The sequence below is a fragment of the Stenotrophomonas sp. 78350_Sma genome (assembly GCF_056482105.1).
Map to the genome: position 1 here is coordinate 284,013 of NZ_CM151182.1, position 55,958 is coordinate 339,970.

Consider the following 55,958-nt stretch of genomic DNA (forward strand, 5'->3'; position numbering starts at 1 on the left):
CCGAAGTGGACGCGGTGCTGGCGGCCCTGGCGGTGCTGCGCGCCGAATGACGGGTAGTGCCGGCCGCTGGCCGGCAAGGGCACGGGACATGCCGGCCAGCGGCCGGCACTACCAGGGCATTGCGCCCATGGCATGATGCCCACGCGCCTCAGGCGCGATGACATGGAGTCTGCGATGGCCTGGTTGTCGCTGCTGCTGTTCCTGCCTTGGTTCCTGCTGCTGGGCAGCCTGTACTGGCTGTTCCCGCGCCAGCCGCGCACCGCGCGGCGGCGCCTGTTCGATACCACCACCTTGGTGCTGGCCTTCGCCCTGAGCATCGTGTCGATGCTGTGGGGCTTCCGCATCGGCGTGGTGCAGCCCGGCGCCGGCCCGATCTGGCCACAGGTGCTGGCGGTGCTGTACGCCTACGGCGCGTTCCTGGCGGTGCTGGTGCTGGCGTTGCTGCTGCGGCCGCGCTGGTTGGACCGGTAGCGCCGGCCGCTGGCCGGCAACCTCGGGGTAGCCAGTTGAATGCAGTTGCCGGCCAGCGGCCGGCACTACCCGACCAAAGCCGCATCGAACCCGGGCCGCCCGCGCGCCTACCATGGAGGTCTGTTCCCGATCCTGCCAGGTGCGTGCCGATGACCGCCGACCCCAGCATCCACACCATCGATACCGGCTTCCAGCGTCCTGATTTCGACGCGGCCTACCTGATCGTTGAAAACGGTCGCGCGGCCTTCGTCGACTGCGGCACCGGGCTGTCAGTGCCGGCCATGCTGCAGGCGCTGGCGGACGCCGGCCTGGGTGTGGACGCGGTCGACTGGCTGCTGCTGACCCACGTGCACCTGGACCACGCCGGCGGCGCTGGCCTGCTGATGCAGCAGCTGCCGAACGCAAAGGCGGTGCTGCACCCGCGCGGTGCGCCGCACATGATCGACCCGGCCCGGCTGATTGCCGGTGCGACCGCCGTTTATGGTGCCGAGGAAATCGCCCGCAGCTATGGTCGCATCGAGGCGATTCCGGAGCAGCGCGTGGTGGTGGCTGAAGACGGCCACCGCATCGACCTGGCCGGCCGCGAGCTGTTGCTGCTGCACACACCGGGTCACGCGCTGCACCACTACTGCGTGTGGGATGCGCGCAGCCGCAGCTGGTTCACTGGCGATACGTTTGGCATCTCCTACCGCGAGCTGGACAGTGCGCAGGGCGCTTTCATCTTCCCGACCTCGTCGCCGGTGCAGTTCGATCCGGAGGCGATGAAGGTCTCGATCCGGCGCATGCTCGATTACACGCCGCAGGCGATGTACCTGACCCACTACGGACGTGTGGAGCAAGTGGAGAAACTGGCCAACGACCTGTTCGAACAGATCGATGCGATGGCGACCATCGGCCGCCAGTGCGATGGTCGGCCGGACCGCCACCGCTGCTTGCTGGCCGCGTTGCAGGCGCTGTACCTGGAGCGTGCGCAACAGCATGGCTGTGCGCTGGACCAGGCGGCGGTGACCGCCGTGCTGTCGATGGACATCGAGCTGAACGCACAGGGCCTGGCCTGCTGGCTGGACCGCATCCGTCGGTAGATCCACGCCATGCGTGGATGACGCAAGTCCACGCTGCACCGCGATGTCACGACCACGTTACACTCTGGTGACTTCCAAGCCTGCCGTGGTACTGCCGTGAATCCGATGCGCGTGTTGCTGCTGTCGTCCTGCCTGTTCGTCGGTGGCCTGGCCCATGCGGCCAACGACCTGCCGGGTGGCGGCATCGATCCGCAGGCACTGTCGCGGCACGTGCGTGTACTGGCGTCGGATGAATTCGAGGGCCGCGCGCCGGCCACCGAGGGCGAAGAGCGCACGGTGCAGTACCTGATCGAGCAGTTCCGCAGCTATGGCCTGCAGCCGGGCGGCGTGGACGGCAGCTGGGTGCAGCCGGTGCCGCTGGTGCGCGCCCAGCTGGATGGTGCGGCCAAGGCCAGCCTGTCGCTGAAGCAGGGCAAGCGCGCGCTGGCCAACGGTGTGGACGTGACCCTGCAGAGCCTGCAGCCGCGCAAGCGCGTGCAGATCAAGGATGCGCCGCTGGTGTTCGTCGGCTATGGCATCGACGCCCCGGAACGCCACTGGAACGACTACAAGGACGTGGACCTGCACGGCAAGATCGCCGTCGTGCTGATCAATGACGCCGATTTCGAGGCCGATACACCGGGCGCGTTCGATGGCAAGGCGGTGACCTACTACGGCCGCTGGACCTACAAATTCGAGGAAGCCGCACGCCGTGGTGCCGAAGGCGTGCTGATCGTGCACGAGACCGCGCCGGCTGCGTATGGCTGGGCCACGGTGAAGAGCTCGGGCACCTCGCCGCTGTTCGACATCGAGCGCGGCCAGGCCGAAGCAATGGCCCAGCACACGCCGCTGCGCGGCTGGATGCAGCGCGAGCTGGCCGAGGCGATCTTCGCCGACGCTGGCCTCGACTTCGATGCCGAGAAGCGCAAGGCGATGCGTGCCGACTTCCGCCCGGTGGCACTGGACAACGCGAAGCTGAGCGTGGATCTGGCGCTCAAGCGCGAGCAGGTGGTGACCCGCAACGTGGTGGCCAAGCTGCCCGGTGGAGAACATGCTGACGAGGCCGTGATCTTCTCCGCGCACTGGGATGCGTTCGGTATCGGCCAGGCCGATGCCAAGGGCGACCGCATCCGACGTGGTGCGATCGACAACGCCACCGGCGTGGCCACGGTGCTGGAACTGGGCCGCGTATTCGCCGCCGGCCCGCAGCCGCAGCGCACGCTGTACTTCGTGGCCCTCACCGCCGAAGAGAAGGGCCTGCTGGGCGCCAGCTACTACGCCGCGCACCCGCTGGCGCCGTTGGACAAGACCGCTGCGGTGCTGAACATCGAGATGTTCAGCCCGGATGGCGCGACCCGTGACATCGCCTCGTGGGGCAAGGGCCGGGTCTCGCTGGAAGGCGATCTGGAACGCGTGGCCAAGGCCCGCGGCCGCAGCTACAGCCCGGACCCGAACCTGGAGGCCGGCTTCTTCTACCGTGCCGACCACTTCGCCTTCGCCCGTCTGGGCGTGCCGGCGATCACCATCGGCCCGGGCCTGGACAAGCTGGACGGCGGTGTTGAAGCCGGCCGCGCGCTGCGCGAGAAGTACTTCGCCGACTGCTACCACCAGGCCTGCGATGCCTGGACCCCGAGCTGGGACCCGAGCGGCCACGCCGCTGACACCCTGCTGGTCTACGATCTGGGTGCCGAGCTGGCCAACAGCCGCCGCTGGCCGACGTGGGAAAAGGAATCGGAGTTCCGCAGCACGCGGGACAAGAGCGAATCCGCCCGCCGCTGACGGGGTAGTGCCGGCCGCTGGCCGGCAACCTCATGAACCTTCCGAAAGAATGTGGCGTTGCCGGCCAGCGGCCGGCACTACCGCTCGGCTGCGGCCAGCGTTGCCGCGATCCACATCCGTGGGATGGCGGGAAACGCAGCGGCCACCGGCATTGCACCGGTGGCCGCGATCACTGCAGCGCCCTTACTTGCGGGTGCCGTCGAGCCAGTTCGGGCCCTTGTTGGTCAGGAAGAAGATGTAGACCACCAGCGAGACCGCGATCGTTGCGGTGACGTAGATGGCGAACCAGTCGACATGGCCGGTCTTCAGTGCGCCCTGGTACAGCAGCGGGGCGGTGCCACCGAACAGCGAGTTGGCCAGTGCGTAACCCAGGCCCACGCCCAGTGCACGCACGTGGGTGGGGAACAGTTCGGCCTTCACCACCGCGTTGATCGAGGTGTAGCCGGTGAGGATGACGAAGGCCAGTGCCAGGGTCAGGAACGCCAGGGTGGCGTCATGCTGGTGCGGCAGCTGGGTGATCAGGTACCAGCTGTACAGCACGCCGCCGACGCCGAAGAACACCAGCAGAGTCTTGCGGCCGATGATGTCCGACAGCCAGCCACCCACCGGTTGCAGCACCATCAGGAACGCCAGCACGCCCAGGTTGATCAGGGTGCCGGTCATCGGGTCGTTGCCGGCGAAGGCGCTCTGGATCATCTTCGGGCCGTTCACCGAATAGGTGTAGAAGGCCACGGTGCCACCGGCGGTGATCAGGAAGCACAGCAGCAGCGGACGCCACTGGTGCACGAACAGTTCGTACATCGAACCGGACTTCTTTGCCTTGCCCTCGCGTGCGGCCTCGATCGACGATTCTTCCATCGTTTCGTCCATGCCCCGGCGCAGCCAGAACACCACCACCGCGGCGATGCCACCGATACCGAAGGCGATGCGCCAGCCCCACTCGGAGATCTCCGGCTTGCCCCAGAAGGTCAGCATCAGCAGCAGGGTCAGCTGGGCCAGCACATGGCCGCCGACCAGGGTGACGTAGTGGAAGGAAGACAGGAAGCCGCGACGGCCGGGAATGGCGGCCTCGGACATGTAGGTGGCGCTGGCACCGTACTCGCCGCCCGTGGCGAAGCCCTGCAGCAGGCGTGCGAACAGCAGGATCACGGCGGCCCAGATGCCGATGCTGGCGGCGGTAGGGGTGATGGCGATCAGGAACGAGCACAGCGCCATCAGCGTGACCGAGACTGTCAGTGCCAGGCGGCGGCCGTGGCGGTCGGCGAAGCGGCCGAAGAACCAGGCACCGATCGGGCGCATCAGGAAGGTCGCGGCGAAGATCGCCCACACGTACATGGTGGAGTTCTTGTCGTCCGGCGAGAAGAACTGCGATTCGAAGTACACGGCGAACACCGAGTACACGTAGACGTCATACCACTCCACCAGGTTGCCGGCGGAGCCTTTGAGGGTGTTGGAGATCGACCGCCGCAGGGCGGCGCGGTCGTTTGCGGGTACGGCAGGTTGGGACGTGGTGCTCATCTGGGTGGGAATCCTCGATGCGGCGCGTCCGTGCGCAGGGAAAACGGCGCCCGGCCTTGGGGCGGCGCGGCCGGGCAGCCCTCTTGGTACTGCATCGGCCGTCAACACGGGGTAGCAGACCAGAGCAGGGTGCATGGATGGATGACAGCGTGCCACCGTCCGGGGTCCCGGACCATACTCAAAACGTCCTAGAATCCGCCTTCCCCCGGCTCCCTGGTGTGTCATGTCGGCTCCCCCTTCTTCGTCTGCGGCTGCCCCCCGGGGTGGCCTTGTCGCGCTGGCATTGCTGCTGGTCTATGTGGTCTGGGGCTCGACCTACCTGGGCATCGCCAAGGCCCTGCACGGCGGCGCGCTGCCGCTGACGATGGTTTCCGGCAGCCGGTTCATCATTGCCGGTGGCCTGATGTTCCTGGCCTTGCGCCTGTTCTGGAAGATGCCGAACCCGACCCTGCGGCAGTGGCGCAACCTGGTGGTGATGGGCGTGACCATGCTGGTGCTGGGCAACGGCATGGTAGTGCTGGCCGAGCGTGAGGTGTCCTCGGGCCTGGCGGCCACCGCGGTGGCCTCGGTGCCGCTGTGGATGGCGCTGTTCTCGGCGCTGCGCGGCCAGCACGCCAGCAAGGGTGAATGGCTGGGCATCGCGGTCGGCTTTGCCGGCGTGGTCTGGCTCAATGCCGGCAGCAGCCTGACCGCCTCGCCGACCGGGCTGGTGCTGCTGCTGATCGCGCCGATCGGCTGGGCCTTCGGTTCGGTGTGGTCACGTGGCCTGGACCTGCCGGGCCCGTTCATGACCGCCGCTGGGCAGATGATCTGCGGTGGCGTGCTGCTGGTGCTGATCGGCCTGGCGGTTGGCGAGCGCCCGACCACGCTGCCCGATGCCGGCGGCCTGCTGGCGATGGCCTACCTGTGCGTGTTCGGTTCCATCGTCGCGTTCACCGCCTATGTGTGGCTGTTGCAGAACGTGCGCCCGGCGCTGGCCGGCAGCTATGCGTACGTCAATCCGGTGATTGCCGTGCTGCTGGGTGCTGCATTGAATGGTGAACGCTTTGGATGGCGGGACTTCCTCGCCATGGCGGTGATTCTTCTGGGTGTGGTGGTACTGACAATGGCAAGGACACGAAAGAAATGAGCATGGACGAGAAAGAACAACGCCGGGGCCTGCTGGTCACTGCCTCCACCTTCGTGATCTGGGGGTTGGTGCCGGTGTACTGGCACCTGCTCAACGAGGTGCCCTCGTTCCAGATCATCGCCCACCGCATCATCTGGAGCACCGTGATGGTGCTGGGCTGGCTGCTGATCAGCTCGCGCCTGGGCTGGTGGCAGAAGATCGCCGCGCAGCCGCGCGCGTTGCCGATCCTGCTGGTGTCGAGCCTGACCATCGCCTTCAACTGGGGCCTGTACATCTGGGCGGTCAATGCAGGCCACGTCATCGAAACCAGCCTGGGCTACTTCATCAACCCGCTGGTGAACGTGCTGCTGGGCGTGTTGGTACTGAAGGAGCGCCTGCGCCGCCTGCAGTGGGTGGCGGTGGCGATGGCAGCGGTGGGCGTGGCCTGGCTGACCATCGACGCGGGTACGCCACCGTGGATCGCGCTGGGCCTGGCCTGTTCGTTCGGCCTGTATGGCCTGCTGCGCAAGCTGGTCTCGGTCGACCCGGTGGCCGGCCTGGGCGTGGAGAGCCTGTACCTGTTCCTGCCGGCGCTGGCGTTTGCGATCTGGGCCGAGAATGGCCATGGCGGCGCGTTCTTCCACGGCTGGGGCTGGCGCAATGACCTGCTGCTGATCTTCGGTGGCGCAGTGACCGCAGTGCCGCTGATCGGCTTCGCGTACGGCGTGAAGCGCATTCCGCTGTCGCTGGTCGGCATCCTGCAGTACATCGCGCCGAGCCTGCAGCTGCTGCTTGGGGTGTTCTTCTTCCACGAAGCGTTCGATACCGCCAAGGCGATCGGTTTCGCCGCGATCTGGGCCGGCCTGATCCTGTTCGTCGGCGACAACATCCGCACGATGCGCGCCAAGCGCTAGCGCCGGGCCAGTTCGACTGATACGTGTGCAAAAAAAGAGCGGCGCCCCGAGGGGCGCCGCTCTGCTTCCATCCACAGCCAGGAGAGAGTTGGCTGTGGCGGGAACGCGGTTGCAGGCTTAGAAGCGCTGCTGGTACTTCATGTACATGAAACGACCGATGTCGAAGCCACCGTAGTAGGTGAAGCTGCTGTTCGGCTGGCTGTACATGATCGGACCCTGGTGGTCGAAGACGTTGTTCACGCCCAGCGACACGGTGCCGTCCCACGGCAGGCTGTAACGCACCTGCAGGTCGTGGAAGGTGTTGGAGCCCACCTTGCGGCTTGGCTGCGCATCGGTGTACGGCGAGACGAAGCCGGCCACGTTGCAGTCCGGGCCACCGGCCAGGTCATACGAGCAGGCTTCCTTCATGCCCGAGTAGTAGCGGGCGGTCCAGCCGATGCCCAGGTCGCCGTACTGCCAATCCAGGTTGAAGGTCGAACGCACGCGGAAGTTGCCCTGCCAGCCGGTCTTCTGCTCCACCGGCGTGGTGGCGGCGCTGTCGTTGCGCTGCTCCAGGTAGTCGGTGTAGGTGGTGTTCCAGGTGGCGGCAAAGCGGCCGAACGAGGTTTCCGGCAGGCGGTAACGCAGGCTGAAGTCGTAGCCGGCAGTTTCGCGGTAGCCCGCATTGACCAGCGATCGGTCCAGCGACGTCACCTGGCCCAGCGTCTTGGCGCTGGTGGAACGGGTGAAGCGGCCGCAGGCCGAATCCACGCCCTGCACGTAGCACTGGTTGAGGATGTCGGTGGCCGACTCACCCACGATCGCGTTGTCGATGCGGATCTTCCACCAGTCCAGGCTGACGTCCAGGCCCGGCACGAACTCGGGGCTGTACACCAGGCCCACGGTCCAGGTCTTGGCGGTTTCCGGCTTCAGGTTCGCGTTGGAACCGGAGTCGAAATCGGCGATGCCCTGCTGGCCCGGACGGTTGGCGACGTTGCCTTCCGACGCGGTCTGCTGGCGGAAGTTCGCCGGCACCTTCAGCGCCTGGCAGCGTGCGGCCACGGTCGAGCTGCTGGCAGCGATGCCGAACGAGGTATCGCACGGATCGGTGAACGAATCACGGCTCTTCACCGCACCGCCGTACAGGTCGTCCACGGTCGGCGCACGGAAGCCGGTGCCATAGGTCGCACGCACCAGCAGGCTGTCGATCGGCTTCCACTTCAGGCCGAACTTGCTGTTGGTGGTCGAACCGAAGGTGTTGTAGTCGGTGTAGCGGCCGGCCAGGTCCAGCGACAGCTCACGTGCAAACGGCATGTCGGCCAGCAGCGGTACCTGCAGTTCCAGGTAGACCTCGTTGAGCGAGTAGTCGCCACGGGTCGGCTGGCCGGTGGTGCCGGCGATCTGGCCCTTCTGCACCATCAGGTCCGGGGTGTAGCTGGCTTCTTCGCTGCGGTGCTCGAAGCCCATCGCGGCCATCACGTCGCCGGCCGGCAGGGTGAACACCGAACCGGAGATGTTGGCGCTGGCGACCTTGGTGGTGCTCTTCATCTTGTCGACGAAGCGGGTGAACAGGTAGTCCTGCACGTCCTGGTTGCTCAGCGAGCCCGGGCCCGCATAGCCCATCGGCGCGGCCGGGTTCCACGGCACGCAGCCGGCGATCACCGCGCCCGGGGTGCCGCAGCGTGCCACGGTGCCATCCATGAAGGACGGGCCGACCGCCAGGTCGACGTGCGGCTGGTACATGCTGCCGGTACCAATACGCTCGCCTTCATTGCGGTTGTACATGTAGCTGACGTTCCAGTCCCAGTAACGCGAACCGGTTTCGAAGCTGCCTTCCAGGCCGATGCTGGCGCGCTTGGTGTCCAGGTTGTTCTCGGTCGCACGCGGCATTTCTTCGGTGCGGTGGGAGAACAGCACGTCCTCGCCCCAGTGGTTGAACGCGCTGTCCTTGGACAGGGCAGCACGGGAACCGTTGCGGGCCTGCGCGGTGGATACCGAGTAGGGGTAGCCGGCCAGGTGCTTGGTCGACTCGCGCTTGCTGTACAGCGCGTCGGCCACGATGCGCAGGTCATCGGTGATCGAGAAGCCACCGTTGGCGAACACCGAAGTGCGCTCCAGGCCGCTCAGCAGGCTCATGTTGGTCTTGGTGTTGGCACCATCGGCCGGATTGGGCGTGTGGAAGTTGCCCTTCTGGCTCGGGTCGCCGCCCGGGCCCACGGTCAGCGACTTGCCACCGACGGTGACGCTGCCCCACTGCGTGGTCTGGTTCAGTGCCTTGACGTCGTCGGGATGGCGCGGGCCACCCGGGTAACGGCTGAACTCGCGCTCGCTGCCGAGGATCTCGTCTTCCTTGGTGCGCTCGGCGCCGACGCTGAACCAGCCGCGGTCGAACGTCTTGCCGAAGGTGGCGCTGTAGGAGCGCTTCTGGCCGTCGCCTTCACCGTACTGGCCGACGTAGACGCTGGCTTCGCCACCGTCGAAGTTCTTCCGGGTGATGATGTTGACCACACCGGCGATGGCGTCCGAGCCGTACAGCGCGGATGCGCCGTCGGTCAGCACTTCAACGCGCTCGACGATGGCCGAGGGAATCGAAGCCAGGTCGGAGTAGCCACCGGCGCTGACGCCCATGCGGCGGCCGTCGATCAGCACCAGGCTGCGTTCCGGGCCGAGGTTGCGCAGGCTGACGTACGTGCCGCCAAAGTCGCGCGAAGAACTCAGCGACGACGAGCGGCTCAGGCTCGGTGCGCCGGCGGCGGTGACGTCCTGCAGGATGTCGGCGACGTTGATGTAACCCTTCTTCTCGATCTCGGCGCGGCTGAGCGCGACGACCGGCTGTGCGGTCTCGACACTGGCCTGGCGGATGCGGGAGCCGGTGATTTCGATGCGGTCGAGGTTGGTCGGGGTATCGCCGGCGCTCTGTGCGAAGGCGGGGGTGGTGCAGCTGGCGGCCAGCGCGATGACGATCGCGTTGCGCAGCGGATTGGTTTTCAGGGACATCCGTGAAATCTCGTGTTTCAGGAAAAACAAGCGCCCGTTCTATGGACGCGTGGGGTGCTGCAAACCAACGTGGGGGGCGCGATTCTAGAATGTTTCCATTCGTAACTGTTTGCCTCTGCGCCGCGGATGGGCGCGAAAATGAATCGCAACCAACAATCCACAGATGGGATGTGCGCAACGTCACGCGCGTTGCGTCTGCGATGGGCAGAGGCATCGGTAACGGCGGATTTTCGGCAATCTGTAGGCGCGCGTGTGCGCCGGCATCCATCCACGCCATGCGTGGATGACGCGCAAAAGAAAAGGGACGGAGCCTTCGCTCCGTCCCCTGCGCAATGCGCGTTTTATCGCTGCGTGATGCTCAGGTTTCGCGCAGCGCCGTGGTGATCGGCAAACGTGCCGCGCGCAGCGCCGGGAACAGGCCGCCGACCAGGCCGATGCCCAGTGCCCATTTCAGGCCGGTCCACAGCAGTTCCGGCGACACATGGAACTTGAACACCACCGCGCTGAAGTTGCTGCCGATCGTGGACACGCTGTAGCCATTGAACAGCAGCCACGCCACCGCACACCCCAGCAGGCCACCGAGCAGCGCCAGCAGCATCGTCTCCAGCATCACCGCGGTGACCACCGGCAGGCCACGGAAACCGATCGCACGCATGGTGGCGATCTCGCGGGCGCGCGTGGCCACTGCCGCATACATGGTGTTGAGCGCGCCGAACACCGCACCCACCGCCATGATCGTGCCGATCACCTTGCCGAGGATATCGATCAGCTTGGTCAGCCCGCCGCCCTGCTTGCTGTAGTAGACGCGGGTGGTTTCCACGTCCAGTTTCAGGCGCGGGTCGGCGGCGACGGCGGCCTTGAACTGCTCGAAGCCGGCCTTGCCATCAGTGCGCACGCTGATCGACTGCCACGCGCTGCGCTGGTAGGTGGTGGCCAGCGTATCGGCGTCGGTCCACAGTTCCGAATCATGCGCATCGCCGGTAGCGAACACGCCGACCACGGTCCAGGTCTGGTTGCCCAGGGTCAGCGTCTTGCCCACGTCCATGTCGCGGAACTGGCCCTTGGCACCCTGGCCGACCACGATCTCGCGCAGGCCGGTGGCAAACTTGCGGCCTTCGATGATCTTGACCTTGTCATGCACGGCCCACGCCTGTGGGCCGACACCGCGGAACTGTGCGTTGACGTCGGTGCCGTCGGACTTCGATACCAGGTTGACCACCTGAGACAGCTCCGGCGACAGCAGCGGTCGGCCTTCGCCATCGCGGCTGATGCCGGGCAGGGTGGACAGCGTGGGAACCTGTTCGCGGGTGATCACCGAGTTGGTCTCGGCCTGGGAGCCACCGCGCAGCACGATGGCGGTGGTGTCATCGCCGGTATTGTTGAGCGTAGCCTGGAAGCCTTCGCCCATCGCCAGCATCGCCACCAGCACGCCGACCACACCGGCGATGCCGACCACGATCACCGAGGATGCGCCCCAGCGCTGCGGCAGGCTGGCCACGCCGATGCGGGTGGCCGCCAGTGCCAGCCGTCCGCCCCGGGTCAGCAGCAGCCACAGCGCCACCAGCACGGCCACGGCCAGCACGCCAACCCATGGCAGGCTGATCCACAGCACCAGGCCGATCACCAGCAGCAGCACCGTCACGCCGTTGCCCAGCCACTTCTTGAGTTTGCTCTTGAACATGTCGGTGTCCTCCTCAGCGGCCGGCCAGTGCGTCGACGATCTTCAGGCGCTTGGCACGCAGCGCCGGCAGCAGGCCGACGATGATGCCGATCACCACGATCAGGCCCAGCCCCATCAGCCAGGTTGGTGTCGGCACGTGCGGCGGTAGCATGCCCATGCTCTTCGGTCCGATCGCTGGCAGGATCAGCGCGGCCAGGCCCATGCCGATCAGGCCGCCCAGGCCGATCAGCAGCACCGACTCCACCATCACCAGGGTCAGCACGGTGCTGTCCTTGAAGCCCAGCGTCTTCAGCGTGGCCAGCTCCGGCACGCGCTCGCGCACGGCTTGGGCCATGGTGTTGCCGGTCAACAGCAGCAGGGTGAAGAACACCGCACCCATGATTGAAGTGACGATCATGCCGATGTCGGCGAACTGCTTGACGAAGGCCTGCTGGAACGCCGACTCGGTCTGGGTCTTGGTCTCGTGGTCGGAGTTGGCCGAGATGGCATCGATGGCCTGCGCCACCCGCGAGGAATGATCCGGATTGTCCAGCGTCACCGTGTACCAGCTCACCTGGTTCTTGATGTAGTCGTTGGACTCATCGAAGTACTTCCAGTTCATCATCAACTGGCGTTCTTCGTTGGAAGCCTGTGCCGGATCCCTGGAACGATAGATGCCCTTGAGCACCAGTGGCCAGTCGTTGCTGCCGCCGCGCGGGAAAATCGTGGCCTGCAGCGGGATGGTGTCGCCGATCTTCCAGCCGAACTGCTTGGCCAGGGTCTCGCCGACGATGGCGCCGGTGCGGGTCTGCTTCCAGTCTTCCAGCTGCGCCGGATCGATCTGCAGCTCGCGGTAGACATCGAAGTAGTTGGGCGACACCGAGAAGTTCGGGAAGAAGTTCTTCGGGTCCTGGTAGATGCCACCGAACCACATGCCATAGGCCACGTCACGCACGCCGGTCACCTGCCGCACCTGCGCTTCCAGGCGGATCGGCAGGGATTGGGTGATCGACAGCCGCGAAGCGACCACCAGGCGGTTGGCGCCTTCCACGCTGCCACCGGAGGTGAACGCCACACGCACCGAGTCGAGCATGCCGAACAGCAGGAACGCGGCCACCACCGACAGCAGGGTCAGCAGGGTGCGCGTGCGGCTGCGGAACAGCTGCGCCCACACCAATGAGAAGTATTTCATCGCCGTGGCCTCCGTTAGTGGGCCAGCGGCGCGTCGGCCAGCTCGCCCTTGTCCAGGTGCACCGTGTGCGTGGCGTACTCGGCGGCCTTCGGGTCATGGGTGACCATGATGATGGTCTTGCCGTGTTCGCGGTTGAGCTGCTGCAGCAGGCCCAGGATCTCCTCGGCGGACTGGCGGTCGAGGTCGCCGGTGGGTTCGTCGCAGATCAGGAAGGTCGGGTCGGAGACGATCGCGCGGGCGATCGCCACGCGCTGCTGCTGGCCGCCGGACAGTTCATTCGGGCGATGGCTGCGACGGTCGGCCAGGCCGACCAGGGTCAACGCGATTTCCGCATTGCGGCGGCGCTGCGCGGCACTGAGATGGGTCAGCAGCAGCGGCAGCTCGACGTTCTTCTGCGCGGTCAGCATCGGCATCAGGTTGTAGAACTGGAACACGAAGCCGACGTGGTGGCTGCGCCAGGTCGACAGCTGGCCGCCGCTCATCTGGTCGATGCGCTCGCCCTCGATGCTGATCTCGCCGCCGCTGGGGTTGTCCAGGCCGCCGATCAGGTTGAGCAGGGTGGTCTTGCCCGAACCGGACGGACCCATCAGCGCGACGAAGTCGCCGCGCGCGATGTCCAGGTCGATGCCGTGCAGTACCTGCACTTTCTCGGGGCCACGCTGGTAGGTCTTGGTGATGTTGCGCAGTGAAACCAGGGTCGACATGGGTGGTTCTCCACGGAAGGCGGGAAACGGGGAAACGCGCCGGCGGTGGCCGCAGGCGTGCGTCGAGCGGTGCTGCCGGCGGCGCCCGTGGGCGCCAGGCCGTTACTGCGCTTGTTTCTGTTGCACCTTGGCGCCATCGCGCAGGGTGTCCGGCGGGTTCACCACCACCGATTCACCTGCGCTCACGCCCTTGAGGATCTGGCGGTCCTTGCCCATCGCCTGGCCGGCCTCGACCATGCGCTGCTGCACGCGGCTCTCGTCGCCCAGCACGAAGGCCACCGAGGCGCCCTCGCGCTGGACCACGGCCCCCCCTGGCACACGAACGCCCTGCGGCTTGGCGGCGGCCTGCGGCTGGGCCTGTTCCAGGAAGCTGACGCGCACGCCCATCTCCGGCACGATGCGCGGGTCTTTCACCTTCAGCGCCACGCGCACCTTCACCGTGGCCTTGCCGCGGTCGGCGGTGGGGATGATGGCGATCACCTCGCCCGGGATCTTCCACTCCGGGTAGGCATTGAGCGTGGCTTCCACCGGCATCTTCGGCTGCACGCGGCCGATGAAGGCCTCGCCAACCTCGACTTCGATCTCCAGCGAATCCATGTCGACGATGGTGCCGATGCCGGTACGGGTGAAGCCACCACCGGCCGACAGCGGCGAAACGATCTCGCCCGGCTGCGCCGCCTTGGCGGTCACCACGCCGGAGAACGGCGCGCGCACGATGTTGTTGTCCACGCCCAGGTCGGCGATGGCCAGCTGATCGTGGGCCACCTTGACGTTGCGCTGTGCAGTGTCCAGCTGTGCGCGCAGGCTGTCGCGCTGGGCCACGGCCTGGTCGTACTGCGAACGCGACACCAGTTGCTGGCCGACCAGCGCCTGCAGGCGGCTGGCTTCGGCGGCGGCCTGCTTCTGCTGTGCCTCCAGCCCGGCCACCTGGCTGCGTGCGGCCTGCAGCTGCGAGGCATACAGGCTGCGCTGCGCATCGGCATCGATCGGGTCCAGGGTGGCCATCACCTGGCCGGCTTCGACCCGCATGCCCTCCTCGATCATCACCTCGCGCACCTTGCCGGTGATCTTGGCCGACACCGTGGCCATGCGCCGGGCGACCACGTAGCCGCTGGCATCAAGCACCGAACTGCTGGCGCTGCCCTGCTGGATGGCCACCGCGGGTGCGGTTTCCACCTCCACGGCCGGGGTGCGGCCGAACAGCGCGAAGGCGCCGGCGGCCAGCAGCACGGCAATCACGACAATCGTGATCCACAGCCAGCGGCGACCACCGCCATTGCCACCGGAGGCGGGCGGCGGCGACTTGCGGTCGATACGGAGTTCCTTCAACAGCTCGGCAGAAGCGTTCATTCGTTCCATCACAGGCGTTCGGGCGGGTGTGGCCGGAAGAGCGGACGGCGGCGGTTCCGGCGGTGGAGCGTGCGGCACAGCATGAAGGCAGGCACAGCGATGACGGCAGTGACAGCTGTCATCCGATGACACTGACGGCGGCAACTGCGAAATGTGACCACGGCGGCACAGGATGGCAACGTCCCCGCTACCGGTACCGCCCATGGATCCGATCGCCCCGTCGCTGGCCCGCCTGCAGCAGGTGCAGGTGCGCTATCGCGACCATACCGCCCTGCATGGCATCGACCTGCAGGTCCGCGCTGGCCAGGTGCTGGCATTGCTGGGCCGCAACGGTGCCGGCAAGAGTACCGCGATCAGCGTGCTGTTGGGCCTGCGCCGCGCCGACGCCGGCCAGGTCGAGCTGCTCGGTGGCGACCCGCAGCAGCGCGCCAGCCGCCTCGGCCTGGGCGTGATGCTGCAGAGCACCAGCCTGCCACCGATGCTGCAGGTGGACGAACTGGTGGCGCAGGCCAGCGCCTGCTACCCCGACCCGATGCCATTGCAGGAAGTGCTGCAGCGCGCTGGCCTGCAGGCGCTCTCTCGCCGCCGCTACGGCCAGCTGTCCGGTGGCCAGCAGCGCGCCGTGCAGTTCGCCATCGCCCTGTGTGGCCGCCCACGCGTGCTGTTCCTGGACGAGCCCACCACCGGCCTGGACATCCAGGCGCGGCAGACGATGTGGCAGGCGATCCGGCAGCTGGTGGCCGAAGGCTGCGGCGTGCTGCTGACCACTCACTATCTGGAGGAAGCCGAAGCGCTGGCGCAGCAGGTGGTTGTGCTGGAGAAGGGCCGGGTGCTGGCCGATGCACCCTTGAGCGAGCTGCGCCTGGCCGATCGGCCGCGCCGCATCCGCTGCCGCAGCGTGCTGCCTGCCGAAGACGTACAGCAGTGGCCGGGCGTGCAGCAGGCGCAGCGTGACGGCGAGCATCTGCAGCTGCTGGCAAGCCCGGCCGAGCCGGTGGTGGCGCGTCTGCTGGCCGCCGATGCACTGCTGCGTGAGCTGGAAGTACAGGGCGCGGCACTGGCCGACGCCTTCCTTGACCTGACCCAGGAGGCCGCATGAACACCCTGACCCCGACCGCTGTCGCTGCGCGCCCGGTCTCAAGCTGGCGTCGAGCGCTGCGCCCGTACCGAGCCGAACTGCAGGCCGAGCTGCGCCGCGCCTGGCGTACACCCGCCTTCGCGGTGCCTTCGCTGCTGTTCCCGGTGCTGTTCTACCTGTTGTTCGGCGTGCTGTTGGGCCGTGGCCATGCACCGCTGTACCTGCTGGCCACCTACTGCGTGTTCGGTGCGATGGCACCGGCCCTGTTCGGCTTCGGCGTGCAGCTGGCGCTGGACCGTGAAGGCGGGCTGCTTACGCTCAAGCGGGCGCTGCCGATGCCGCCGGCGGCACCGCTGCTGGCACGACTGGCGATGGCGGTGTTGTTCGCGCTGCTGGTGGCCGCTCTGTTGATCGGCGTGGCGCGCGCGCTGGGAGGCGTGCAGCTTCAGGCAGTGCAGATGCTGCAGCTGCTGGCGGTGGCGGGGCTGGCCGCGCTGCCGCTGGGCGCGATCGGCCTGCTGATCGGCAGCCATGTCAGTGCCAGTGCAGCACCGGCGATGGTCAACCTGGTCTACCTGCCGCTGGCGTTGCTGTCGGGTCTGTGGCTGCCGCTGTCGGCGTTGCCCAAGGTGTTTTCGATGATGGCACCGCTGTGGCCGATCTGGCACCTGGCGCAACTGGCGCTGCCGGTGGTCGGGCTGCCGTCGGTGGGCAGTCCTGCCGGTCATCTGCTGGTACTGCTGGCGGTCACCCTCGTGGCGTTGCTGCTGGCCCGCCGCCGCCTGCGCCGGATCGGCTGAACTGGCATGATCGGCAGCGATCGTCCCCGCCTGGATCCTCCCGTGCCGCCGAGCTGGCTTGCCTCCCTGCTGCGCCCTGCACCGGATTCCGCCGTGGCCGACAACCTGCGCCGCGGCAAGCCGGCCTGGGCCGATGCCATCCACCTGCTGTGGACGGTGTGGGTGTTCATGACGCCGCTGTTCGCCGGCGGCTACACGCTGCGCTGGCTGGTGTTCACCCTGGCCAGCTATCCGCTGTTCCTGCTGCTGTACGCGCGCCTGCTGTTGTCACCGCGCCACCATGCGCCACGTTACGCACTGGCGATGACCGCGCTGGCGATCGTGCTGGTGCCCTGGTACCCGTCGGGCATCAGCTACTTCATCTTCGGCTGCGTGATGCTGCGGGTCTGCGGGCGTGGCAGCTGGTGGCGCTACCTGCTGCAGCTGGCCGTGCTCAACGCGGCCTTCTACCTGGTGGCCCATCTGGCGCACTATCCGTGGCAGAGCCTGGTCTGGGTGCCGGCGGTCTCGTTCATCATCGGCATGGTGGTGAACGTGGAGGCCGTGAACAAGGAGAAGGATGCCGCGCTGCAGCTATCGCAGGAGGAGGTGCGGCGGCTGGCGACCACCGCCGAGCGTGAGCGCATCGGCCGCGACCTGCACGACCTGTTGGGCCACACCCTGTCGCTGATCACCTTGAAGCTGGAACTGGCACGCAAGCTGCACGACCGAGGCGATGCCCGTGCGCGGCAGGAGATCGGCGAGGCCGAGGATATCGCCCGCGAAGCGCTGGCCCAGGTGCGCAGCGCGGTCACCGGTATCCGCGCCAGTGACCTGGCCGGTGAACTGGCCTCGGCACGGCTGCTGCTGGAGTGCCAGCAGGTGCACCTGCAGTACGCACCTCCACCGCCGATGCCGGTGGACGTCGAACGCGGCCTGGCGCTGGTGCTGCGCGAAGCGGCCACCAACATCGTGCGCCATGCGCAGGCGACCCAGGCGCAGGTCGAGTTCATGCAGGAAGGACGAATGCTGGCGATGCAGATCCGCGACGATGGTCGTGGCGGCGTAGAGGCCGAGGGCAATGGCCTGTGTGGCATGCGTGAGCGTGTGGCGGCACTGGGTGGGCAGTTGGCGGTGCAATCGGTACGGGGCGACGGCACGGTGCTGACCGTGCGTGTGCCTTTGGCCGCGGCGACCACACCGCTGCCAGCGGCTGCACCGCCGTCGCTGGCGCAGGACGGTGCCGCATGATCCGCATCCTGCTGGCCGAAGACCAGGCGATGGTGCGCGGTGCGCTGTCGGCCTTGCTGGGGCTGGAACCGGATATCGACGTGCTCGGCAGTGCTGCCGACGGCGAGGCTGCCTGGCGCATGCTGCAGCAGCTGCAGCCGGACATCCTGGTGACCGACATCGAGATGCCGGGACTGTCCGGGCTGGAGCTGGCCCAGCGTATTGCCCGCCATGAACTGCCGATCAAGGTGGTGATCGTGACCACCTTCGCCCGCGCCGGTTTCCTGCGCCGTGCGCTGGAAGCGGGCGTGCTGGGCTACCTGTTGAAGGATGCACCGGCGGAGAACCTGGCCGATGCACTACGCAAGGTGAAGCAGGGCATCCGCGCGATCGACCCGCAGCTGGCGCTGGACGCCTGGTCGCAGGCCGATCCATTGACCGATCGCGAACGACGCGTGCTGCGGCTGGCAGGCGAGGGCCGCACCGCCAGCGAGATCGCCGAACAGCTGGGGCTGTCGCACGGCACGGTACGCAACTACCTGTCCGAGTGCATCGGCAAGCTGGGCGTGGCCAACCGGATCGAGGCGTATCGGATGGCGCGGCAGAAGGGGTGGTTGTAGGGGCGTGCGCCGACACACTGGTAGCGCCGGCGATGCCCGGCGGATCGTTTCCGTGCCTGCGGAGAGGTGTCACTTTCTTTGCTCGTGCAAAGAAAGTAACCAAAGAAACACGCCGCCAGAGCGCGAGCCGTCGCTGCGCGCCGGTTCCCTGCGCTTCTCGGTGAATCAGGGGACGGCGCCGAACTCGCTGCGCTCAGACATCGGCGCCTCTGCGCCCCTGATTCCCCTGCGATGCTCGGCTCGCTCAAGGCGGACCCAACGTCAAAGGCAAAAGCTGCACCCAGTAGATCCACGCCACGCGTGGATGCTCTTGTTGTTGATCTTGACCTTCCAGTTCGCCGGGAACGCCCGGCGAACCCGATGATCAATCCTTCCCGCGCGCCATCGCCTGGAACACGCCATCGCGGCGCACCCACAAATGGAACAGCGCCGCACCCACGTGCATCAGCACCGTGGCGAACAGCACATACGCCAGCAGGCTGTGCGCATTGCGCAACGCGGCGTACAGCGCCGGGGTGTGCGGCACGATCGGCGGCAGGTGCAGGCCGCCCCACAGCACGATCGGGTAGCCGCCAGCCGACAGCATCGCCCAGCCGATCAGCGGCATCGCCAGCATCAGCGCATACAGCATCCAGTGCGAGGCCCTGGCCGCCATCGCCTGCCAGACCGGCAGGTCGGCCGGCAACGGTGGAGGGCGGTGCCGCAGGCGGTTGTACAGGCGCAGCAGCACCAGCAGCAGGATCGCGATGCCCAGTGGACGGTGCAGGTCGATCAGCATCGGCCGCAGGTGCAGCGAGGCGACCATGGTCACGCCGATGAACAGCATGGCGATGATCATCAGCGCCATGGACCAGTGCAGCACCCGCGCCAGCAGGTTGAAGTGGCCGTTGCCGGTGCTCATCGCGCGGCCTCCTTCGGTTGCTCGACATTGCCGCTGGCACGCTCGCGCTCGCGGCGGTTGAACGACTGCGAGTACACCGCCGAGCGGGCCGCCAGGATCGGATCGTCACTGCCGCGCACGCCACTGGGCAGGATCAGTGGATCGAAGTTGATCTGGCCGCAGGCACCCTGTTCCTGCGACTGCATGCGGTCCAGGCTGAGTACGCCGGCCACTACCTGGTCACGCGACGCGGGCCACGGTACCGACGGATCATCGATGGCATCGCCGGGCTCGGCGGTGGTCACGATCAGGTTCCAGCGCACCGGGCCGCTGGCCAGGCGCTGCTGCAGTTCCTGGCTGAGGAAATCGACGCTGGCCTTCTTGCGGGTTTCCGCATCCATCTCCACCACTGGCGCCTGTGGCTGCCAGCGCCAACGCACCGCGCGCTTCTGGCCCTGCGCATTGGTGAACCAGAAGCTGTTGACGCTGTTGAAGGTGGTGTCGGCCCAACTGCTGGTCCATGGCGCCGTCTTGGCCCACTGCTGGAACGCCTGCGCACTGGGGTACTTCGCCAGCACTGCCGCCATCTTCTGCGGGTCCGGCTTGCCGGTGGCTGGATCGGGAATGGAGGCGCGCGTCTGCTCGTAGAACGCCTCGGCCGTGGGCACCGCGAAGAACGGGAAGCTGTTCATCGCCATGCGCCATTCCTGGCCATCATCACTGACCATCTGCACCGCGAGGCTGCGGACGCGTGCGGTGTTGTCGGCGCCGTAGGGATCGCCGCCGCCGATCGACAACCGGCCCATTACCGGCACGCGGTGCTGCGAGAACACCCGTGCACTGGACAGGGTGGGGGCCTGCGCACTGGGTTCGAACCAACCGCTTACGCAGATGCCCTTGCTGTGCGCACGGCGGAACCCCGGGTGGGCCGGGCCGGTGGCTTCGATGGTGTCGGTGAAGCGCTGCGCGGTCAGGCGGCCGCCAATCCAGCCCGCCAGCCAGGCGAAGGCCAGCGCGACCGCACCCAGGATAAGTGCGATCAGTGCGATCCAGAGCAGGGGTGAATGCTTGCGTGGTGCGCCCGGCGTCTGGCCGGCGCGGGTGTAGCGGAAGAGCGACATGGTCGGAGTCCTGCCTTCACGGAGCGCGTGGGTGGTCGACCCACACATCCTCGCAGAACCCGGCCGCGGCCGAAATTCAATTTTTCGTCAGATTTTCCGGCCCCATCGGGGCGGGCAGCGCCGGGCAGGGCCCGGCGCCTCCCTCAGGCGTAACGCGCCTTCAGCATCGCCCATGCCGAGCGCAGCGCCAGCGCTTCGCCACCGGCCGGACGGCCCGGGCGTTCACCGTCGTTCCAGGCATACACGTCCAGGTGCGCCCAGCGCTGGCCGTCTTCCAGGAAGCGCTCCAGGTACAGCGCGGCGGTGACCGAGCCGGCCATGCGCGAACCGGCGTTGGCCAGGTCGGCGATGCCGCTGCTCAGGTAGCGCAGGTAGGGGCGCCACAGCGGCATGCGCCAGACCGGGTCGCGGGTTGCATCACCGGCCTGCAGCCACTGCTGGGCGACCGTGTCGTCGTTGCTGAAGAGTGCCGGCAGGTCCGGGCCCAGTGCGATGCGCGCGGCACCGGTGAGGGTGGCGAAGTCCAGCACCAGGTCTGGCTTCTGCTCGCCGGCGAAGGTGAGCGCGTCGCACAGGATCACGCGACCCTCGGCGTCGGTGTTGTCGATCTCCACGCTCAGGCCCTTGCGGGTGGCGATGACCTCGCCCGGGCGGAACGCATCCGGACCGATCGCGTTTTCCACCGCCGGCACCAGCAGGGTCAGGCGCACCGGCAGCCCGCGTGCCATCACCAGGCCGGCCAGGGCCAGTGCGTGTGCCGCACCGCCCATGTCCTTCTTCATGTTGCGCATGCCGTCGGCCGGCTTGATGTCCAGGCCGCCGGTATCGAAGCACACGCCCTTGCCGACCAGCACCAGCGCAGGGTCGGTTTCCTTGCCCCAGCGCAGCACGACCAGGCGCGGCGCACGGTGCGAAGCGCGACCCACGGCGTGGATGGCCGGGAAGTTCTGCTTCAGCAGTTCATCGCCGGTGATCGCTTCGACCTGCGCACCATGTGCTTCGGCCAGTGCGCGCGCGGCGTCTTCCAGCTGCTGCGGACCCATGTCTTCGGTCGGGGTGTTGACCCAATCACGCACGCGCAGGCTGGCGGCGATCAGGTCGGCCACTTCGCCGGACGGTCCTGCCACCAGCTGCGCCGGTGCGCGGTTGCGCTTGCGGTAGCGGTCGAAGCGGTAGCTGCCCAGGCCCCAGCCCAGCTGCAGCAGCGCCAGTTCGGCGGCTGGCAGTTCGTTGGCCAGCTGCCACACGCTGCCTTCCGGCAGCGCGTGCGGCGCATGCGCATAGCTGTAGGCATCGCCACGATCACCCACGCCCATCACCGCACCGGCCAGGCCATCGGCGCCGGGCAGCAGCGCTACGCTGTGTGCGCCGGCGTTGAAGCCCTGCGATGCCAGCCACGCCTGCGTGGCAGCCGGCTGGCTGTCCTTCCAGGCGGCGAACTGCTCGCGGTCCAGCACGTACAACGGCAGCGCCGCGGCGGTGTCGGCGGTGAAACCAGTGATCTCGCTCATGCGTCAGATACTCCGGGGTGCGGCGGCGTCGAGGTTGGCGTCCAACCAGTCGGCCAGGCCGGTAAGGGTGTCGAACTGCAGGTCCGGCTGCAGCTGCGGATGGGTCCAGGTGGCTGCGTCGCGGTTGATCCAGCAGCCGCGCAGGCCAGCAGCGATCGCCCCGGCCACGTCCATGTCGGCATGGTCGCCGACGTGCAGTACCTGTGCCGGTGCCACGCCCAGGCGGGTGCACGCGGCATGGAAGATGCTGGCTTCGGGCTTGGCCGCGCCGTGTTCGCGCGAACCCAGCTGGAAGGCGAAATGATGGGCCAGGCCGATCCGCTCCAGGTCGGCGTTGCCGTTGCTCAGCGCCGCCACCGGTACCCGTGCGGCAATGCGCGCCAGCGCATCGATCGCATCGGGATAGCACTCCACCTGGTTGCGCGCGGCGTAGAACACTTCATACGCCGGTTCCAGCAGGTCGAGGCTGGCACCACTGTTGTGCAGTGCTTCGTGCAGGGTCAGCCGGCGCAGCGCGCTCAGGTCGTGGTGGAGGTGCGGATGGGCGTGGTACAGCCGTTCGCGCAGTTCGCGCATCGCCTCCACCGGATACATCGCGGCGGTAGCGGGGCTGTGTTCGCACATCCACGCGTGCAGGACCTGTTCGATGCGGGCGCCGATCGGAGCGAACGGCCACAGCGTGTCGTCAAGGTCGAGGGTGATGGCTTGGACGGGGAAATTCACCCCGCCATTCTACCCCTGCCCGCGCGGGCTTTCATGCGGCGCGGCGGGCGGGGCAGCCAGGGCCGGGTCAGCGCAGGTCGTCTGCCAGTTATGCCCTTGCTCCTGCTCGTGTGGCCGCGTTACTTGTCTTCAGGCTGGCTCATTCCAGCAGCCGTGCCCAGCCCTGCATGCCGTCCAGCCGCGCCAGCACCAGCTTGATGCAGACCAGCAGGGGTACTGCCAGCAGCAGGCCGATCATGCCCCAGGCCCAGCCGAACACCATCAGTGCCAGGATCAGCACCAGCGGCGACAGCTTCATGCGCCGGCCCAGCACGATCGGGGTCACCATCTGTCCTTCCAGGGTATGCAGGGCAAGATAGGCGGCGGCTGGCAGCAGCGCCTGCAGCGGGTCGCGGAATTCAACGAAGCCCATCAGCAGCATCAGTGCCACGCCGATCAGCGGGCCGACATACGGGGCGAAATTCAGCAACGCCGCTACCGTGCCCCACAGCAGTGCCTCCTGCAGGCCGATGCCGAACAGCATCAGCACGCCAGCGAACACCAACCCGACCAGCGTATTGATCACGCTGATGGTCAGCACATAGCGCGAGACCTCGCGCTCGATCGAACGCAGGATGTCACTGGTGAAGCGCTGCTGCTGGCGGTTGGGGAACAGGGCGATGGCCGCGCGCTGCAGGCTCTGCCCATAGATCATGAAGAACAGCGTGAGCAGCACCACCGCCAGCACCGAGGCAGCCAGCCGCGGCGCGCGGGTCAGCATGCGATACGGATCGTCCAGCTGGGTGCGGATCACCTGCACCTTGTGGTTGCTGTCACCACCGGCCACACGGGCGAAGTTTTCAGCCGCCTGGTTCGCCTGCTGCACCGGCTTGGTCAGGTCCTGCACCTGGCGGGCCACCTTGCGCAGCTGTTGCGGGGCTTCCTGTGCCCATTCCATCGCTGGGCCGATCAGCTGCACGGCCAGCGAACCGGTCACACCCAGGCCGGCGCCGAGGATCAGCAGCGCACCCAGTGCACGCGGAATCCACAGTTTCTGCAGCAGGCGCAGGATTGGATTGCCGACCAGCGCGAAGAACATCGCCAGCAGCACCGGCAGGATGATGTCCTGCGCCGCCCATAGCGTGTAGCCCACTGCCAGGGTCGCCAGCACCACCAGCGACATCGGCCCGCGCGGGCGCGACGGCGGGGGCAGCGGTGCTTCGGGTTGCCCGGGGTCGGCCGGTGACGGGGACAGGAGGGACTCGCTCATCGACGCATCAACCGGAAAGGGGTGCGCATTATCCGCCGGCCGCGATCGGCGCGGCGGATTACATGCATCAACGTTCGGACAGCTCGGTGGCCGCTTCGGCCGGCCGCGGTTCGCGCAGTTCCGGTTCGGACACGGGGCGCGCTGCCGGCGCAGCTCGCTCGGCGGTCGCCGACGTTGCCGCCTGTGCCTGTTCGCTGGCCTCGTCAGCTTCCTCGGCCGCATCGTCGGCAGTGGCCGCGGCCTGCGCCGCCATCGCCGTGGCGAACGCGGCCTGTGCACTGGCGAACAGGTTCGAGACCGAACCGACCATCTGCAGCCAGCGGGCACCGTTGACCTTGCCCGGCACTTCCAGCTTGCCGGCGATGAAGCCACCGGCCAGGCCGACCACCACGATGCGCAGCGGCGACCAACCCTGTCGCCAGACCTGGCTGAGCGTGGACCAGTGGTCCTGGGTCTCGCCCAGGCGCACGGTCACCACCTGTTCGCAGCGCTTTACCCGCCGCTGCAACGCGCCGAACTTCATGGCTTGCCCTCGGGCAGCTGCACGCCGGCATCGGGGTCGTCTTCGCTGGGTTCGTCAAACAGGCCCAGGCGAGACAGCTGGCGCCGGGTGGCGTGCATGCCGGTGTGGTGGAAGAAGTAGGACACCCGCCAGATCGCATAGCCGGTGACGGCCAGGCTCAGCAGGGAGGTGATCAGCAGGGCCTGCAGCCAACTCAGGCCCCAGCTCTGCAGCAGCGCGATGAGGGTGGCGGCCATCAACAGCCACGCCGAGGCACCAAATACGATCGCCACGCCGGCCCAGGCCAGCGCACGACCGAACGCACTGCGTGCCAGCGCGAAATCGGCCGAGGCCAGCCGGCGCAGTGAACGCACCGTGTGCTTGGCCGAATCGGCAGCGGCACGACCGGCCGCGCCGACCTGGCGGATGCTCTCATCCAGCGGCGGGGTGGCCGCCGGATCAGGCGCTTGCGTGTTGTCTTCGCTCACGCTGCGGCTTACTTGTCGCTGCTGCCGCGGGCCAGCTTGGCGATGATCCAGCCGGCAGCGAAGGCGACGCCGAACGAAGCCAGCGGACGCTCACGGATCAACTCGGCGGCGCTGTCGATCAGATCCTTGCCCTTGTCCATCAACGCGTCGACCTGCTCCTTGGCGGCGGCACCACCAAATTCGGCAGCGGCCAGGCCGGACAGCGCGCTGTCGGACAGTTCCGCCTTGACGTTGGCCTTGCCGATGCGCAGTTCGTCGCTGGCTGCACCGGTTGCGCCCTTGATCGCACCGCCGGCAGCGCTGGCGGCCTGCTTCAGGTGGGAACCGGCTTCACCCAGGTGTTCCTTCAGGTTCTCGGTATTGGTGGGGCTCATCGAATCACTCCTGTTGCGATGGGGGAACGGGTGTCGGCGGTGCCGACCTGGACTGACAGCAATAGCATTGCCGGGGTATAGGGGGTGTTACGGCAGGGCGATCAGCGCATCACGAGCTGGCCCTGCTGCTGGCCATTGTTGCGCAGCACGCGTACCACCAGGGTCGGCGGGCGCTGCTGGAAATTGGCACGCCAGCTGGCCAGGTCGGCGAATTCACCCACGGTGGCGTCGGTGATGATGTCGCCCTGCTGCAGGCCGTTGGTGGCCGCGCGGCTGCCACGCTTGACCTCGCTGACCAGCACGCCGCCGACACCCGACTGCCGCAGCGACTCGGGCAGGTCGACGAAGGTGGCACCGGTCAGCCGTGGGTCCAGGCTCTCGCCGGTGACCGCACGCGCCTGTTCCTTCAGCGTGGCCTTGATCTGCACGGGCTTGCCTTCGCGGCGTACGTCCAGCGTCATCGGGCTGCCGACCGCGGCCAGGCCTTCGACGTTGTGCAGGGCTTCGGCGCTGTCCACGCGTTGGCCGTTGGCCGAGACCACCACGTCGCCCGGCTTCAGCCCGGCTGCGGCAGCGGCCGAACCGGCCAGTACGCGGGTGATCAGCGCACCACGCGTTTCGCCCAGGCCCAGCCCCTGCGCGATCTGCGCGGTCAGGTTCTGGCTCTCCACGCCCAGCGTGCCGCGCACCACCACGCCGTGCTTGACCAGCTGGTCGACCACGCTGCGCGCCAGGTTCGAGGGAATCGCCAGGCCCAGGCCGATGTTGCCGGCCATGCTGCCCTGCGGGTTGAAGCTGGCCGTGTTGATGCCGACCAGCTGGCCCTGCAGGTCGACCAGCGCGCCACCCGAGTTGCCCGGGTTGATCGACGCGTCGGTCTGGATGAAGTTCTGGTAGCCCAGCCCGCGGATGCCGCTGCGGCCCACCGCCGAGACGATGCCGGACGTGACCGTCTGGCTGAAGCCGAACGGATTGCCGATGGCCACCACGAAGTCGCCCACCCGCAGCTGGTCGCTGTTGCCGAGCTTGATGTCGGTCAGGTTCTGCGCCGGAATGCGGATCAGCGCGATGTCGGTATCGCGGTCCGAACCGAGGAATTCGGCCTTGACCGTGCGCCCGTCGGCCAGCGTCACCTGCACGTCGTCGGCGTTGTCGATGACATGGTGGTTGGTCAGCACCAGGCCCTCCTTGGCGTCGATGATGACGCCCGAGCCTAGCGATTCGTTGATGCGCTCCTGCGGGATGTCCGGGAACAGGCGCCGGAAGAACGGGTCGTTGAAGAAGGGGTTGCGCACGCGCACCACCTGCTTGGTATTGACGCTGACCACGGCCGGCATCGCCTTCTCCAGCATGGGCGCCAGTGACGGAACCTGCTGCCCGGCCACTGCGGCTGGCAGTGCCGCCATGGTCGGCACTACCGCTGGAAGCGGCGCGGCATCGGCACGGTTGTCCAGGTGGGCGTTGATGCCGGTGGCAACGAAACCACCGAAGGCGGCGGCGATTGCGAGCGTGAGCAGGGTAGGTAGCGGTCGCATGGGGGTCGGTTCGCAGGCGGGAATGGGGGCGGTTCGGCTCTACGGTAAAACAAGCTGAATGAGTGTGTCGCGATCTGGATAAATGCGCCATGAAAAACACTTGCGCGAACGGTGGGTCCGGAGCCGGGCACCGGATCCGCGGTGACACCCAGCGAGGTGATCAGGACACCTCTGAAAGCCACCCTTCGCCGCGCGGACACAGTCGGATACTTGCGCAGTTCCGCGCAGGGAGGTGCCGCACTGCGCCACAACGCATGCCTGTCGCTGCACGTGCGCAGGCATGCGCGGCGGCGTCGATCAACCCGGTGGTTGGCGTGGCACAGTCCTTAAAAAAAGGGGTTTCCTGAAAACCCGCCGCACCGACGGGGGTGGTCGACTACACCATCGTCGTCGCAGCAGATGCGATTGCTGGCGCATGCCCCGTTCCACGATCGTCAATGTCGGTATAGCATCGCCCCGTTTTGATACTTAAGGCCCGCAGGAGGGCAACATGAGCAACGGTAATGGTGTGTCGGTCGTGACCGACGCCGTCGAGAACGTCAAAGAAACCGCCACCAACGTTGGCGAGACCATCGCCCACGCTGCCGAAGACGCAGTGAAGTCGGTCAAGAAGACCGTCAAGCGCGCCACCAAGGCTGCCGGTACCCGCGTTGCCAAGGCCAAGAAGGCCGTGGCCAAGGTCGAGAAGACCGTGGCCAAGAAGGCTGAAAAGGCTGCCAAGTCGGTCGGCAAGACCGTTGCCAAGGCCAAGAAGAAGCTGGAAGCCGCCAAGAAGAACGCCAAGGCCGAAGCCGCTGCCCTGAAGAAGGAAGTGGCCAAGAAGAAGGCAGCTGCAGGCAAGGCTGTGACCAAGAAGGCCGCCGCTGCCAAGAAGACCACCAAGGCTGCCGGCAAGAAGGTCGCCACCGTGAAGAAGGCCGCTACCAAGAAGGCCGCCGTCGCGAAGAAGACCGTTGCCAAGAAGACCGCGGCCGCCAAGAAGGTTGTCGGCAAGAAGGTCGCCACCGCCAAGAAGGCTGTGGCCAAGAAGACCGTCGCTGCCAAGAAGGTCGCCGGCAAGAAGGCTGTGGCTGCGAAGAAGGTTGTCGGCAAGAAGGTTGCCGCCACCAAGAAGGTCGCCACCAAGAAGACCGCCGCCGCCAAGAAGGTTGTCGGCAAGAAGGCTGCCGTCGCCAAGAAGGCCGTCGGCAAGAAGACCGCGGCTGCCAAGAAGGTTGTCGGCAAGAAGACCGCCGTTGCCAAGAAGGCAGTTGGCAAGAAGGTTGCCGCCACCCGCAAGACGGTTGCCAAGAAGGCTGCCCCGCTGAAGAAGGTCGCCTCCAAGAAGGCTCCGGCCAAGAAGGCCGTGCGCAAGGTCGCCAAGCGCAAGTAATCGCGCCCTGACCGAAGGCCCTGCCACCCATCGGGTGGTGGGGCCTTTCGCGTTTCCGGGACACGGTCTGGGGCAAGATGCAGATTCTTCCCACCGGAGCCTCCAGGCATGCGTGGTATCGACTTCAGTTCCTGGCAGGGCGTGCTGTCCACCTTGGCCGGCCTGGTCCTGATCACCCTGCTGGGCGTGGGCATCCGCCTGCTTGTCATGCAGACCCTGCAGCAGCGCCGCGAGCGCGAGAACCGGCAGATCAACGAACGGCTGCGCACGCTGATGGCGGCCTACAAGACCCTGGGCGGTTCGTTCACCGGCGAACTGGGGGTGGATCCCAGCCATCGGCGCGACCTGCGCCAGCGCGAAGGGGCCGACGGCATCGCCGAGCCGCGTTCGGACCGCGCGCGCCGCATCCGCGATGCCGTCGAGGCCGCGCTGTCGGACATCCTGCTGCTGGGCACCGACGAACAGGTGCGGCTGGCCACGCGTGCCGCCAACGAGCTGGCACAGGGGCGGCCGGTGCATACCCACGAACTGGTGGTCTCGCTGCGCGACTTCGTGCGCGAGGCGCTGGACCTGGCGCCGATTCCGGCCGACCTGCAGATACCGCCGCAGGGGCCGACCCGGCCTGGTGCCAGCGGTGGCAGCAAGGGCCGCAACGACGGTGACGCCAAGGGCGGTCGTGCGGGTGGTGGTGGAGGTGGCGGAATGGGCGCCGGGATGGGGGGCATGGGCCTCGGCGCCGGCGCCGCTCTGGGCGCCGGCCATGCTGCTGCCAGCGATGAAACGGACGCGCGCTGAGCACGTCCGCCCGGTTCAGCGCGTCAGTTCGTAGATCGGCACGAAGCCGCCGTAGATCATCCGCGCGCCGTCGAACGGCATCGGATTCTTCGTTGGATCAAACCGCGGGTCTTCCATCATCTTCGCCATGCCGGCGTCGCGGGTCGGCTTGTCCGGCCATTCGATCCAGGAGAACACAACCGTCTCATCCGGCGTGGCTTTCACCGCGCCGAAGAAATCGGTGGTCTTGCCGTGCGGTACGTCATCGCCCCAGCACTCGACCACGCGAAGCGCGCCGTACTCGATGAAAACGGGATCACCCGTGCGTGCGTGGGCGAGGAACTTCTCCTTGTTGGCGGTGGGCACCGCCAGGACGAAACCATCGATGTAGCTCATTGCCTGCCTCCGGTTGGACCGCGCCACATGCACGGCCTTCAAGTACCCGACGAACCAGGGCGCCGTGGATCGACAGCCTGTGTGCGCCTGTTCAGCCCGGGCCACCGGGCAGCGGCGCCAGCACTGTATCCGGTGGCTGCTGGCCGGCCAGGTGGCGCACGAAGTAGTCCCACATGCGGTGCGTGTAGGTAGCGTCGTTGCGGAACAGTTCGTGGTCCTGCCGGGCCAGGTACAGCAGGTCGTAGCTGCGCTGGGCCTTGTTCAGGGCGGCGGCCAGCTGCAGGGTCAGCGCCGGTGGCGCGTTCTCGTCCAGTTCGCCATAGACCAGCAGCAGATGCCCGCGCAGGTTGCCGGCCAGTGCCGCATTGTCGAGCCCGGCAAAGGGCGCCGGCACGCCATCGGCCATGGCCGTAGCTGGCAGCACGCCACCGAACAGCCGGTCCATGCCGTGCAAGGCGCCGCCGTACATGCCCTGGAAATTGTGGCTGCCGGCCGAGGCCACGCCCACTTTGTAGAACGCCGGATAGCGCAGCAGGGCACGTGCTGCACTATAGCCGCCGAACGAATGCCCATAGATGCCGACCCGTTGCAGGTCGATGCCCGGGTAGCGTTCGCCCAGTTGGCGCAGTGCAGCCACATGGTCATCCAGCTGCTCATCGGCGCCCTGCAGGAAGCTGCTGTCATGGAACGCCTTGTCGCGGCCGCCGGTGCCACGCGCATCGATGCTGACCACCATGAAGCCGAGTTCGGCGAGGCTGGCGCGTGCCACCGGGTTCAAGGCAGACACGGCCTCGGCGTAGGTCACCGGCGCATTGCTGATGAAGGAACCACCGTACATCGCGTCGATCACCGGGAAGTTGCCGTCATCGCGATAGCCACGGGGCAGGTAGACGGTGGCGAAGATCGGTGTGCGCCCATCGGCGGCCAGCAGGCGCTCGCGCCGTGGTGCGCGCCAGCCGGCAGCAACGATCGTGCTGTCATCGACTGTTTCCAGCACCATCACTTCACGACCGTCATCGCTGGCCCGCAGCACGGTGCGTGGTGGCTGGTCGAGACGGGAGACGGTATCCACCAGATAGCTACCGCCAGGCGACAGCGCCTGTGGGGGGCGCCCGCCGAACAGCGCGCCGGTACCGGCATCGGCCATGTGATCGTTGCCATCGGCGGCCAGGCGCTGGATCGGACCGCCCTGCAGCGATACCCGGTACAGGCCGCGCAGGTAGGGGTCGCCACCGTGGACGCCGCCGGCGCTGAAGTACGCCCAGCCACCCGCAGCATCCACACCCAGCAGGTCACGCACCACCCATTTGCCGCGGGTGAGCTGGCGCAGCACCTTGCCATCGGACAGGCGCACCCGGTACAGATGGCCCCAGCCATCGCGCTGCGAGAACCACACCGCGGTGTCCCGCCCGGGCAGGATGGCCACCGCGGGCCGGTTGTAGGAATACACGTTGAGCTGCAGGCGAGTGTCGCTGGCTTCTTCCAGAACGGTGCGCAATGCACCGCTGTTTGCATCGATCTCCACCAGGCGCAGCTTGCGCGGTGTGTCGAAGTGCGCGATCACGGCATATAACCGATCACCGTCCCAACCCAGGATGCCGGCCTCGCTGAGCGTGTTCCAGCCCTCGGGCAGCGCGATGTCATGCTGCCTGCCGCTGAGGATATCGATCACATACAGGCTGTCGCGCACCTGCTGCGCATCGCCCAGCACGCCCAGCTTCACGGTATGCACGCGAGGGCGCGCATCGCTGGCCGGCGTGCTTTCAAGATAGGGGTAGTCCAGCAGTGCACGTTCGTCATAGCGGATACCGGCCACGTAGCGGCCATCCGGTGACCAGCCGACCGCGAACGGTCGTACCGGCAACCGGCCCTGACGGCGCGGAATACCCCGCAGGGCAAAGTCGGGCAGTACGCCATAGCCATGGCTGGATTCTCCACCGGTGGTCAGCGCACGTGCTGGCGTTGCGGGCGACTGCAGCCACAGGTTGTTGTCGCGGACCTGCAGCCACGCATCGCCAGCAGGCGAAGGCAATGCGTTGGCCGGTGGCTGCGGATCCTGCGAGCGCGTGCATTCCCAGCGCGGCCATCGGCAGTCGACGGGCAGCTCTCCACTGAGCCGGAGGCGCAGGCCACTGTCCGCCAGCTGCACGCTGGCCAGGCGCAGGCGCGGTCCGCTGGCACCGAGGGGCGCAACCGCGGCGTCCAGTGCGGCAGGCTCGAACAGGATCTGACGGCTGGCCTTTGCCGGATCGACCAGTACCGCCTGGCGCCGGCCCTGCACGTCTTCGCGTTCGTACCAGAAGCGTCCATCGGCCAGCCAGTGGGGCAGGACCGAAGCATTGCGCAGCGCACCGCGCAGATGACTGTCATGCACGCGTTCGGCGCGCTGGTAGTCAGCCGCCTGCTGCGCGTGCGCAGCGTGGATCGGAAACAGGAGGGCAGCGCAGGCCAGGAGTGCGGCGCGGACAGGCATCAGCAGCGGATCGGAAACGTGCAAGGCAACCTCCTGTTGCAATCGACGACGACTCACAAATGCACGCGCGCGGCGCGCGTATGCCAGAAAGAGCCTGAATCAAGCCCAAAAATTCAGCAATGCGAAGACGGCTGTTTTCAGGGAGCGTTGTGGCGGATAACGGAGAATTTACATTTCCGATGCGATGGCGCCTTGGCGCTGCTGCAGACCATAAGAAAGTAAAGGTGTACCCCCATGAAGAATTCGCTGATTGCTCTGGCTCTGGCCGCTGCCCTGCCGTTCACCGCTTCGGCTGCTGAGAACCTGTCGTACAACTACGCTGAAGCCGATTACGCCAAGACCGACGTCGATGGCATCAAGGCTGACGGCTGGGGCGTGAAGGGTTCCTACGGCTTCCTGCCGAACTTCCACGCGTTCGGTGAATACAGCCGTCAGGAAGTCGACCACACCAACATCAAGGTTGACCAGTGGAAGGTCGGTGCCGGCTACAACGTCGAAATCGCTCCGTCGACCGACTTCGTTGCCCGCGTTGCCTACCAGAAGTTCGATCGCAAGCACGGCCTGGACTTCAACGGCTACAGCGCTGAAGCCGGTATCCGCACCGCCTTCGGTGCCCACGCCGAGGTCTACGGCATGGTCGGCTACGAAGACTACGCCAAGAAGCACGGCGTCGACATCGACGGCCAGTGGTACGGCCGCCTGGGTGGTCAGGTCAAGCTGAACCAGAACTGGGGCCTGAATGGCGAGCTGAAGATGAACCGCCACGGCGACAAGGAATACACCGTCGGCCCGCGCTTCAGCTGGTAATTGCTTCCTCGGCGCGCCTGCGCGCTGAAGTTGCCTCGACAGGCCCGGCCCACGCCGGGCCTGTTGCGTTGTAGCGACCCGAAACCGCAGCTGAGCGTGGTCGGGTCGTCTTGCTGCGTTGCAATAAATTGGATTCCGCTGTCCCCGGGGCCGGCCTACGGTGGGTACTTCGTACCGCCGGATCCGCACGATGCCGCCTGTCGTTCCAGCTCTGCCCCCCGCTCAGCCCCGCTGCTTGGCCATGCTGGCGCCGCATCCCGTGCTGCGTCTGGGGGTGGAGGTGGTGCTGCGCCAGCATGGCGGCATGCAGGTGTGCGGAAGCTTCGCCGACGAAGCCGAGCTGCTTGCGTTGCTGGATCGTCAGCCGGGCTGCATCGACCTGTTGCTGATCGATGTGCTGGCGCCCTGGGGCCCCGGGCAGGGCCTGGCCCTGCTGCTGCGGTTGTCGCAGCGCTGGCCGCTGTTGCCAGTGCTGGTGCTGTCTGCCCACTGCAACGCCAGCACGGTGACCATGGCCATGCAGGCCGGCGCGCGCGGATTCCTGTCCAAGTGCGCCACGCCGGAAATGCTGCTGCGTGCGGTCGATGTGCTGGCGCGTGGTGGCCGCTTCGTCCCCCCGGAAGTGCGCACGCAGTTGAGCCGATCGCGGCTTCGGCGCCCCTCCGCGCCCGTGCTCACGCCCTTGAGCCGACGCGAACGCGAGGTACTGCGGCTGGTTCTGCAGGGCTGCACCACCGGCGAGGTCGCACGGCGCTTCGGACGCACGGCCAGTACGGTCAGCACGCAGAAGCGCACGGCCTACGAAAAACTGGGCATCCAAAGTGACAGTGAACTGTTCCGCATCCGGCATCTGCTCGAATGCGGATGAGCGGTCTTACTCGCCCTGGTACTGCTTCTCTTCCACCAGTGCCGAACCGGCCACGCGGTTGATCTCGTTCTTCACCTGCACGCGCTCGCCATTGGTGCCGTAGACACCGCGCGCCAGCTGGATGAACGCATCGTCGAACACCTGGGCCGCTTCCTTGTCGCGCAGCTGGTCCTGGATGTCCCACATGCGCTCGTTGATCGCCTTCAGCTGCTGCTTCAGCGCGGCCAGTGCCGGCTGTGCCTGCAGCTGCTGCTGCAGCAACGGCAGCAGGCCATCCAGCTCGGTGCGCACGTTGGCCAGCTTGGCGGCATCGTCGATGCGCTCGGCCTTGATCTCGAGAATGGTGATCTTGTCGATCAGCTCGCCGATCGATACCGGAGTCAGGATGGCGTCCACGCAGTTGGTCCCTTTGAACAAGGCGCCATGATACCGCGCCGGTGGTACCCGGCCCCGGTCTGCCGGATTTACGCCGAATTTGCGCTGCGGGCCCGGCAGCACCCTCGATCCGTTACGGCTACGCCCCCGACACTGCCGTCCCGGCGGTCAGACCGCCTTCGACGAGGAAAACAGTGCAGTGAACAGCAAGGGGACTATGGCGACGGTAGTGGCCGCGCTGGCAGGGCTGCTCGGCATCGGCAGTGCGCAGGCACAGGCGCAGGTGAGCGGCAGCATGGCGTTGACCAGTGATTACGTGTGGCGTGGCAGCTCGCAGAGCGATGGCGACCCGGCCGTACAGGCGGGCGCGAAGGTCACGGTGGCATCGGGCTGGTACGCCAGCGTGTGGGGGTCCAACGTTTCGTTCAGGCCGGACAACGGCGCGCGCAGCGAATTCGATCTGGTCGCAGGCTGGTCGGGCGCGCTGGCCACGGACTGGACGCTGGACGCCAACCTGACGCGCTACCTGTATCCGGACACGGGCCGCGCGCTGGACTGGACCGAACTCAACACCACGTTGACCTGGAAGCAGCGCGCCTGGCTGCAGGTCGCGCACTCCAACGATGCGCTGGCCGGTGGCCATCGTGGTACCTATGCCCAGCTCGGTGTGCGTGTGCCGCTGCACGAGCGCTTCCGTCTGGAAGCGGCGGTGGGCCAGTACTGGTTGGCCACCGCGCAGGGGCCGGATTACCTGCATGGCCAGCTCAGTGCCATTGCCACGCTGACGCCGGCGTGGGAGCTGCGTGCCACCGTGCATGACACGGACAACGCAGCCAAGCGCCTGTTCCCCGGCAACGCCGGTGGGCGATGGGAGCTGGCGCTGCAGGGCAGCTTCTAACCGGCCATCGAAGCCTGGCGTGCACGCAGCGCGCCGGGCAACCACAGCAGCAGCGCCAGCACGGCCACGGCAGCACCGGCCACGCAGACGCCGGTCCAGCCGAAGCGCTGGTAGACCTGTGCCGACAGCAGCGAACCCAGCGAACCGCCGATGAAGTAGCCGGTCATATAGCCGGCATTGAGGCGATTGCGTGCCGCCGGTTGCAGCGCATAGATCAGGTTCTGGTTGCTGACGTGCAGCAGCTGCGCGGCCAGGTCCAGCACCACCACGCCCACCAGCAGTGCCAGCAGCGAGTGCGCGGACAACCCCAGCGGCAGCCACGACAGCAGCAACAGCAGCAGTGCGATGGCGGTGGCGCGACCGGTCTGGCCACGGTCGGACATGCGCCCGGCCAGGCCGGCGGCCAGTGTGCCGGCCGCGCCCACCAGGCCGAACAGGCCGATGGTGGCGTCGCTGTAGGCGTAGGGCGGCTGTGCCAGCAGGAAGGCGAGCGGTGTCCAGAAGATCGCGAACATGGCGAAGCTGCAGGCGCCCAGCAGGGTGCGCTGGCGCAGCACCGGTTCCTGCACGAACAGCACGCCGATCGAGCGCAGCAGTGCGAAGTAACCGAGGCCGGCGCTGTGGTGGAAACGCGGCAGGCCGCGCTGCAGCGCCAATGCGGTCAGTACCAGGGTGCCGGCAGCGATCGCATATACCAGGCGCCAGTCGCCCAGGCTGGAAAGCAGGCCAGCGACGGTGCGCGCCAGCAGGATCCCCAGCAGCAGGCCACTCATCAGCGTGCCGACCACGCGCCCGCGATGCTCGGGGGCAGCCAAGGTGGCCGCGAAGGGCACCAGCACCTGTGCCACCACCGAGAACAGGCCGGTGATCGCAGTGCCGACCAGCAACCAGGTCAGCGACGGCGCACAGGCACTGATCACCAGCCCGCCCGCCGACAGCAGGCTCATCACCACGATCAGGCGGCGGCGCTCGAACAGGTCTCCCAGCGGCACCAGCAGGATCAGTCCGGCGGCATAGCTCAGCTGCGCGGCGGTGACCACCATGCCGACCTGGCCGAATGGCACGCCGAAGGCATCGGCGATGGTGTGCAGCAGTGGCTGCGCATAGTAGTTGCTGGCCACCGCCACGCCGGTAGCGATCGACATCAACAGCACCTGCCAGCGGTGCAGAGGGGGAAGGGTGGGGCTCACGTGGCAGTCCAGGATGCGGGTTGCACAGTGTCCGCCTGCTGCAGTGATGATGGAAATGAATCATCATCATCCTTGCCATCTGGAAACGAGATAGTTCGGTGAACCTCAAGCAGCTCGAGTTTGCCGTTGCCCTTGCCGAGGAGGGCAATTTCACCCGTGCCGCAGAACGTTGCCACGTGGTGCAGTCCGCACTCAGCCACCAGATTGCCTACCTGGAGCAGGAACTGGGCACGCCGCTGTTTGAACGCCTGCCGCGGCAGGTGCGGGCGACGGCAGCCGGTGAGGCGCTGCTGGTGCACGCACGCCAGGTGCTGGCCAGCCTGCGCCACCTGCGCGCCGACGTGGCGGCGGTGAGCGGCGAGGTGCGCGGGCTGCTGGCGATCGGGCAGATTTCCTCGCTGACCGACATTGACGTGGTGGCGATGCTGGCCGCCTTCCAGCAGGTGCATCCCCAGGTGGAATTCCAGTTGCGGGTGGACAAGAGCGAGGACCTGATCGCACAGGTGCAGTCGCGCGAACTGGACGTGGCACTGGTGGGGTTGGCGCCCTCCGCGGCGCTGGACGGGGTCTGCCACAGGATGCTGCAGGAAGAAGACCTGGTGGCGGTACTGGCCCCCTCGCATCGGCTGGCCCGGCGCAAACGGTTGCCTTTGACCACGCTGCAGGATGAAGCGCTGGTCGACTTCCCGCGCGGTACCGGTGCGCGGCGGCAGACCGACGATGCGTTCGCTGCTGCTGGCCTGCCGCACACGGTACGCTTCGAGGTCAATCTGATGGAACTGGTCGAGCGCTTCGTCCGCCATGGGCTGGCGGTCGGCATCGTGCCGGCGTTGATCGCCGAAGGCTTTGAAGGCGTGGTGCGGATTCCGCTGCAGCCGACCCCGACCCGCCGCGTGCACCTGGTCTGGCAACGGCTGCCGACGCCCGCGGCACGGGCGTTCGTGGACGCCGTGCTCAGCCGCGCAGGCGCAGGCTCAGGCCCTTGAGGAAGTTGCGCAGCATCTGGTCCAGGCAACGCCGGTAGTTGGTGTGCCCGGGCTGGCGGAACAGCGCGCCGACTTCCGACTTGGAGACGTTGAAACCGGCGCTGGCGAAGATCTCCATCAGATCGACGTCGCGCAGCTGGAACGCCACGCGCAGCTTCTTCAGCACCAGGTTGTTGTCGATGCGGGTTTCCACCGCACGCTGCGGCTGGCTCTCGTCGCGACCGCGCAGGTGCACGATCAGGCCGTCGAGGAAGTGCGCCAGCGCGCTGTCGCTCATCGCTTCGAAACCGGCTTCGTCCTCGCGGCGCAGCCAGGCCTTCACCTGTTCGGGATCCACGGCGAAGGCCGGGTCGGCCATCTGGCACAGGGTCACCACGTGGTGGTCGCCCAGGTCCAGGGAGTAGCGCACGCTGCGCAGGACATCATTGTTGATCATGGCCCAATTGTACCGGTCACCCCGGCAGGCGGGGCCGGATCTGGCCGATCAGGCAACGCAACCCCCGGCCGACGGTGCCAGAATGGGGGTCTGGTTTTCCCCCTGGAGTTGCCTGATGACCCGCACTGTCCTGATTACCGGCGCCACGTCCGGCTTCGGCGCCGCCGCCGTCCACCGCTTCGCCCAGGCGGGCTGGAAGGTGATCGCCACCGGCCGCCGCAGTGAACGCCTGCAGCCGCTGGTCGAGCGCTACGGCAAGGACGTGGTGCATGCCGCCGCCTTCGACATCCGTGATCCGATTGCGATGGAAGCGGCGCTGCTGGCACTGCCGCCGGCCTTCGGCGAGATCGATCTGCTGGTCAACAACGCCGGCCTGGCGCAGGGCACCGCGCCGGCACAGAGCGCCAGGTTGTCGGACTGGACCACGATGATCGACACCAACATCACCGCGCTGGTGACCCTGACCCACCACCTGCTGCCGCAGCTGGTGGAGCGCAAGGGCGCGATCATCAATATTTCGTCGGTGGCCGGCGTCTACCCGTACCCGGGTGGCAACGCCTACGGTGGCACCAAGGCCTTCGTCAGCCAGTTCTCGCTGGGCCTGCGTTCGGACCTGCACGGTACCGGCGTGCGCGTGACCACGATCGAGCCGGGCATGGCCGAAACCGAGTTCACCGTGGTGCGTACCCATGGCGACCAGGCTGCGTCGGACAAGCTCTATACCGGCGCCAACCCGATGACCGCAGAGGACATCGCAGAGCAGATCTTCTGGGTGGCCAGCCTGCCGCCGCACCTGAACATCAATCGCCTGGAACTGATGCCGGTCAGCCAGTCGTTTGCCGGCTTCCAGGTTGCCCGCGAAGGCTGACCTGTACCGTGCGTCCTGTAGAGCCGAGCCCATGCTCGACTGCTGCTCTCGCCTTCACCAACGCAAAAAAAAGCCGGGCAATGCCCGGCTTTTTCCATTCAGACCCGACAGGTCACTGTGCCTTGATCGCCATCGCCTGCAGGCCAGTGCCATCCAGCTTCTGCTTGGCTTCGGACAGTTCGCCGGCGCTGCCATACGGCCCCATGCGCACGCGGTATACGGTCTTGCCGTTGATCTGTGCTGATTCCACGCGAGCCGCAAGTCCCATCATCGCCAGCTTGGCCTTGGTCGCTTCGGCATCGCCGGAGGCACCGAAGGCGCCTGCCTGCAGGATGTAGCGGGCATTGTCGGCGGCCGCCGGTGCGGCAGCGGCCGGGGTACCCGCCGTTGCCGGTGCCGTTTCCGCGCGCGCCGCTGGAGTGGCGGCGGCGGTGCTGGTCGAGGCCGGGGCCGTGCTGGCCGGCGGCGTTGCCGCGGCAGGACGTTCACTCAGCGGTGCCGGCAGCGGACGGCTGGTGGCGGTCACCTGCGCGGTGCTGGCCACGCTGGCGGTGGCCGTCGGTGCCGGCGCAGCGGTTGCGGCCGGAACCGGCTTGCCCTCCAGTGCCGCCTGCGCGCGCTGCGCTTCGGCCTTGGCCCGGCGCTGGTCTTCGGCACGTGCGCTGGCGGCCAATTCGGCATCGGACATCTCGACTTCCTTGCCCGGCAGCAGGGTGTAGAAGTCGTACTGGGTGGCGGCCGGCTTTTCCGGTTCGGCCGGCTTCGGCGTGGCCGGCTGCGCGGCCGGCTGGGTGCCGACATCGCCGTCGGCATCAGCGACCGGGGCCGGCTGCGCGTTCGGGTTCGGCTGTGGAACGGCGCGCAGGAAGCCATCGCCTTCGCCCTTGAACAGGTTCGGCGCCGCCAGGAACACCACGGCCGCAATCGCCACGCCAGCGACCAGCCACACCCATCCGGGTGTGCCCTGGCTGCTGCTGTTGCGTCGTGCCTGGTTTTTGCCGCGTCGTGCTGCCATGTGTACTGCGTCTCCTGATGCTTACATTTTTTCCGGGGCGCTGACGCCCAGGAGTTCGAGGCCGTTGGCCAGCACCTGGCGCGCGGCGCAGGCTAGGGTCAGTTTGGCGTTGCGATCGGCGGCATCTTCCACCAGCACCGGCGTCCCGTGATACCACGTGTGGAACGCGTGCGCCAATTCACGCAGGTACTGCGCCACCAGATGCGGTTCCAGCGCCACGCCGGCCGCCTCCACCACTTCCGGGTACCGCGAGATCTCGTTCATCAGCAGCAGCGAAGCGTCGTCGGCCAGGCGGCCGAGGTTGGCCAGGCCGTTGCCCTGTTCGTACACCAGGCCCTTCTCCTGCGCCTGGCGCAGCAGGCTGCAGACGCGGGCGTGCGCGTACTGCACGTAGAACACCGGGTTGTCGTTGCTCTGCTGGCGGGCCAGGTCGATGTCGAAGGTCAGCTGCGAATCGGGCTTGCGCGCGATCAGGAACCAGCGGGTCGCATCGCGGCCGGCTTCCTCGATCAGGTCGCGCAGGGTGAAGTAGCTGCCGGCACGCTTGGACAGCTTCACTTCCTCGCCGCCACGCATGACGGTGACCATCTGGTGCAGCACGTATTCCGGCCAGCCCTGCGGAATGCCCACTTCCATCGCCTGCAGGCCGGCGCGCACGCGTGCCAGCGAGCCGTGGTGGTCGGCGCCCAGCTCGGTGATCGCGCGCTCGTAGCCGCGCTGCCACTTGGACAGGTGGTAGGCCACGTCCGGCACGAAGTAGGTGAAGGTGCCGTCGGACTTGCGCATCACGCGGTCCTTGTCGTCACCGAAGTCGGTGCTGCGCAGCCACAGCGCGCCACCTTCCTCGTAGGTGTGGCCCGAGGCCTGCAGCTTGGCGACCGCTTCAGCGACCTTGCCGTCGGCGTACAGCGAGCTTTCCAGGAAGTAGATGTCGAAGTCGACGCCGAACGCGGCCAGGTCCAGGTTCTGCTCGTTGCGCAGGTAGGCCACGGCGAAGCGACGGATCGCCTGCATGTCGTCCGGGTCCTTGGCGCCGACCACGGTGCTGCCTTCCAGGTCGACGCTGGCGCCGGCCATGTAGGCGCGGGCGACGTCGGCGATGTACTCACCGCGGTAGCCACCTTCCGGCCAGCCGTCCTGGTCCGGCGCGATGCCCTTGATCCGCGCCTGGGTGGACAGCGCCAGGTTCTCGATCTGCACGCCGGCGTCGTTGTAGTAGAACTCGCGCTTGGCGTTCCAGCCGTTCGCATCGAGCACGCGTGCCACGCAGTCGCCGATCGCCGCCGCGCGGCCATGACCGACATGCAGCGGGCCGGTCGGGTTGGCCGACACGTACTCCACGCCCACCGTGCGGCCATTGCCGGACAGGTTGCGGCCGTAGTCGTGCGCTTCCTTGATGACCGAAGCGGCTTCGCGCTGGTACGCGGCCGGAGCCAGGTGGAAGTTGATGAAGCCCGGGCCAGCGATCTCGACCTTGCTGACGTCCTCGCTGCGCGGCAGCGCCTCGACCAGCGCCTGCGCCAGTGCGCGCGGATTGCTGCGCGCGGCCTTGGCCAGCAGCATCGCGGCGTTGGTGGCGAAGTCGCCGTGGTCACGGGTCTTCGGGCGCTCGACCACGAAGTCCGGCGGCAGGGAGTCGGCGGGCAGGGTGCCATTGGCGCGCAAGGCTTCGATGCCTTGGCTGATCAGGGCGCGGAGGAGATTTTTCACGAGGCCTGCTGTGAGAATGAGCGGCGGAATCGCCCATTTTAGCGCAGATACCCGCGCCTACGCTGACCAGAACATGCCAGTGGGGGCGGCCGATGGCCCTTGCGGGGCCGCGCTCAGCCGAACAGGCGGGGCTGCAGTTGGGCCAGCAGGCCTCGTTCAGCAAACGAAACGGGACGGCCCTCGCCGACCACGAAGTGGTCCAGCAGGCGCACGTCCACCATTGCCAGCGCCTGCTGCAGTTCGTCGGTGATGCGGGTATCGGCGCTGGAGGGTTCCGGGTCGCCGGAAGGGTGGTTGTGGCTGAGGATCACCGCCGCCGCGTTGTGCAGCAGGGCGCGGCGCACCACTTCGCGGGGGTAGACCGGGGCGGCGTTGATGGTGCCGTGGAACAGCTCTTCACAGGCGATCAGGCGGTGGCGGTTGTCCAGGAACAGGGCCATGAAGACCTCGCGGGCCTGGCCACGCAGCCGGTGCTGCAGGTAGCGGCCGACCGCCGCCGGGTTGTTGCCTACCGCCTCGCCGTGCTCCAGCTCGGCCGCCAGATAGCGATGGGCCAGTTCCAGCCCGGCAGCAAGCGTGCAGCTGCGTGCCGGGCCGAGCCCGGGCAGGCGGGCCAGTTCAGCGGCGGGGCGGTCGAGCAGCACCCGCAACGGGCCGTGCGCCTGCAGCAGGTCGCGCGCGGTCTGCACGGCATCGCGGCCACCGAACCCGGAGCCGAGAAACAGCGCCAGCAGTTCGGCGTCGGAAAGTGCCGTGGGCCCCCGCGCGATCAACTTCTCGCGGGGGCGTTCCTGTTCGGGCCAGTCATGGATGGGCATGGCCCCAAGCTTGGACGTTTGTCCCCACTACCGAAATCAGGAAACCGGGATGAGAAGGGTCGGTCGATGCCTACCAGGCAGATTTGCAACAAATTTCAATGGATCCACCGACCGCCACTTCTAGACTTCCACGGTGTGCCCAGGAGGCCTGATGAAGCGACTTTCCCTGATCCTCATCCTTTCTGTCTCGATGCTGCCTGGTACGTCGGGGGCTGGGGTCGTTGTTGCAACCTACGAGGAACTGCCCTCGTTGGCCAACCGTGGAGTTGCCGTCGTGGCGGCAAGCTTCGATGGCGCTGTACTGGCGGGGACTGGCCATCGTGGATGCTGCTTCTCGCAGGCATTCCGATGGTCCAGCCAGGATGGCGTCCGTTGGCTGTCACCGCGGAACGAAGCAGAAGAAAGTTCGGCTTGGGCAATCAGCAGGGACGGTCAGATCCTCCTTGTGGAGACCCAGATCTCGTCCGCGATGCAGGTTCTCCGCTGGCTGCCTGATGGCGAACTGGTTGCGGTTACCCCGATCGGTCAATCCCACCAAGGCAGGGCGATGAACGCTGATGGGACAGTGGTTGGTGGGGCGGAGTACCTTTACCACTCACCGGATAGCGAGCAGCCGTACCTGTGGAGCGAGGCAGAGGGCTATCGCATTCTTCCGGCGCCTGAAGGAGCCGACGGTACGCGCCCCACCCATTTCGACCCGGATCCGGCTGTTGTCCATGGCATCTTCTTTGTCGACGGGCCTGAACCAGGCGATCCCGCGGTACCCATGCGGATCCGGTGGCGAAACAATGACGTCGACCCCGCCTCGCTTGCACCCTTGCCGGATGACACGCTCCAGATCGGTCAGATCGCTTTGGAGCAGTCGCTTCAGGTCGCAGGGATCGATCGCTCCGAGCCAATGTCGATCGTGTGGATGGATCTGCGGGGCGGAATCCTGCTGGGCAGCGAACCGTTTTCGAATCAGGCACTGATCTGGACGCGCAGCAACGGCGTGTGCCGTCTGCAAGACTGGCTGCGGGCACTTCCTGTGGAGCTCCCCGAAGATACCCGTTGGCAGGGCTCTCTGGTCAGCCCGGACGGGCGCGTGCTGGTTGGCGTCGGGCACCGCAAGGGAGGCGAGGAGCAGGTTCCCTGGCGGGTATCCTCGGAGGTGCCCTTGGCGGACATTGTCCTGCCTGCGCCTGGTTGTGCCGCTTCAGCCAGCTGAGTCCCAATGCCTCAGTCGCGCCGGGTCTGCAGGTAGTCGAACAGTTCCTGGTTGTTCTGCAGGCCCAGCTTGCGCTTGGCCTCGGCCTTCTGCCGGCTGATCGTCTTCGGGCTGCGCCCACATCGTGCGGCCACGGCGTTCACGCTGAGGCCGGCCGCCAGCAGGTCCAGTACTTCCTGCTCGCGTGCCGACAACGGCGCCGGTTCGCGTGGGAACAGCAGGTCGCGGGCCTGCAGATGGTGGCGCAGCTGCTGGGAGACGAACACCTGGCCGACAAGCGCGGCGTTCAGTGCCTGCGGCAGTTCGGAGAAATCGGCGCATTTGTCGACCAGACCGCTGACGCCCTCGCGCAGCAGGCCATCAAGCAGCCCGGGATGGCGGGCGCCGGTCAGCACGACCACTGGAAGCCCGGGGTAGCGGGTGTGCAGCGCATCGATCAGTTCCGGGCCATCCGGGCCGGTGCCGGGCATCGACAGGTCGGTCAGCACGGCATCGCATGGGTGATTGTCGAGCAGCTCCAGCAGCTGGGCGCCGTCACGCGCACTGCCGACGATGTTCATCAGGTGGGTCTGCAGCACGATACGGATGCCATGCAGGACCACGGGATGGTCGTCGGCGATGATGATGCGTGGATGCACGCGGCTCCTCGAAAGTCGAACAGGCCACGGCGGGCGGCAGCCAATGCCTGATTCTGCAAAAGCGCAGACCCGTAGAGGTATAGGAAAGGTCCGAAACTGATACCGGGTGAATCCCAGGTCAACGGAGGCGGACTCCATCTGCTGATAGCTGCCCGCTATGTGCGCCCTGCACCGGGACATTACCGACCATCGGGTAAGCTAGCGCCCTCGTTTGCACAGGAATTCCAGGTGGCTGACTCCCCCAACGCTTCCCCCGCGCAGGCCCGCGCGCTGGAAGGTCAGAAACTGCTGTTGTGCGTCGGAGGCGGGATCGCGGCCTACAAGGCCCTGGAACTGGTGCGGCGCCTGCGCGACGCCGGTGCCCAGGTGCAGGTGGCGATGACCGCCGGAGCACAGCAGTTCGTCACTCCGCTCAGTTTCCAGGCCCTGTCCGGGCAGCCGACCCGCACCACGCTGTGGGACAGCGCCGCCGAACAGGCCATGGGCCACATCGAGCTGGCCCGCTGGGCCGACCGCATCGTGGTCGCCCCGGGTACCGCCGATCTGCTGGCCCGGCTCGCCCAGGGTCATGCCGATGACCTGGTCAGCACCCTGTGCCTGGCCAGCACCGCTCCATTGACGATCTGCCCGGCGATGAACCACCGCATGTGGCTGCATCCGGCCACCCAGGCCAACATCGCCCTGCTGCGCCAGCGCGGCGCGCAGGTGATCGGCCCGGTCGACGGTCCGCTGGCCGAAGGCGAGTCCGGTCCGGGTCGTCTGGCCGAGCCCGGCGACATCGTGGCGGCGTTGGCCGCCAATGGCAGCTGCGCCGCGACCGTTGCCGCGCCGGAAACCCGCGCGCTGCAGGGCCTGCGCCTGCTGATCAGCGCCGGCCCGACCTATGAAGACATCGATCCGGTGCGCTACGTCGGTAACCGCAGCAGCGGCAAGATGGGCTTCGCCCTGGCCGCGGCCGCCGCGACGATGGGCGCCCAGGTGGTGCTGGTCAGCGGCCCCGTACAGCTGCCGACGCCACCCGGCGTGCAGCGTGTGGACGTGCGCTCGGCCGCGCAGATGCGCGATGCCGTGCTGAAGTCGTTGCCGGCCGACATCTATATCGGTGCCGCTGCGGTGTCCGACTACACGCCGCGCCAGGTCGCGCCGCAGAAGCTGAAGAAGACCGCCGAGAGCCAGTCGCTGGTGATCGAGCTGGTGCGCACGCCGGACATCCTCGCCGAAGTTGCCGCGCAGACACAGTCGCTGAAGCTGGTGGTCGGCTTTGCCGCCGAAACCCACGACGTGGAGAAGTATGCACGTGGCAAGCTGGTCGACAAGCGCCTGGACCTGGTGATCGCCAACCAGGTCGGCATCAGCGGCGGTGGTTTCGAGAGTGACAACAATGCCGCCACTGCCTTCTGGCAGGACGGTGAACAGGTATTCCCGGCCACCTCCAAGCGCGAGCTGGCCGAACAACTGCTGGCGCTGATCGCGCGGAGACTCCAGGCATGACCCAGGCTTTCACTTCCCAACCGCTGCAGGTCAAGCTGCTTGATCCGCGTTTCGGCGACAGCTGGCCGCTGCCGGCCTATGCCACCGAAGCCAGCGCCGGCATGGACCTGCGCGCCGCGCTGGATACCGCGTTGACCCTGCAGCCGGGCGACACCGCGCTGGTGCCCAGCGGCCTGGCCATCCATATCGCCGATCCGCACCTGTGCGCGGTGATCCTGCCGCGTTCCGGGCTGGGCCACCGCCACGGCATCGTGCTCGGCAACGGCACCGGCCTGATCGATGCCGATTACCAGGGCCCGTTGCTGATCAGCGTCTGGAATCGTGGCCGAGAGGCCTTCACCATCGAGCCGGGCGATCGCATCGCGCAGCTGGTGGTCGTGCCGATTGCCCGCGTCAGCCTGCAGGTGGTGGATACTTTCACCGACAGCGTGCGGGGAACGGGTGGATTCGGCCATACCGGGGTGCGTTGACGGGGGACATTGATGAGCGGCATCGGGGAAGGGCAGCGGGAACGGTCGTTGGGACGCAGTGCGCCACTACTGGGGGTGCTGCTGGTCCTGCTGGCTGGCTGGTTCGGATGGAGCGCGGTGCAGCAATGGCGGCAGGAAGCCAATGGCCAGGCGCTGGAAGAAGCGCGTGACCAGGCCGTGCAGGGGCTGCAGGAGGCGGCTGCCGGCCAGCTGAAGCAGCTGCAGCAGCAGCTGAAGAACGAACGCGTGCAGCAGGCACTGCAGGCCGGTGACGCCGCCGCGGCAGCGCTGGCCGTACGCGAGAGCTGGACCGGGGTGGAGCAGGTTGAAGTGCTGGGCGCCGATCTGGCAACGGCCTATGCCGACCCGGCCACCTTCGGCTATGCACGCCTGGCCCTGCTGGAAGAAGCGCTGGCTGAGGGCAAGCCGGGCCTGCGCGTGGTGCGCGATGCAGGTGGCAATCGTCTTGGCCTGGCGGCTCCGGTGCAGCTGGGCAGCCTGGGCCCGGCAGTGCTCTACGTGCGCCAGCCATTGCTGCGGCTGACCTCGCCGCTGGACCAGGTGAGTGCGCCATCGGCCGGTTTCCTTGGCCTGCGCCAGGGCACGCATGACCTCGTCGCCCAGGGCGATGCCGGCCTGGCAGAAAGTGCCGAAGCATTGGCGCGGCCGGTTCCGGGCACGCCGTTGCGGCTGGTGGCCGCGGTACCGAATGTCGAACCCGGTCCGCTGGGCCTGGGTTCGCTGGCCAGCGCCATCGTCGCGCTGCTGCTGGCCTTTGTCGCCGTGTTGCTGGTGGTCGGTCGCGGCCGCTTGCCGAAGACCCTGCCGCTGCCGCGCCGCGCTGCTGCGGCCGAAGCCGATCACGGTCCTACCCTGAGTGAGAGCCTGCAGATGGCGCCGCCGCCGGTGGCCGTCGCCAGCACCGCGGAAAGTGCGCCGCCGCCACCGCCGGTCCCGGCCGGGGAACTGGCCGCCGGCATCTTCCGCGCCTACGACATCCGTGGCGTGGTCGGCAGCGAACTGACGCCGAAGACCGCCGCGCTGATCGGCCAGGCCATCGGCACCGTGGCGCTGGAGCAGGGCCTGCGCGAGGTGGTGATCGGCCGGGATGGCCGCCTGTCCGGCCCGGAACTGGCCGCGGGATTGGCCGAGGGCCTGCGTCGCACCGGTTGCACGGTGATCGACATCGGCCTGGCACCGACGCCGGTCGTCTACTACGCCGCCTTCCATCTGCGTACCGGCAGCTGCGTGGCAGTGACCGGCAGCCATAACCCGCCCGAGTACAACGGCTTCAAGGTGGTCATCGGCGGTGAGACGCTGTCCGGCGATGCCATCACCGATCTCTACCAGCGCATCGTCGAGGGTCGCCTGGTGCAGGCGACGGAGCCGGGCGACTACCAGCAGCGCGAGGTGGGTGCCGACTACATCCAGCGCATCGCTGATGACGTGCAGCTGGACCGCCCGTTGAAGGTCGTGGCCGATGCCGGCAACGGCGTCGCCGGTGCGCTGGCGCCACAGCTGCTGGAAGCCATCGGTGCCGAAGTCATCCCGCTGTACTGCGATGTCGACGGCACCTTCCCCAATCATCATCCCGACCCGAGCGAACCGGCCAACCTGGAAGACCTGGTGCAGACGGTCAAGCGCTTCGGCGCCGACCTCGGCGTCGCCTTCGATGGCGACGGCGACCGCCTGGGCGTGGTCACCGGCGAAGGCAGGATCATCTATGCCGACCGCCTGCTGATGCTGTTCGCCGCCGATGTGCTGATGCGCAACCCGGGCGCGATGGTGATCTACGACGTGAAGTGCACCGGCAAGCTGTCCGACCACGTGCTGCGTAATGGTGGCAGCCCGTTGATGTGGAAGACCGGGCATTCGCTGATGAAGGCGAAGATGCGCGAGACCGATGCCGAGCTGGCCGGCGAGATGAGCGGCCACTTCTTCTTCAAGGAGCGCTGGTTCGGTTTCGACGATGGCCTGTATGCGGCGGCGCGCCTGCTGGAGATCCTGGCCCAGCGCGAAGAGACCCCGGACGAGGTGCTGGCCGAGCTGCCGGAGATGGTGGCCACGCCGGAGCTGAAGGTGCCGGTGGCTGAAGGTACGCCGCATGCGCTGGTGGCGATGCTGGTGGCGGCGGCACAGTCGCCGGACAACCCGTACGTGGGTGGGCGGCTGTCGACCATCGACGGCCTGCGCGTGGACTTCCCCGATGGCTGGGGGCTGGTGCGTGCCTCCAACACCACGCCGGTGCTGGTGCTGCGCTTCGAGGGCAATGACGAGGCGGCACTGGAACGCATCCAGGCGCTGTTCCGCAGCCAGTTGCAGCCGGTGCTGGGCGACACCCCGCTGGGGTTCTGAGGTCGGGCCGGGCTGCGCCCGGCACCCGCCGAAGCAACGTCAACGTCAAAGGCCGGCTATCCGTGGGACACCGCCCCACCCCTGACAATGTCCTGGAGCTGTTGGTAGGTGTCGACCTTGGTCGACACAGTAGATCCACGCCATGCGTGGATGCTCTTCCGAATTCGTTTGTCTGGTGGGTGCCGACCGTTGGTCGGCACACCCTCACCCCTTGAACCGCAATCCCACGCCCGGTTCGGTGAACAGGTAGCGCGAATCCAGCGCTGAATCGCCCAGCTTGTGCCGCAGCTTGCCGACCAGGATGCGCAGGTAGTGGGTGTCGTGCTGGTGGGTCGGCCCCCAGATCTCCTGCAGGATCTGCGGCTGGGTCACCACCCGCCCGGCGTTGCGCAGCAGCAGCGACAGCAACGCGTATTCCTTGCGGGTCAGCGCCACCGGCTCGCCATCGAGTGCCACTTCACGGCGCACCAGATCCACATGCAGATGGCCGTCGTCGAACACCGGCGGTGTGCCATCGCTGGGCACACTGCGCGTGCGCAGCAGCGCACGTACCCGTGCCATCAGTTCCTGCGTGCCGAACGGCTTGGTCACGTAGTCATTGGCGCCGGTGTCCAGCGCCCGCACCTTCTCGGCCTCGCCGGCGCGCACGGTCAGCATGATCACCGGCACCTGGCTCCACTGCCGCAGCTGCTCCAGCACCTCGTGCCCTTCCATGTCCGGCAGGCCGATGTCCAGGATGACCAGGTCCATGTCCTCGCTGGCCGCCAGCTGCAGGCCCTCCTGGCCGGTGGCGGCCTGCCGCACCTGGTAGCCCTGCGCACGCAGGCTGATGTCCAGGAACCGGCGGATCTGGGTTTCATCATCGATCACCAGCACGCGCGCGGCTGGCACGCTGGCATCAATCGGGGTCGGGCTCATCGTGGGAGGCTGGCTTGAGCAGGGGCAGGGTGATGCGGATCAGGGTACCGCGACCGTCGCGTCCGGGCAGTGCCTGCACGCTGCCGCCATGCGCACCGATCATGCCCTGGCAGATGGTCAGTCCCAGGCCGGTGCCGTGGCGGCCGCGGTCGCCGCGCTCGACGCTGTAGAACATGTCGAAGATGCGCGCGCGCTCGTCGTCGGGAATGCCGGGCCCGGCATCGATCACGTCGATGCGCAGCTGACCGTCCAGCTCGCGCGCCTGCACCTGCACGGCGGCGTCGGGCGGCGAGAACTTGGCGGCGTTCTCCATCACGTTGAACACTGCCTGTTCGACCAGTGCCGGGTGCACCCAGATCGGCGCCAGCGTGGAGGGAATATCCAGCTCCAGCCGCACCTTCGGCTGGTAGCGCTGCAGGCGCCGCGCCGCCGAGCCGATCAGTTCGTCCACGCCGATCCAGTCGCGGTTGATCTTCAATCCCTCGTGGCCGAGGCGGGTCATGTCCAGCAGGTTCTGGATGTAGCGGTCCAGCCGTTCGCCCTCGACCAGGATGGTGTCCAGCAGGGCACGGCGATCGGCCGTATCCATCGCCGCGCCGTAGCTGGCCAGGCTGTCGGCCGAACCGATCATCGCCGCCAGCGGCGAGCGCAGGTCGTGCGACACCGAAGAGAGCAGGGCCGAGCGCAGCCGTTCGGTCTCGTTGCTGACGTGCGCCTGCTCCAGTTCGGCCACCAGCCGCGTACGCAGCGCGGCCTGCGCGATGTCATCGACCATTGCTTCGGCCAGCTGCCGTTGCTCGGGCAGCAGGCGCGCCTGTGCGCCGGGCAGGTACAGGCCGGCCACGCCGATGGCGCGGTCCTCGCCATCCAGCAGCGGCAGGAACCACCATTGCGCACCGGCCAGGGTGTCGGTGAAGCGGCCGCTGGGCTGGCCGTGGCGCAGGGCCCAGTCGGCCGCCGCCAGATCGGTATCGCCCGGCTGGCTGCGGCCACCGGTGGCGGTATCGGCGCCGATCCGCAGCCACGCCGGTACATCCATGGCCTGTTCCAGTGCATGCCGACCCGCCTGCGCCACCTCGCCGTTGCCGGCGGCACTGGCCAGCTGGCGGCCCAGCTGCTGGCGCGCACGCGCATGTCGATTCGCCGCACGCAGCGCGATCACCTGCATGCGCAGGCGCGAGGCCAGGCGTCCGGCCACCAGCGCGGCAGCCAGGAACAGGAACACCGTGATCACGCCCTGGCGCGCACCGATGGCGAAGGTGAAGCGCGGCGCGATGAACAGGAAGTTGTAGGCGAGGAAGCACAGGATCGCCGCCATTACCGCCACGCTGGCGCGCGTGCGCGCAGCCACCAGTACCACCGCCACGATGAACACCATCGACAGGTCGGCCATGCCGACCCAGCGTTCGGCCAGCCATGCCACCCCGCAGGCCAGCGCGGTGGCGATCAGCGCCTGTACCGGTTCGTAGCTGATGCCGCGCATCGGTGGCAGCAGGCCTTCGCGGCGCGAGCGCGCACGCGCCTGTGGGGTGCTGATGATGGTGATCTCGTAATGCGCGCCGCGCTGGATCAGCTGCTGGGTCAACGTACGGTTGAACATCCGCGCGAGCGGACGTTCGCGGGTCCGGCCCAGCACCAGGGTCGACACGCCGTTGTGCGCAGCGTGGTCGAGCAGGGCATCGGCGATGCTCGATCCGTGCAGCAGTTCGGCGTCGCCGCCCAGACGCCGTGCCAGGGCGAAGGCGGCATCGATCTCGCGCCGGGTCGCCTCGTCCTGGCGTCGCCCCTGTACGGTCACCACGGTCCACGGTGCGTCCCGGCGTTCGGCGATGCGTCGTGCCACGCGCACCAGGTATTCACTCTGGCCGCCGCCGTCGATCGCCACCAGCACGCCGCGGCGCAGTGGCAGGTTGCTCTCGCCACGGGCAGCGCGTGCCTCGCGCAGGCTGCTGTCGACGCGGTCGGCGGCCTCCTGCATGGCAAGCTCGCGCAGCGCGGTCAGGTTTGCCGGCGAGAAGAACGCCTGCAATGCCTGCGCGGCCTGCTCCGGCAGATAGACCTTGCCCTGCTGCAGGCGCGCGATCAGTTCGCGCGGCGGCAGATCGACCAGCACGATGTCGTGCAGGCGGTCGAGCACACCGTCCGGCACGGTCTCGCTGACGCGCACGCCGGTGATGCGCATCACCACATCGTTGAGGCTTTCCAGATGCTGGATGTTGACCGTGGTCCAGACGTCGATGCCGGCATCCAGCAGTTCCATCACATCCTGCCAGCGTCGCTCATGGCGACTGCCCGGCGCGTTGCGGTGGGCCAGTTCGTCCACCAGCACCAGCGCCGGGTGCCGCGCGAGCACGGCATCCAGATCCATCTCCTGCAGGGCATGGCCGTGGTAGGCCACGTCCTTCAGCGGCAATTGCGGCAGCCCCTCCAGCAGCGCCTGGGTATCGGCACGGCCATGGGTTTCCACCAGCCCGACCACCAGGTCGACGCCGCGACGCAGCTGTTCCTGCGCGCGGGTCAGCATGGTGTAGGTCTTGCCCACGCCCGGCGCCGCGCCGAGGAACACGGTCAGCTTGCCGCCGGCTTCACGTTGCAGGCCTTCAACCAGGGCATCGGCCTGGCGGGTACGCGCATCAGTCATGGGTGCCGCTGTCATGGCCGCCATTGTGCGCGCAGCTGGTGCAGGCCGGCATCACGGCGCCTTGGCCGCGTGGTCCAGCGCGAAGTTCAGCGTTACCACGTTCACCCGCGGCTGGCCGAACAGGCCCCACTGGCGTCCTTCGGTATGCGCCTGCACCAGTGCCTGCACGCGTTCCACCGGCAGGCCACGGGCACGCGCCACGCGAGCTACCTGCAACTGCGCTGCAGACGGCGACAGCTGAGGATCCAGGCCGCCGGCGGACTGGGTGACCAGGTCCGCAGGCACCTGCGCCGGCGCGACGCCTTCGCGTGCGGCTACCGCAGCGGTGCTGGCCGCGACACGCTCGGCCAGCGCCGGGTTGCTGCGCGCCATGTTGGAACCGGCCGCCGCCATCGGGTCGTAGTTGGCCGCCGACGGCCGTGCCTGGAAGTAGCCATCACCGGTGAACGGCTGCGCCAGCCACGCCGAGCCGCGCACCTGGCCACTGTCATCGCGCAACAGGCTGCCTTCCGCCTGGCCCGGGAACGCCAGGCCGGCAAAGCCGGTTGCAATGCCGGCGTAGACCGCGCCGGCCAGCAGCAGGGTGGCCAGGCCCAGGCCGATCGCCGGGCGCCAGCTGGCGCCATCCTGCAGGCTGGCCACGCGGGCCTCGGCCTTCGGTTCGCGGGACAGGGAGGTGGAGGTGGAAGCAGAACGGTTCATGCGCCGGATACCAGGACAAGAAGGAGGTCGATCAGCTTGATCGCCGCGAACGGCAGCAACACGCCGCCGAGGCCGTACACCAGCATGTTCCGGCGCAGCAGCGCCGTCGCGGTGGCGGGGCGGAAGCGCACGCCACGCAGGGCGAGCGGGATCAGTGCGGGAATCACCAGGGCGTTGAAGATCAGCGCCGCCAGCACCGCGTTGCGCGGGCTCGACAGCTGCATCACATTCAGTGCGGCCATGGTCGGAACGGCAGCGGCGAACAGCGCCGGCAGGATCGCGAAGTACTTGGAAACGTCGTTGGCCAGCGAGAAGGTGGTCAGCGCACCGCGCGTGATCAGCTGCTGCTTGCCCACTTCCACCACCGCCAGCAGCTTGGCCGGGTCCGAATCGAGGTCGACCATGTTGCCGGCCTCCTTCGCCGCCTGCGTGCCGGAGTTCATTGCCAGGCCGATATCGGCCTGCGCCAGTGCCGGGGCGTCGTTGGTGCCGTCGCCCACCATCGCCACCAGGCGGCCACCGGCCTGCTCCTGGCGGATGCGTGCCAGCTTGTCTTCGGGGCGGGCCTCGGCGATGTAGTCATCGACACCGGCCTCGGCAGCGATCGCGGCGGCGGTCAGCGGGTTGTCACCGGTGATCATCACCGTGCGGATGCCCATCGCCCGCAGCTGCGCGAACTTCTCGCGCATGCCGTGCTTGACCACGTCCGACAGCTCGATCACGCCCAGCACATGGCGGCCCTCGGCCACCACCAGCGGGGTGGCACCATTGCGCGCGACCTGCTCGACACGACCGGCCAGCTCGGCCGGCACGTTGCCGCCCAGCGACTGCACATGCGCGCGGATGGCATCGGCGGCGCCCTTGCGGATCTGCCGCCCATGTTCCAGGTCGACGCCGGACATCCGGGTCTGGGCAGTGAAGGCCAGATAGTCGGCATGGTCCGGTTCGGCGGTGGCGCACCCCTGTTCGCGCGCCAGGCGCACGATCGACTTGCCTTCCGGAGTCGGGTCGGCCAGCGAGGACAGCAGCGCCGCTTCACGCAGCTGGCTGGCATCGATACCGGCCAACGGGTGGAAGTGGCTGGCCTGGCGATCGCCGTAGGTGATGGTGCCGGTCTTGTCCAGCAGCAGCACGTCCACGTCGCCCGCCACTTCCACCGCCTTGCCCGACTTGGCCAGCACGTTGGCGGCCAGCGCACGGTTCATGCCGGCAATGCCGATGGCTGGCAGCAGGCCGCCGATGGTGGTCGGGATCAGGCACACCAGCAGCGCGATCAGCAGCAGCGGGTCAACCTGCACGCCTACCGCTGCGCCGATCGCCGGCAGCGTCGCCACCACCACCAGGAAGGTCAGCGTCATCGCGGCCAGCAGCAGGGTCAGTGCGATCTCGTTCGGGGTCTTCTGCCGGTTGGCGCCTTCCACCAGCGCGATCATCCGGTCCAGGAAGCTGTGGCCCGGCTCGGCGGTCACCCGCACGATGATCTGGTCGGACAGCACCTTGGTGCCGCCGATCACGCCGGAACGATCGGTGCCGGCCTCGCGCAGCACCGGCGCCGATTCACCGGTCACGGCCGCTTCGTTGATGGTGGCCAGGCCCTGCACGATCTCGCCATCGGCCGGCACCAGCTCGCCGGCGCTGACGATCACGTGGTCACCCGGACGCAGCTCCGCGGCCGGTACCTGGGCTTCCGCCGCACCCGGCTGCGGTGCCGCCAGACGGCGCGCCACCAGATCCTGGCGGGCACGGCGCAGCGAAGCGGCCTGGCCGCGGCCACGGGCTTCGGCGACCGCCTCGGCGAAATTGCCGAACAGCACGGTCACCAGCAGGATCGCGGTCACCGCCAGGCCGAAGCCCAGCGGTGCATTGCCGGTCAGGGTGATGATGGCGGCGACGATCGTGCCGGCCATCACCACCGCCATCACCGGGCTGCGCACCAGGTGCATCGGCGACAGCTTGCGCACCGCCTCGACCAGTGCACGGCGCAGGCCTGCGGCATCCAGCAGGGCAGGGCGCGGTGCGAGGGAACTTCGGGTGGAATTTGCGTGGGTACTCATCGGGGTGTCCTCAGTGCAGTCCCAGGCTCAGGTGGTCGGCGATCGGGCCGAGTACCAGCGCCGGCATGAACTGCAGCACGGTCAGGATGACGATCACCGAGACCAGGGTCAGGGCGAAGGTCGGGGTTTCGATCTGCAGGCTGCCGGCAGACTCGGGCGCCTGGCGCTTGGCGGCCAGCTGTGCGGCCACCACCAGCGGGATGATCAGCAGCGGGAAGCGGCCCAGCAGCAGCACCAGCGAGCAGCTCAGGTTCCACCACAGCGTGGCGTCACCCAGCCCTTCGAAACCCGAACCGTTGTTGGCATAGGCCGAGACGTACTCGTAGAACACCTGGCTGATGCCATGGAAGCCAGGATTGGACGTGCCGGCCAGACCGGGCACGGCCAGGGTGATGGCGGTGAACACCAGCAGGGTGATCGGCTGCAGCAGCACCAGCAGGGCCAGCAGGCGTACCTGTGGCGTCTCCAGCTTGCGGCCGAACAGTTCCGGCGTACGCCCGGTCATCAACCCGGCCAGGAACACGCCCAGCAGCAGGTACACGATGAACTGCTGCAGGCCACAGCCGATACCGCCCCAGATCGCGCTGACCAGCATGTTGACCATCGCGATGCCGCCACTCAGCGGCGCCAACGAATCGTGCATGCCGTTGACCGAGCCGTTGGAGACCTGCGTGGTCACCGCCGCCCACAGCGCGGTGCCATCGGCGCCGAAGCGTACTTCCTTGCCTTCCATCAGCAGGGGCGTGGCGGCGCTGGCGCTATGGGCCTCGCTCCACATCATCGCGCCGGTGGAGAGCAGTGACATGCCCAGCATGCAGCTGAACACCAGCGCGCCGAACCGGCGCCGGCCGGTGAATGCACCGATCATGAAGATCACCGCCATCGGCACCAGCAGGATGCCGACGATCTCCAGCGCGTTCGACAGCGGGGTCGGGTTCTCCAGCGGGAAGCTGCTGTTCGGGCCATACCAGCCGCCGCCGTTGGCGCCCAGCTGCTTGGCCGCGACCATCGCTGCGACCGGGCCCAGCGGCAGTTTCTGCTGGACCATGCTGGCGTTGGCATCGATCGGCGTGGCCTGCGGGCCGCCGGCCATCGTCGAGGGCACGCCCTGGCTGGTCAGCACCAGCGTCCACACCAGGCACAGCGGCAACAGGAAGCGCACGCACAGGCGCACCACGTCAACGTAGTAGTTGCCCACCGCCACCTGGCGGTCATCGCCGGCCCCGCTGGCTGCCGCAGCCTGCGGCGCACGCGAGAACAACGCGCGCAGCGTGGCCACCGCCAACGCCAGGCCCATCATTGGCGTCACCACCTGCAGGCCGGTGATGCCGGTCATCTGCGAGAGGTAGGACAGCTGCGCCTGGCCCGAATAGTGCTGCTGGTTGGTGTTGGTCAGGAACGAGATCATCGTGTGCAGCGCGGTGTCCCAGCGCATGTTCGGGATCTGGTCCGGGTTCAACGGCAGCCAGGCCTGGGTCATGAACACCGCCTGGGTCAGTACCGCGACCACCACGTTGCTCAGCACGAAGGCCAGCACATAGCCGCGCCAGGACATCGAGCGCGATGGATCGACGCCGAACACCCTGTACAGCGGCTTCTCGATCCAGTGGAACAGCACGTCGACCTTCATCGGCGTGCCGCGCATCACGCGTGCCAGGTACAGGCCCAGCGGC

General features: G+C 67.6%; 50 protein-coding genes (2 of these 50 cut by a window edge). 21 read left to right on the forward strand and 29 right to left on the reverse strand.

Annotated elements, in window-relative coordinates; all coding sequences use genetic code 11:
- The 4 genes from ACZK4H_RS01230 to ACZK4H_RS01245 all read left to right on the forward strand — a co-directional run.
- On the forward strand, window positions 1-50 hold the 3' portion of the coding sequence (locus ACZK4H_RS01230; RefSeq protein WP_099551509.1) for a tryptophan--tRNA ligase. 1,243 nt of this gene lie to the left of the window's left edge; 50 of the gene's 1,293 nt are visible here — the last part of the coding sequence; the start codon falls outside the window, past its left edge; it ends in the stop codon at window positions 48-50.
- 124 nt (window positions 51-174) lie between these two features.
- Window positions 175-471, forward strand: a complete 297-nt coding sequence (locus tag ACZK4H_RS01235) for a hypothetical protein (RefSeq protein WP_099551508.1) — start codon at window positions 175-177, stop codon at window positions 469-471.
- A 149-nt stretch (window positions 472-620) separates the two neighbouring features.
- On the forward strand, window positions 621-1,553 hold the full coding sequence (locus tag ACZK4H_RS01240) for an MBL fold metallo-hydrolase (RefSeq protein WP_099551507.1): 933 nt from the start codon (window positions 621-623) through the stop codon (window positions 1,551-1,553).
- Window positions 1,554-1,658: 105 nt separating this feature from the next.
- Window positions 1,659-3,311 (forward strand): M28 family metallopeptidase, encoded by a 1,653-nt coding sequence (locus ACZK4H_RS01245; RefSeq protein WP_099551506.1) that lies wholly within the window; start codon window positions 1,659-1,661, stop codon window positions 3,309-3,311.
- Window positions 3,312-3,494: 183 nt separating this feature from the next.
- Here ACZK4H_RS01245 and ACZK4H_RS01250 read toward each other — a convergent pair whose 3' ends face one another.
- Window positions 3,495-4,829, reverse strand: coding sequence for an MFS transporter (locus ACZK4H_RS01250; protein ID WP_099551505.1), 1,335 nt, complete (start codon window positions 4,827-4,829; stop codon window positions 3,495-3,497).
- Between the two features lie 223 nt (window positions 4,830-5,052).
- On the opposite strand from ACZK4H_RS01250, the gene yedA reads away from it, so the two are divergent.
- Both yedA and rarD read left to right on the forward strand, forming a co-directional pair.
- Complete coding sequence (gene yedA / locus ACZK4H_RS01255; protein WP_099551504.1) at window positions 5,053-5,958, forward strand: drug/metabolite exporter YedA; 906 nt, start codon at window positions 5,053-5,055, stop codon at window positions 5,956-5,958.
- A complete protein-coding gene (gene rarD / locus ACZK4H_RS01260; protein ID WP_099551503.1) occupies window positions 5,955-6,851 on the forward strand; it encodes an EamA family transporter RarD in 897 nt (298 codons plus the stop codon). The genes yedA and rarD overlap by 4 nt, the downstream gene beginning before the upstream one ends.
- Before the next feature lie 117 nt (window positions 6,852-6,968).
- Here rarD and ACZK4H_RS01265 read toward each other — a convergent pair whose 3' ends face one another.
- From ACZK4H_RS01265 to ACZK4H_RS01285, 5 genes are all read right to left on the reverse strand, one after another.
- Complete coding sequence (locus ACZK4H_RS01265; protein WP_099551502.1) at window positions 6,969-9,827, reverse strand: TonB-dependent receptor plug domain-containing protein; 2,859 nt, start codon at window positions 9,825-9,827, stop codon at window positions 6,969-6,971.
- A gap of 358 nt (window positions 9,828-10,185) precedes the next feature.
- Window positions 10,186-11,508, reverse strand: a complete 1,323-nt coding sequence (locus ACZK4H_RS01270; protein ID WP_099551501.1) for an ABC transporter permease — start codon at window positions 11,506-11,508, stop codon at window positions 10,186-10,188.
- 13 nt (window positions 11,509-11,521) lie between these two features.
- Window positions 11,522-12,679: an ABC transporter permease gene (locus ACZK4H_RS01275; RefSeq protein WP_099551500.1), complete on the reverse strand. Its 1,158-nt coding sequence runs from the start codon at window positions 12,677-12,679 to the stop codon at window positions 11,522-11,524.
- 14 nt (window positions 12,680-12,693) lie between these two features.
- Window positions 12,694-13,383, reverse strand: coding sequence for an ABC transporter ATP-binding protein (locus ACZK4H_RS01280; protein WP_099551499.1), 690 nt, complete (start codon window positions 13,381-13,383; stop codon window positions 12,694-12,696).
- Window positions 13,384-13,485: 102 nt separating this feature from the next.
- Window positions 13,486-14,733 (reverse strand): efflux RND transporter periplasmic adaptor subunit, encoded by a 1,248-nt coding sequence (locus tag ACZK4H_RS01285; protein ID WP_099551498.1) that lies wholly within the window; start codon window positions 14,731-14,733, stop codon window positions 13,486-13,488.
- 202 nt (window positions 14,734-14,935) lie between these two features.
- Here ACZK4H_RS01285 and ACZK4H_RS01290 point away from each other — a divergent pair, with 202 nt between their 5' ends.
- The 4 genes from ACZK4H_RS01290 to ACZK4H_RS01305 are packed head-to-tail and all read left to right on the forward strand — an operon-like array spanning window position 14,936 to window position 18,440.
- Window positions 14,936-15,832: an ABC transporter ATP-binding protein gene (locus tag ACZK4H_RS01290; RefSeq protein ID WP_099551497.1), complete on the forward strand. Its 897-nt coding sequence runs from the start codon at window positions 14,936-14,938 to the stop codon at window positions 15,830-15,832.
- The gene (locus ACZK4H_RS01295; protein ID WP_478473041.1) at window positions 15,829-16,611 is read left to right on the forward strand and encodes an ABC transporter permease; all 783 of its coding nucleotides are present in this window, start codon (window positions 15,829-15,831) and stop codon (window positions 16,609-16,611) included. Before ACZK4H_RS01290 ends, ACZK4H_RS01295 begins: the two co-directional genes overlap by 4 nt.
- A gap of 6 nt (window positions 16,612-16,617) precedes the next feature.
- On the forward strand, window positions 16,618-17,841 hold the full coding sequence (locus ACZK4H_RS01300) for a sensor histidine kinase (RefSeq protein WP_099551495.1): 1,224 nt from the start codon (window positions 16,618-16,620) through the stop codon (window positions 17,839-17,841).
- The gene (locus ACZK4H_RS01305) at window positions 17,838-18,440 is read left to right on the forward strand and encodes a response regulator transcription factor (RefSeq protein ID WP_099551494.1); all 603 of its coding nucleotides are present in this window, start codon (window positions 17,838-17,840) and stop codon (window positions 18,438-18,440) included. Before ACZK4H_RS01300 ends, ACZK4H_RS01305 begins: the two co-directional genes overlap by 4 nt.
- A 364-nt stretch (window positions 18,441-18,804) precedes the next feature.
- Here the strand turns inward: ACZK4H_RS01305 and ACZK4H_RS01310 are convergent, their stop codons facing one another.
- The 9 genes from ACZK4H_RS01310 to ACZK4H_RS01350 form a co-directional block, all read right to left on the reverse strand.
- Complete coding sequence (locus tag ACZK4H_RS01310; RefSeq protein ID WP_099551493.1) at window positions 18,805-19,341, reverse strand: cytochrome b; 537 nt, start codon at window positions 19,339-19,341, stop codon at window positions 18,805-18,807.
- Window positions 19,338-20,441, reverse strand: a complete 1,104-nt coding sequence (locus ACZK4H_RS01315) for a catalase family peroxidase (protein WP_099551492.1) — start codon at window positions 20,439-20,441, stop codon at window positions 19,338-19,340. Before ACZK4H_RS01315 ends, ACZK4H_RS01310 begins: the two co-directional genes overlap by 4 nt.
- A 143-nt stretch (window positions 20,442-20,584) precedes the next feature.
- Complete coding sequence (locus ACZK4H_RS01320) at window positions 20,585-21,952, reverse strand: leucyl aminopeptidase family protein (RefSeq protein WP_099551491.1); 1,368 nt, start codon at window positions 21,950-21,952, stop codon at window positions 20,585-20,587.
- A gap of 3 nt (window positions 21,953-21,955) precedes the next feature.
- On the reverse strand, window positions 21,956-22,675 hold the full coding sequence (locus ACZK4H_RS01325; protein WP_099551490.1) for an HAD family hydrolase: 720 nt from the start codon (window positions 22,673-22,675) through the stop codon (window positions 21,956-21,958).
- Window positions 22,676-22,814: 139 nt separating this feature from the next.
- Window positions 22,815-23,924 (reverse strand): AI-2E family transporter, encoded by a 1,110-nt coding sequence (locus ACZK4H_RS01330; protein WP_099551489.1) that lies wholly within the window; start codon window positions 23,922-23,924, stop codon window positions 22,815-22,817.
- A 67-nt stretch (window positions 23,925-23,991) separates the two neighbouring features.
- On the reverse strand, window positions 23,992-24,447 hold the full coding sequence (locus ACZK4H_RS01335; protein ID WP_099551488.1) for a protein sip-5: 456 nt from the start codon (window positions 24,445-24,447) through the stop codon (window positions 23,992-23,994).
- Entirely contained in the window at window positions 24,444-24,914 is a 471-nt protein-coding gene (locus ACZK4H_RS01340; RefSeq protein WP_099498329.1) for a phage holin family protein, read from the reverse strand. Before ACZK4H_RS01340 ends, ACZK4H_RS01335 begins: the two co-directional genes overlap by 4 nt.
- A gap of 8 nt (window positions 24,915-24,922) precedes the next feature.
- Window positions 24,923-25,288 (reverse strand): hypothetical protein, encoded by a 366-nt coding sequence (locus ACZK4H_RS01345; protein ID WP_099551487.1) that lies wholly within the window; start codon window positions 25,286-25,288, stop codon window positions 24,923-24,925.
- Window positions 25,289-25,389: 101 nt separating this feature from the next.
- Complete coding sequence (locus ACZK4H_RS01350) at window positions 25,390-26,823, reverse strand: Do family serine endopeptidase (RefSeq protein WP_099551486.1); 1,434 nt, start codon at window positions 26,821-26,823, stop codon at window positions 25,390-25,392.
- A gap of 490 nt (window positions 26,824-27,313) precedes the next feature.
- Here ACZK4H_RS01350 and ACZK4H_RS01355 point away from each other — a divergent pair, with 490 nt between their 5' ends.
- Window positions 27,314-28,195, forward strand: a complete 882-nt coding sequence (locus tag ACZK4H_RS01355; protein ID WP_099551485.1) for a histone — start codon at window positions 27,314-27,316, stop codon at window positions 28,193-28,195.
- 108 nt (window positions 28,196-28,303) lie between these two features.
- Window positions 28,304-28,990, forward strand: a complete 687-nt coding sequence (locus ACZK4H_RS01360) for a hypothetical protein (protein ID WP_099551484.1) — start codon at window positions 28,304-28,306, stop codon at window positions 28,988-28,990.
- A gap of 15 nt (window positions 28,991-29,005) precedes the next feature.
- Here the strand turns inward: ACZK4H_RS01360 and ACZK4H_RS01365 are convergent, their stop codons facing one another.
- Both ACZK4H_RS01365 and ACZK4H_RS01370 read right to left on the reverse strand, forming a co-directional pair.
- On the reverse strand, window positions 29,006-29,365 hold the full coding sequence (locus ACZK4H_RS01365) for a DUF1428 domain-containing protein (RefSeq protein ID WP_099551483.1): 360 nt from the start codon (window positions 29,363-29,365) through the stop codon (window positions 29,006-29,008).
- 91 nt (window positions 29,366-29,456) lie between these two features.
- Window positions 29,457-31,862: a S9 family peptidase gene (locus tag ACZK4H_RS01370; RefSeq protein ID WP_099551482.1), complete on the reverse strand. Its 2,406-nt coding sequence runs from the start codon at window positions 31,860-31,862 to the stop codon at window positions 29,457-29,459.
- 210 nt (window positions 31,863-32,072) lie between these two features.
- On the opposite strand from ACZK4H_RS01370, the gene ACZK4H_RS01375 reads away from it, so the two are divergent.
- Window positions 32,073-32,645, forward strand: a complete 573-nt coding sequence (locus ACZK4H_RS01375) for an OmpO family porin (protein WP_005407747.1) — start codon at window positions 32,073-32,075, stop codon at window positions 32,643-32,645.
- 241 nt (window positions 32,646-32,886) lie between these two features.
- The gene (locus ACZK4H_RS01380; RefSeq protein WP_478473043.1) at window positions 32,887-33,513 is read left to right on the forward strand and encodes a response regulator transcription factor; all 627 of its coding nucleotides are present in this window, start codon (window positions 32,887-32,889) and stop codon (window positions 33,511-33,513) included.
- 6 nt (window positions 33,514-33,519) lie between these two features.
- Here the strand turns inward: ACZK4H_RS01380 and ACZK4H_RS01385 are convergent, their stop codons facing one another.
- A complete protein-coding gene (locus ACZK4H_RS01385; protein WP_046984111.1) occupies window positions 33,520-33,909 on the reverse strand; it encodes a DUF6165 family protein in 390 nt (129 codons plus the stop codon).
- 178 nt (window positions 33,910-34,087) lie between these two features.
- Between ACZK4H_RS01385 and ACZK4H_RS01390 the strand changes: the two genes are divergently transcribed.
- Window positions 34,088-34,786, forward strand: coding sequence for a TorF family putative porin (locus ACZK4H_RS01390; protein ID WP_099551480.1), 699 nt, complete (start codon window positions 34,088-34,090; stop codon window positions 34,784-34,786).
- Here ACZK4H_RS01390 and ACZK4H_RS01395 read toward each other — a convergent pair.
- The gene (locus tag ACZK4H_RS01395) at window positions 34,783-35,931 is read right to left on the reverse strand and encodes an MFS transporter (RefSeq protein WP_278252695.1); all 1,149 of its coding nucleotides are present in this window, start codon (window positions 35,929-35,931) and stop codon (window positions 34,783-34,785) included. The two genes, ACZK4H_RS01390 and ACZK4H_RS01395, sit on opposite strands and share 4 nt — an antisense overlap.
- Before the next feature lie 143 nt (window positions 35,932-36,074).
- Between ACZK4H_RS01395 and ACZK4H_RS01400 the strand changes: the two genes are divergently transcribed.
- Entirely contained in the window at window positions 36,075-36,962 is an 888-nt protein-coding gene (locus ACZK4H_RS01400; protein WP_099551478.1) for a LysR substrate-binding domain-containing protein, read from the forward strand.
- On the opposite strand, the gene ACZK4H_RS01405 is transcribed toward ACZK4H_RS01400, so the two are convergent.
- Complete coding sequence (locus tag ACZK4H_RS01405) at window positions 36,931-37,398, reverse strand: YehS family protein (protein WP_005411992.1); 468 nt, start codon at window positions 37,396-37,398, stop codon at window positions 36,931-36,933. The two genes, ACZK4H_RS01400 and ACZK4H_RS01405, sit on opposite strands and share 32 nt — an antisense overlap.
- Before the next feature lie 115 nt (window positions 37,399-37,513).
- Between ACZK4H_RS01405 and ACZK4H_RS01410 the strand changes: the two genes are divergently transcribed.
- Window positions 37,514-38,266 (forward strand): SDR family NAD(P)-dependent oxidoreductase, encoded by a 753-nt coding sequence (locus tag ACZK4H_RS01410; RefSeq protein WP_099551477.1) that lies wholly within the window; start codon window positions 37,514-37,516, stop codon window positions 38,264-38,266.
- A gap of 112 nt (window positions 38,267-38,378) precedes the next feature.
- On the opposite strand, the gene ACZK4H_RS01415 is transcribed toward ACZK4H_RS01410, so the two are convergent.
- From ACZK4H_RS01415 to radC, 3 genes are all read right to left on the reverse strand, one after another.
- Entirely contained in the window at window positions 38,379-39,281 is a 903-nt protein-coding gene (locus ACZK4H_RS01415; RefSeq protein WP_099551476.1) for an SPOR domain-containing protein, read from the reverse strand.
- Window positions 39,282-39,302: 21 nt separating this feature from the next.
- Window positions 39,303-40,991, reverse strand: coding sequence for an arginine--tRNA ligase (gene argS / locus ACZK4H_RS01420; RefSeq protein WP_012478915.1), 1,689 nt, complete (start codon window positions 40,989-40,991; stop codon window positions 39,303-39,305).
- Between the two features lie 113 nt (window positions 40,992-41,104).
- Window positions 41,105-41,809 (reverse strand): RadC family protein, encoded by a 705-nt coding sequence (gene radC / locus ACZK4H_RS01425; RefSeq protein WP_099551475.1) that lies wholly within the window; start codon window positions 41,807-41,809, stop codon window positions 41,105-41,107.
- Window positions 41,810-41,960: 151 nt separating this feature from the next.
- Here radC and ACZK4H_RS01430 point away from each other — a divergent pair, with 151 nt between their 5' ends.
- Window positions 41,961-43,016 (forward strand): hypothetical protein, encoded by a 1,056-nt coding sequence (locus tag ACZK4H_RS01430; protein WP_099551474.1) that lies wholly within the window; start codon window positions 41,961-41,963, stop codon window positions 43,014-43,016.
- Between the two features lie 11 nt (window positions 43,017-43,027).
- Here the strand turns inward: ACZK4H_RS01430 and ACZK4H_RS01435 are convergent, their stop codons facing one another.
- Complete coding sequence (locus ACZK4H_RS01435) at window positions 43,028-43,654, reverse strand: response regulator (RefSeq protein ID WP_099551473.1); 627 nt, start codon at window positions 43,652-43,654, stop codon at window positions 43,028-43,030.
- Between the two features lie 228 nt (window positions 43,655-43,882).
- Between ACZK4H_RS01435 and coaBC the strand changes: the two genes are divergently transcribed.
- From coaBC to ACZK4H_RS01450, 3 genes are read left to right on the forward strand one after another with little or no spacing between them, the layout of a single operon-like run.
- Entirely contained in the window at window positions 43,883-45,145 is a 1,263-nt protein-coding gene (gene coaBC, locus ACZK4H_RS01440) for a bifunctional phosphopantothenoylcysteine decarboxylase/phosphopantothenate--cysteine ligase CoaBC (protein ID WP_099551472.1), read from the forward strand.
- Window positions 45,142-45,615 carry a dUTP diphosphatase gene (gene dut / locus ACZK4H_RS01445; protein ID WP_005411999.1) on the forward strand — a complete coding sequence of 158 codons (474 nt, stop codon included), beginning with the start codon at window positions 45,142-45,144 and terminating at the stop codon, window positions 45,613-45,615. The genes coaBC and dut overlap by 4 nt, the downstream gene beginning before the upstream one ends.
- 12 nt (window positions 45,616-45,627) lie before the next feature.
- Window positions 45,628-47,970: a phosphomannomutase/phosphoglucomutase gene (locus ACZK4H_RS01450; protein ID WP_099551471.1), complete on the forward strand. Its 2,343-nt coding sequence runs from the start codon at window positions 45,628-45,630 to the stop codon at window positions 47,968-47,970.
- A gap of 204 nt (window positions 47,971-48,174) precedes the next feature.
- Here the strand turns inward: ACZK4H_RS01450 and ACZK4H_RS01455 are convergent, their stop codons facing one another.
- The 5 genes in view from ACZK4H_RS01455 to kdpA are tightly spaced (at most 51 nt apart) and all read right to left on the reverse strand, a layout consistent with a single transcriptional unit that may run on beyond the window.
- A complete protein-coding gene (locus ACZK4H_RS01455) occupies window positions 48,175-48,888 on the reverse strand; it encodes a response regulator transcription factor (protein WP_004153862.1) in 714 nt (237 codons plus the stop codon).
- Entirely contained in the window at window positions 48,869-51,529 is a 2,661-nt protein-coding gene (locus ACZK4H_RS01460) for a sensor histidine kinase (RefSeq protein ID WP_099551470.1), read from the reverse strand. The genes ACZK4H_RS01455 and ACZK4H_RS01460 overlap by 20 nt, the downstream gene beginning before the upstream one ends.
- Window positions 51,530-51,580: 51 nt before the next feature.
- A complete protein-coding gene (gene kdpC / locus ACZK4H_RS01465) occupies window positions 51,581-52,231 on the reverse strand; it encodes a potassium-transporting ATPase subunit KdpC (RefSeq protein ID WP_099551469.1) in 651 nt (216 codons plus the stop codon).
- Window positions 52,228-54,285 carry a potassium-transporting ATPase subunit KdpB gene (kdpB, locus tag ACZK4H_RS01470; RefSeq protein WP_099551468.1) on the reverse strand — a complete coding sequence of 686 codons (2,058 nt, stop codon included), beginning with the start codon at window positions 54,283-54,285 and terminating at the stop codon, window positions 52,228-52,230. Before kdpB ends, kdpC begins: the two co-directional genes overlap by 4 nt.
- A 10-nt stretch (window positions 54,286-54,295) precedes the next feature.
- Window positions 54,296-55,958 carry the 3' portion of a potassium-transporting ATPase subunit KdpA gene (gene kdpA / locus ACZK4H_RS01475; protein WP_099551467.1) on the reverse strand. It continues 47 nt past the right edge of the window, so the window shows 1,663 of its 1,710 coding nt (coding positions 48-1,710); the start codon falls outside the window, past its right edge; its stop codon occupies window positions 54,296-54,298.

Excerpts from the sequence above, each read along its gene's own strand:
- ACZK4H_RS01250 (WP_099551505.1), bottom strand. The coding sequence starts at position 4,829 with ATGAGCACCACGTCCCAACCTGCCGTACCCGCAAACGACCGCGCCGCC.
- ACZK4H_RS01430 (WP_099551474.1), top strand. The coding sequence starts at position 41,961 with ATGAAGCGACTTTCCCTGATCCTCATCCTTTCTGTCTCGATGCTGCCT.
- kdpC (WP_099551469.1), bottom strand. The coding sequence starts at position 52,231 with ATGAACCGTTCTGCTTCCACCTCCACCTCCCTGTCCCGCGAACCGAAG.
- ACZK4H_RS01415 (WP_099551476.1), bottom strand. The coding sequence starts at position 39,281 with ATGGCAGCACGACGCGGCAAAAACCAGGCACGACGCAACAGCAGCAGC.
- ACZK4H_RS01285 (WP_099551498.1), bottom strand. The coding sequence starts at position 14,733 with ATGAACGCTTCTGCCGAGCTGTTGAAGGAACTCCGTATCGACCGCAAG.
- ACZK4H_RS01290 (WP_099551497.1), top strand. The coding sequence starts at position 14,936 with ATGGATCCGATCGCCCCGTCGCTGGCCCGCCTGCAGCAGGTGCAGGTG.
- ACZK4H_RS01270 (WP_099551501.1), bottom strand. The coding sequence starts at position 11,508 with ATGTTCAAGAGCAAACTCAAGAAGTGGCTGGGCAACGGCGTGACGGTG.
- ACZK4H_RS01375 (WP_005407747.1), top strand. The coding sequence starts at position 32,073 with ATGAAGAATTCGCTGATTGCTCTGGCTCTGGCCGCTGCCCTGCCGTTC.
- rarD (WP_099551503.1), top strand. The coding sequence starts at position 5,955 with ATGAGCATGGACGAGAAAGAACAACGCCGGGGCCTGCTGGTCACTGCC.
- ACZK4H_RS01240 (WP_099551507.1), top strand. The coding sequence starts at position 621 with ATGACCGCCGACCCCAGCATCCACACCATCGATACCGGCTTCCAGCGT.
- kdpB (WP_099551468.1), bottom strand. The coding sequence starts at position 54,285 with ATGAGTACCCACGCAAATTCCACCCGAAGTTCCCTCGCACCGCGCCCT.
- ACZK4H_RS01305 (WP_099551494.1), top strand. The coding sequence starts at position 17,838 with ATGATCCGCATCCTGCTGGCCGAAGACCAGGCGATGGTGCGCGGTGCG.
- ACZK4H_RS01360 (WP_099551484.1), top strand. The coding sequence starts at position 28,304 with ATGCGTGGTATCGACTTCAGTTCCTGGCAGGGCGTGCTGTCCACCTTG.
- ACZK4H_RS01405 (WP_005411992.1), bottom strand. The coding sequence starts at position 37,398 with ATGATCAACAATGATGTCCTGCGCAGCGTGCGCTACTCCCTGGACCTG.
- ACZK4H_RS01300 (WP_099551495.1), top strand. The coding sequence starts at position 16,618 with ATGATCGGCAGCGATCGTCCCCGCCTGGATCCTCCCGTGCCGCCGAGC.
- ACZK4H_RS01410 (WP_099551477.1), top strand. The coding sequence starts at position 37,514 with ATGACCCGCACTGTCCTGATTACCGGCGCCACGTCCGGCTTCGGCGCC.
- radC (WP_099551475.1), bottom strand. The coding sequence starts at position 41,809 with ATGCCCATCCATGACTGGCCCGAACAGGAACGCCCCCGCGAGAAGTTG.
- ACZK4H_RS01450 (WP_099551471.1), top strand. The coding sequence starts at position 45,628 with ATGAGCGGCATCGGGGAAGGGCAGCGGGAACGGTCGTTGGGACGCAGT.
- ACZK4H_RS01315 (WP_099551492.1), bottom strand. The coding sequence starts at position 20,441 with ATGTCGCTCTTCCGCTACACCCGCGCCGGCCAGACGCCGGGCGCACCA.
- ACZK4H_RS01280 (WP_099551499.1), bottom strand. The coding sequence starts at position 13,383 with ATGTCGACCCTGGTTTCACTGCGCAACATCACCAAGACCTACCAGCGT.
- ACZK4H_RS01265 (WP_099551502.1), bottom strand. The coding sequence starts at position 9,827 with ATGTCCCTGAAAACCAATCCGCTGCGCAACGCGATCGTCATCGCGCTG.
- ACZK4H_RS01275 (WP_099551500.1), bottom strand. The coding sequence starts at position 12,679 with ATGAAATACTTCTCATTGGTGTGGGCGCAGCTGTTCCGCAGCCGCACG.
- ACZK4H_RS01335 (WP_099551488.1), bottom strand. The coding sequence starts at position 24,447 with ATGAAGTTCGGCGCGTTGCAGCGGCGGGTAAAGCGCTGCGAACAGGTG.
- ACZK4H_RS01320 (WP_099551491.1), bottom strand. The coding sequence starts at position 21,952 with ATGAGCGAGATCACTGGTTTCACCGCCGACACCGCCGCGGCGCTGCCG.
- yedA (WP_099551504.1), top strand. The coding sequence starts at position 5,053 with ATGTCGGCTCCCCCTTCTTCGTCTGCGGCTGCCCCCCGGGGTGGCCTT.
- ACZK4H_RS01455 (WP_004153862.1), bottom strand. The coding sequence starts at position 48,888 with ATGAGCCCGACCCCGATTGATGCCAGCGTGCCAGCCGCGCGCGTGCTG.
- ACZK4H_RS01355 (WP_099551485.1), top strand. The coding sequence starts at position 27,314 with ATGAGCAACGGTAATGGTGTGTCGGTCGTGACCGACGCCGTCGAGAAC.
- ACZK4H_RS01295 (WP_478473041.1), top strand. The coding sequence starts at position 15,829 with ATGAACACCCTGACCCCGACCGCTGTCGCTGCGCGCCCGGTCTCAAGC.
- ACZK4H_RS01460 (WP_099551470.1), bottom strand. The coding sequence starts at position 51,529 with ATGACTGATGCGCGTACCCGCCAGGCCGATGCCCTGGTTGAAGGCCTG.
- ACZK4H_RS01245 (WP_099551506.1), top strand. The coding sequence starts at position 1,659 with ATGCGCGTGTTGCTGCTGTCGTCCTGCCTGTTCGTCGGTGGCCTGGCC.
- ACZK4H_RS01350 (WP_099551486.1), bottom strand. The coding sequence starts at position 26,823 with ATGCGACCGCTACCTACCCTGCTCACGCTCGCAATCGCCGCCGCCTTC.
- ACZK4H_RS01395 (WP_278252695.1), bottom strand. The coding sequence starts at position 35,931 with ATGTCGATCGCTACCGGCGTGGCGGTGGCCAGCAACTACTATGCGCAG.
- ACZK4H_RS01380 (WP_478473043.1), top strand. The coding sequence starts at position 32,887 with ATGCTGGCGCCGCATCCCGTGCTGCGTCTGGGGGTGGAGGTGGTGCTG.
- dut (WP_005411999.1), top strand. The coding sequence starts at position 45,142 with ATGACCCAGGCTTTCACTTCCCAACCGCTGCAGGTCAAGCTGCTTGAT.
- ACZK4H_RS01365 (WP_099551483.1), bottom strand. The coding sequence starts at position 29,365 with ATGAGCTACATCGATGGTTTCGTCCTGGCGGTGCCCACCGCCAACAAG.
- ACZK4H_RS01310 (WP_099551493.1), bottom strand. The coding sequence starts at position 19,341 with ATGAGCACCGGCAACGGCCACTTCAACCTGCTGGCGCGGGTGCTGCAC.
- ACZK4H_RS01330 (WP_099551489.1), bottom strand. The coding sequence starts at position 23,924 with ATGAGCGAGTCCCTCCTGTCCCCGTCACCGGCCGACCCCGGGCAACCC.
- ACZK4H_RS01235 (WP_099551508.1), top strand. The coding sequence starts at position 175 with ATGGCCTGGTTGTCGCTGCTGCTGTTCCTGCCTTGGTTCCTGCTGCTG.
- ACZK4H_RS01345 (WP_099551487.1), bottom strand. The coding sequence starts at position 25,288 with ATGAGCCCCACCAATACCGAGAACCTGAAGGAACACCTGGGTGAAGCC.